The 57671-nt window shown below is 38.3% G+C and carries 45 protein-coding genes (2 of these 45 cut by a window edge); 6 read left to right on the forward strand and 39 right to left on the reverse strand.

The window, feature by feature from the left end:
- The 3 genes from ACYVHJ_RS12560 to ACYVHJ_RS12570 form a co-directional block, all read right to left on the reverse strand.
- Positions 1-1359 carry the 5' end (the start) of a TonB-dependent receptor gene (locus tag ACYVHJ_RS12560; RefSeq protein WP_460515264.1) on the reverse strand. Its footprint begins 2088 nt before the window's first position, so only the first 1359 of its 3447 coding nucleotides appear in the window; the start codon lies at positions 1357-1359; the stop codon falls past the left edge of the window.
- Positions 1360-1505: 146 nt separating this feature from the next.
- On the reverse strand, positions 1506-2528 hold the full coding sequence (locus tag ACYVHJ_RS12565; protein ID WP_460515266.1) for a FecR family protein: 1023 nt from the start codon (positions 2526-2528) through the stop codon (positions 1506-1508).
- A gap of 10 nt (positions 2529-2538) precedes the next feature.
- Positions 2539-3192, reverse strand: coding sequence for an RNA polymerase sigma factor (locus ACYVHJ_RS12570; RefSeq protein ID WP_460515268.1), 654 nt, complete (start codon positions 3190-3192; stop codon positions 2539-2541).
- A gap of 666 nt (positions 3193-3858) precedes the next feature.
- Here ACYVHJ_RS12570 and ACYVHJ_RS12575 point away from each other — a divergent pair.
- The 3 genes from ACYVHJ_RS12575 to ACYVHJ_RS12585 all read left to right on the forward strand — a co-directional run bounded on the left by ACYVHJ_RS12575 (position 3859) and on the right by ACYVHJ_RS12585 (position 8952).
- A complete protein-coding gene (locus ACYVHJ_RS12575) occupies positions 3859-5124 on the forward strand; it encodes an exo-alpha-sialidase (protein ID WP_460515270.1) in 1266 nt (421 codons plus the stop codon).
- Positions 5125-5191: 67 nt separating this feature from the next.
- Positions 5192-7201: an FAD-dependent oxidoreductase gene (locus ACYVHJ_RS12580; protein WP_460515273.1), complete on the forward strand. Its 2010-nt coding sequence runs from the start codon at positions 5192-5194 to the stop codon at positions 7199-7201.
- A 332-nt stretch (positions 7202-7533) separates the two neighbouring features.
- Positions 7534-8952: a Gfo/Idh/MocA family protein gene (locus tag ACYVHJ_RS12585; RefSeq protein ID WP_460515275.1), complete on the forward strand. Its 1419-nt coding sequence runs from the start codon at positions 7534-7536 to the stop codon at positions 8950-8952.
- A 249-nt stretch (positions 8953-9201) separates the two neighbouring features.
- Here the strand turns inward: ACYVHJ_RS12585 and ACYVHJ_RS12590 are convergent, their stop codons facing one another.
- From ACYVHJ_RS12590 to ACYVHJ_RS12600, 3 genes are all read right to left on the reverse strand, one after another.
- Positions 9202-10629, reverse strand: coding sequence for a glycoside hydrolase family protein (locus ACYVHJ_RS12590; RefSeq protein WP_460515277.1), 1428 nt, complete (start codon positions 10627-10629; stop codon positions 9202-9204).
- Between the two features lie 447 nt (positions 10630-11076).
- Positions 11077-12141: a zinc-binding metallopeptidase family protein gene (locus ACYVHJ_RS12595; RefSeq protein WP_460515280.1), complete on the reverse strand. Its 1065-nt coding sequence runs from the start codon at positions 12139-12141 to the stop codon at positions 11077-11079.
- A gap of 162 nt (positions 12142-12303) precedes the next feature.
- Complete coding sequence (locus ACYVHJ_RS12600) at positions 12304-13710, reverse strand: Gfo/Idh/MocA family protein (RefSeq protein WP_460515282.1); 1407 nt, start codon at positions 13708-13710, stop codon at positions 12304-12306.
- Positions 13711-14131: 421 nt separating this feature from the next.
- On the opposite strand from ACYVHJ_RS12600, the gene ACYVHJ_RS12605 reads away from it, so the two are divergent.
- Positions 14132-17059, forward strand: coding sequence for a PVC-type heme-binding CxxCH protein (locus ACYVHJ_RS12605; RefSeq protein ID WP_460515284.1), 2928 nt, complete (start codon positions 14132-14134; stop codon positions 17057-17059).
- A 362-nt stretch (positions 17060-17421) separates the two neighbouring features.
- On the opposite strand, the gene ACYVHJ_RS12610 is transcribed toward ACYVHJ_RS12605, so the two are convergent.
- From ACYVHJ_RS12610 to ACYVHJ_RS12695, 18 genes are all read right to left on the reverse strand, one after another.
- The gene (locus ACYVHJ_RS12610) at positions 17422-18921 is read right to left on the reverse strand and encodes a BNR-4 repeat-containing protein (RefSeq protein ID WP_460515286.1); all 1500 of its coding nucleotides are present in this window, start codon (positions 18919-18921) and stop codon (positions 17422-17424) included.
- A 70-nt stretch (positions 18922-18991) separates the two neighbouring features.
- A complete protein-coding gene (locus ACYVHJ_RS12615) occupies positions 18992-20383 on the reverse strand; it encodes a hypothetical protein (RefSeq protein WP_460515288.1) in 1392 nt (463 codons plus the stop codon).
- Position 20384: 1 nt separating this feature from the next.
- Positions 20385-20561 carry a sulfatase/phosphatase domain-containing protein gene (locus ACYVHJ_RS12620; protein ID WP_460515290.1) on the reverse strand — a complete coding sequence of 59 codons (177 nt, stop codon included), beginning with the start codon at positions 20559-20561 and terminating at the stop codon, positions 20385-20387.
- Positions 20551-21804 (reverse strand): alkaline phosphatase family protein, encoded by a 1254-nt coding sequence (locus ACYVHJ_RS12625; RefSeq protein ID WP_460515293.1) that lies wholly within the window; start codon positions 21802-21804, stop codon positions 20551-20553. Before ACYVHJ_RS12625 ends, ACYVHJ_RS12620 begins: the two co-directional genes overlap by 11 nt.
- A 10-nt stretch (positions 21805-21814) precedes the next feature.
- Positions 21815-23290 carry a sulfatase gene (locus tag ACYVHJ_RS12630; protein ID WP_460515295.1) on the reverse strand — a complete coding sequence of 492 codons (1476 nt, stop codon included), beginning with the start codon at positions 23288-23290 and terminating at the stop codon, positions 21815-21817.
- Positions 23291-23663: 373 nt separating this feature from the next.
- The gene (locus ACYVHJ_RS12635) at positions 23664-24656 is read right to left on the reverse strand and encodes an aldo/keto reductase (protein WP_460515297.1); all 993 of its coding nucleotides are present in this window, start codon (positions 24654-24656) and stop codon (positions 23664-23666) included.
- Positions 24657-24786: 130 nt separating this feature from the next.
- Complete coding sequence (locus ACYVHJ_RS12640; protein ID WP_460515299.1) at positions 24787-25476, reverse strand: SGNH/GDSL hydrolase family protein; 690 nt, start codon at positions 25474-25476, stop codon at positions 24787-24789.
- Between the two features lie 18 nt (positions 25477-25494).
- Positions 25495-26418, reverse strand: coding sequence for a patatin-like phospholipase family protein (locus ACYVHJ_RS12645; protein WP_460515301.1), 924 nt, complete (start codon positions 26416-26418; stop codon positions 25495-25497).
- Positions 26419-26438: 20 nt separating this feature from the next.
- Positions 26439-27245, reverse strand: a complete 807-nt coding sequence (locus ACYVHJ_RS12650) for a DUF6503 family protein (RefSeq protein ID WP_460515303.1) — start codon at positions 27243-27245, stop codon at positions 26439-26441.
- Positions 27246-27711: 466 nt separating this feature from the next.
- Positions 27712-29043, reverse strand: coding sequence for a carotene biosynthesis protein (locus ACYVHJ_RS12655; protein ID WP_460515305.1), 1332 nt, complete (start codon positions 29041-29043; stop codon positions 27712-27714).
- A gap of 12 nt (positions 29044-29055) precedes the next feature.
- On the reverse strand, positions 29056-29937 hold the full coding sequence (locus tag ACYVHJ_RS12660) for a hypothetical protein (protein WP_460515307.1): 882 nt from the start codon (positions 29935-29937) through the stop codon (positions 29056-29058).
- Between the two features lie 152 nt (positions 29938-30089).
- A complete protein-coding gene (locus tag ACYVHJ_RS12665; protein WP_460515309.1) occupies positions 30090-30770 on the reverse strand; it encodes a glycosyltransferase family 2 protein in 681 nt (226 codons plus the stop codon).
- 64 nt (positions 30771-30834) lie between these two features.
- Positions 30835-32301: a cellulose synthase family protein gene (locus ACYVHJ_RS12670; protein WP_460515311.1), complete on the reverse strand. Its 1467-nt coding sequence runs from the start codon at positions 32299-32301 to the stop codon at positions 30835-30837.
- A 2-nt stretch (positions 32302-32303) separates the two neighbouring features.
- A complete protein-coding gene (locus ACYVHJ_RS12675; protein WP_460515314.1) occupies positions 32304-33848 on the reverse strand; it encodes a 4Fe-4S binding protein in 1545 nt (514 codons plus the stop codon).
- A 5-nt stretch (positions 33849-33853) separates the two neighbouring features.
- Positions 33854-35191 carry an NAD(P)/FAD-dependent oxidoreductase gene (locus tag ACYVHJ_RS12680; protein WP_460515316.1) on the reverse strand — a complete coding sequence of 446 codons (1338 nt, stop codon included), beginning with the start codon at positions 35189-35191 and terminating at the stop codon, positions 33854-33856.
- Between the two features lie 167 nt (positions 35192-35358).
- Positions 35359-36432, reverse strand: coding sequence for a PAS domain-containing sensor histidine kinase (locus ACYVHJ_RS12685; RefSeq protein WP_339903658.1), 1074 nt, complete (start codon positions 36430-36432; stop codon positions 35359-35361).
- A gap of 229 nt (positions 36433-36661) precedes the next feature.
- On the reverse strand, positions 36662-38212 hold the full coding sequence (locus ACYVHJ_RS12690) for a sialidase family protein (RefSeq protein WP_460515319.1): 1551 nt from the start codon (positions 38210-38212) through the stop codon (positions 36662-36664).
- Positions 38213-38611: 399 nt separating this feature from the next.
- Complete coding sequence (locus tag ACYVHJ_RS12695; RefSeq protein WP_460515321.1) at positions 38612-39055, reverse strand: hypothetical protein; 444 nt, start codon at positions 39053-39055, stop codon at positions 38612-38614.
- 428 nt (positions 39056-39483) lie between these two features.
- On the opposite strand from ACYVHJ_RS12695, the gene msrB reads away from it, so the two are divergent.
- Positions 39484-40578, forward strand: a complete 1095-nt coding sequence (msrB, locus tag ACYVHJ_RS12700; RefSeq protein WP_460515324.1) for a thioredoxin family protein — start codon at positions 39484-39486, stop codon at positions 40576-40578.
- A 175-nt stretch (positions 40579-40753) separates the two neighbouring features.
- On the opposite strand, the gene ACYVHJ_RS12705 is transcribed toward msrB, so the two are convergent.
- The gene (locus tag ACYVHJ_RS12705) at positions 40754-41479 is read right to left on the reverse strand and encodes a LytR/AlgR family response regulator transcription factor (RefSeq protein ID WP_460515326.1); all 726 of its coding nucleotides are present in this window, start codon (positions 41477-41479) and stop codon (positions 40754-40756) included.
- Complete coding sequence (locus ACYVHJ_RS12710; RefSeq protein WP_460515328.1) at positions 41476-42549, reverse strand: sensor histidine kinase; 1074 nt, start codon at positions 42547-42549, stop codon at positions 41476-41478. Before ACYVHJ_RS12710 ends, ACYVHJ_RS12705 begins: the two co-directional genes overlap by 4 nt.
- 295 nt (positions 42550-42844) lie before the next feature.
- Between ACYVHJ_RS12710 and ACYVHJ_RS12715 the strand changes: the two genes are divergently transcribed.
- On the forward strand, positions 42845-45355 hold the full coding sequence (locus ACYVHJ_RS12715; RefSeq protein WP_460515330.1) for a TonB-dependent receptor: 2511 nt from the start codon (positions 42845-42847) through the stop codon (positions 45353-45355).
- A 164-nt stretch (positions 45356-45519) separates the two neighbouring features.
- On the opposite strand, the gene ACYVHJ_RS12720 is transcribed toward ACYVHJ_RS12715, so the two are convergent.
- The 13 genes from ACYVHJ_RS12720 to ACYVHJ_RS12780 all read right to left on the reverse strand — a co-directional run.
- Positions 45520-46914 carry an OmpA family protein gene (locus ACYVHJ_RS12720; protein ID WP_460515332.1) on the reverse strand — a complete coding sequence of 465 codons (1395 nt, stop codon included), beginning with the start codon at positions 46912-46914 and terminating at the stop codon, positions 45520-45522.
- 22 nt (positions 46915-46936) lie between these two features.
- Positions 46937-47908: a deoxyhypusine synthase family protein gene (locus ACYVHJ_RS12725; protein ID WP_460515334.1), complete on the reverse strand. Its 972-nt coding sequence runs from the start codon at positions 47906-47908 to the stop codon at positions 46937-46939.
- A gap of 153 nt (positions 47909-48061) precedes the next feature.
- The gene (locus tag ACYVHJ_RS12730) at positions 48062-48688 is read right to left on the reverse strand and encodes an OmpH/Skp family outer membrane protein (RefSeq protein ID WP_339903469.1); all 627 of its coding nucleotides are present in this window, start codon (positions 48686-48688) and stop codon (positions 48062-48064) included.
- A gap of 180 nt (positions 48689-48868) precedes the next feature.
- Entirely contained in the window at positions 48869-49771 is a 903-nt protein-coding gene (locus ACYVHJ_RS12735) for a histone deacetylase family protein (protein WP_460515337.1), read from the reverse strand.
- A 332-nt stretch (positions 49772-50103) separates the two neighbouring features.
- Positions 50104-50661 carry a hypothetical protein gene (locus ACYVHJ_RS12740; RefSeq protein ID WP_460515339.1) on the reverse strand — a complete coding sequence of 186 codons (558 nt, stop codon included), beginning with the start codon at positions 50659-50661 and terminating at the stop codon, positions 50104-50106.
- A 298-nt stretch (positions 50662-50959) separates the two neighbouring features.
- Complete coding sequence (locus ACYVHJ_RS12745) at positions 50960-51328, reverse strand: phage holin family protein (RefSeq protein WP_460515341.1); 369 nt, start codon at positions 51326-51328, stop codon at positions 50960-50962.
- Positions 51329-51448: 120 nt separating this feature from the next.
- Positions 51449-52915: a mandelate racemase/muconate lactonizing enzyme family protein gene (locus ACYVHJ_RS12750; RefSeq protein ID WP_460515344.1), complete on the reverse strand. Its 1467-nt coding sequence runs from the start codon at positions 52913-52915 to the stop codon at positions 51449-51451.
- A 235-nt stretch (positions 52916-53150) separates the two neighbouring features.
- Positions 53151-54143, reverse strand: a complete 993-nt coding sequence (pfkA, locus tag ACYVHJ_RS12755) for a 6-phosphofructokinase (protein WP_303614404.1) — start codon at positions 54141-54143, stop codon at positions 53151-53153.
- Positions 54144-54168: 25 nt separating this feature from the next.
- A complete protein-coding gene (locus ACYVHJ_RS12760; RefSeq protein ID WP_339904193.1) occupies positions 54169-54531 on the reverse strand; it encodes a methylglyoxal synthase in 363 nt (120 codons plus the stop codon).
- A gap of 85 nt (positions 54532-54616) precedes the next feature.
- Entirely contained in the window at positions 54617-54916 is a 300-nt protein-coding gene (locus ACYVHJ_RS12765; RefSeq protein ID WP_339904194.1) for a hypothetical protein, read from the reverse strand.
- A 234-nt stretch (positions 54917-55150) separates the two neighbouring features.
- Positions 55151-56119, reverse strand: coding sequence for a polysaccharide deacetylase family protein (locus tag ACYVHJ_RS12770; RefSeq protein ID WP_460515347.1), 969 nt, complete (start codon positions 56117-56119; stop codon positions 55151-55153).
- Positions 56116-57285 (reverse strand): hypothetical protein, encoded by a 1170-nt coding sequence (locus ACYVHJ_RS12775; protein WP_460515349.1) that lies wholly within the window; start codon positions 57283-57285, stop codon positions 56116-56118. The genes ACYVHJ_RS12770 and ACYVHJ_RS12775 overlap by 4 nt, the downstream gene beginning before the upstream one ends.
- Positions 57286-57289: 4 nt before the next feature.
- Positions 57290-57671: the 3' end of a glycosyltransferase family protein gene (locus ACYVHJ_RS12780; RefSeq protein ID WP_460515351.1), read on the reverse strand. 827 nt of this gene lie beyond the right edge of the window; only the last 382 of its 1209 coding nucleotides appear in the window; its start codon lies off the right edge, out of view; its stop codon occupies positions 57290-57292.

Raw genomic sequence — 57671 nt, forward strand, 5'->3', positions numbered from 1 at the left:
ATAATCGAACCTGTCGTCTCCACCGGTAATGCTCGCTGTATACTGACTCATAGGATAGCTGTCTCTCATCAGTTCTTCGGCCCAGTTTGTATTGCCACTCATCAACCAAACATTGGGATTTTGAGGATCAGGAAATGCAGTAGGTTGACTGGGATCATTATAGTGGGCAATTATTTTATCCTGATATATATCAGTAAACTGATAGTAAGGCACACCATTTCTTGCAATATTTGCAGTATTCATGTAGTTCATTCGCTCCATTGCATCCATGGTTTCAAATTTCACTACCGGTGTATTTACAGCTGTATTGAAGGAAAGTGAGATAGCCGGTTTGTCATTCTTACTTCCCGATTTGGTTGTAATTAAAATCACCCCATAAGCTGCTCTGGCTCCATAGATAGCAGCTGAAGCAGCATCTTTAAGTACAGAAATGCTTTCGATATCATTGGGGTTGATCAAGTTTACATCCATAGGAACGTTGTTGACCAAAATCAAAGGTGATCCCCCATTAATAGAAGTAAAACCTCGAACATTAAAAGTAGCTCCCGCTCCCGGAGTACCTGTATTTTGCGTGATATTTAGGTTGGATATCTGACCTTGAAGACCTTGTCCAATATTGGTAATGGGCCGGTTTTCTAAAACCTCTTTACTAACACTGGATACTGCCCCGGTAAGGTTTTCTTTCTTTTGTGTGCCGAAGCCGGTAACCACTACCTCATCCAAAGATCCCATTTCTTCCTCCAAAGTGATATTGATGATTGTTTGTTGGCCTACTTCAATACGTTGGGACTGAAAACCAATGAAAGAAAAAACCAAAGTTGAGCCTTCAGGCACTGTCAAAGAATAATTGCCATCTATATCGGACGCTGTCCCTATTGTGGTGCCTGGGATGGCAATGGTTACACCCGGTAAAGGCTCTCCCTCTTGATCTACAATTTTCCCACTGATCTGTATATCGGCAAGCTCAGCAACATCTACTTTATTACTATTTTCTCTATGGCTATTTCTAACATGAATATTGTTATTTACTTGAGTAAAATTCAGCTGTGTTTGCCTGGCAATATTTTCAAGAATCTTATAAACCGAAATGTTTTTTTGACTGACCGTTACTCTTTGATTGAGACTGATTTGATCATCATTATAGGTAAACTTAAAATCAGTTTTAGATTCTATATTTTTAAAAAACCGCAACAAGGTTTTTTCTTTTAAGTCAAGCGACACTTTGACCTCATCAATTGATTTTCGCTGAGCATTGCCCGTGTTGGCCATCAACACTGTGCAGAAAATCAATTGGATGGCAAAGCCATAAAATAATCTTTTGGACACCATAATAAGTTGTCTCAGTATATATTTATTCATAATATTGTATGGTTTAAGTTTTAGACGACTTAACTATTGCCTCCCTTCAATTAAAGGAAGGCTACTCAAAGCAGGGTCTTATTCCCCCCAGAATAGGCCCTGCGATTTGCTTTTAACTGGTATCGATGTATGCCATGATGTTTTTGTTAATTGAACATTTCTACTTTTCTGTTTTCAATTTTAAATTTTAAACCGGACGTGATATTTACCCCTCGCAATACATTTTCGAGCGATTCATTGATATAAGTTCCGGAGTAGACCCAACTTTTTCTGATTTCACCTTTTAGAATGATTTCTACGCCATACCAAGCCTCAATTTTTTTCCTGCAATTTTCAAAATTGTCAGAATCAAATACGAGTACATTGTCTTTCCAACCTGTTACTTTAAGTGTATCAAAATCACTTTTATACAAATCCCCACTTTTCTCCATGACCAACATTTCGTCAGGGTATAAAGAGACCTGGTTGCCTTTCTGATCCTTAACCATAACCTTCCCAGTCATCAAGGCAACGGACAATTTATTTTCCTCCACTTTCACATTGAATGAAGTCCCCAAAACTTCTATTTTGGTACCTCCAATTAAAACCGTAAATGGTTTACCGTTTTTCTTTATTTCAAAGAACCCTTCTCCTTTTAATTCTACCCAGCGATTGGAGGTAGCTAAATCTGAAGGGTAACTGATCTCACTTGATGAATTGAGGTGCACTTTACTACTATCTGCCAAAGTAATAAGGGAGCGACTACCTATGGGAGTGCTTCGTTTAATCACAAAAGTTTTGTTTGATACAGGAGCAGGTTCTGAATATAGAAAAGTATGGTAGTAACCCATCCATGCACAAAATCCGAAAATTAAAATAGCTGCAATGTTTTTAATATTGTTGTTCTTGTCAGAATTTAAAAACCCCCTTCCAAGCTTCCCTTTTTCTTTATCTGCACTTATTATATTTTCAAAAATATCTATGTAAGCCGAATCACTTAAGTGCTCCCCTTCTTTATAACTAACCCCTCGTATAATGGAAATGGCCTTCATCACAATCTCCCGTTTTTCAGGATGCTCTATTAGCCATTTTTCCCAAAAATGTTGGGTATTCTTGTCCGGATTCTTTACCCAAAGGATAAAAAATTCATCTGCAAGAAAATCTACTAATTCAAAATCTTTGTACCTCATTGGATTACAATCACTCTTTAGGTTTAATTTCCTGACCACCAAGAATCTCTTTAAGGCTAGCCATTGCTCTATACACAATTTTTCTTGCTGTTTTAACCTCATTAAACCCCATTGTATCAGCTACTTCTTTATAGCTCATTCCCTCTTCATACAAAAGCAAAATGGCTTGCCGCTGCCTGCTTGTTAATTGACCTAATGCTTCTCTTACCAGCTCTTTGTTGGCCATCTCTTTTTCTCTTTGAATCATTATAGATTCAGGACAAATAGATATCGGGAAAAATTGGTCCTTTATTTCTTCAAACCTGAGCTCCGATAGTTTTTCAGCTTTTAAATTTTTTACTATTTCCCTTGTTAAAATTTTAAACAAGTATGCCCTAATGCATACAACCTCTCCCAAAGCACCTCTTTTTCTTCTTAGGCTAATAAAAATATTTTGTATGCAATCTTTTATCAGCTCCGTATCTTTGGTTATTTGTGAACCATAATGATACATCCTTTTGACATGGCTGCGGTAAATTAAATTAAATGCCAATTCATCTCCATTATCAAAAGCTTTCCATACCTCTCTGTCAGGTTTCTCTTTAATTGATTCAGGAGGTTCCATATGAAAAGATGACACCTTAGGCTGAACTGAATAATTATTCTTTTTAATTATTGATTTCATTTCTAGTTAGTGGTAAAGGTTGATGGTATCCTCTTTAAAAGAAGAGCAAAAAAAGATGAAAAACAACCCCATTAAAAAATTATTTTTTTGATTAAAAGATAAAATAAATATTTTTACTATGTATTTACGTATTTTTCAAAATTAAATAAATTATTACTTAAGTTTATAAAATATTATAGGGTGCGTACCCGAAAAATTCTACACCAACTAAAACCCTATTGATAAATAATAAAAAAAACTTGATATTATGCTAAATGATATTGGTGCTTCAAAAGAAGTTGTGAAGCGTGAAGGATACCTGAAAAATTGTCTTTTTATCACTTTTCTCTCCATAAAACAAAACTGTTATCGACAAATAAACCAAGCAATATTAAGGCATAAATTATTTTTCCCCTTTTACTCAACGCTTTTATTAATGGCAAGCACGGCATGTTGAATATGCTCCAAAACTTCATATATACCCACCTGCTTTCCCGAAATTTTTTCAAATGAAATTCAAATTTTGGCACTTATTATTACCAGTAAAACAATAAATCAAGCCTAATAAAAATAAATTGGCTATTTTGTACGATTAACATTCAATAGATATGGGATAACCCTCTAATAAACCTAATCTATTGAATTAATAGTATCAATTAACAAACAATAATTTTTGCCCAACAAAGCATGTACACGAGCACAAAATCATCAGTCCTAGGATTAATATTTATCGCACTTTTGTTTTCACAAATTACCGCTTGCACCCAAAGTAAAGAACAAACCTCTATTGAAGATTACCCGGATCCAGCAATCAACCCCAGCTCAAATTTAATGCTTACAGGGGATTGGTTTGGACATCCGCATGACATAGATTTTGACAATCTCCCTAAAATACCATCTAAACATGTGGTAGTAAGTGATGTAACGTCTGGCATTGAGCATAAAAGTTTTGATAAAGCCAAAGAGAGTGGTGGCGTTAATCAGCATTCCTACCTTACATTTTATGACAACCAATATTGGTTAATGTGGAGTGATGGTCCCGGGGTAGAAGACAGAGTGGGTCAGGTAGTAAAATATGCCACCAGCCCCGATGGCCTTAATTGGACTGATCCTGATTTCCTTACGCCTTACCCTGAAGGTTCGGGACCTGAATCAACTCATTACAATACCAGAACGGAACAGGGAATGCGTTGGATTTCACGAGGCTTCTGGAAAAGGGAGGGAGAGCTTCTCGCCTTGGCATCTCTTGACGAAGCGGCTGGTTTTTTTGGTCCAAGTTTGGAATTAAGGGCGTTCAAGTGGAACAAGGCTTCCAAATCATGGGAAGAAAAAGGACTTGTCTATAAAAATGCAATCAATAATTTCCCTCCAAAATTGCTCCCATCCGGAGATTGGTTGATGTCTAGAAGAGCCTATGACTATAAGGAAAGTGGCATTGAATTTCTTCTCGGTGGGACAAAAGGTTTTGACCAATGGGAGTCTTACCCGGTCATGGGATCCACAGCTGATATGGACCCGGAAGAACCCTATTGGTGGATCCTGCCTGACGGTAAAAATCTGATGGCTCTTTTTCGAGACAATAGAAAAAGCGGTTACCTATACAGGGCATTTTCCATAGACAATGGAAGGACCTGGAGCAATCCTGTACGGACTAACTTTCCTGATGCCAGGTCAAAATTTAATGGTTTAAGGTTAAGTGATGGCAGGTATGTGCTGGTATCCAACCCACATCCTAAAAGAAGAGATCCACTTGCCTTGTCAATAAGTGAGGATGGAATGGTGTTTACAAAAATGGGTTACCTCACCGGTGGGCGCCATATTGATTATCCCCATGTAATTGAGCATGATGGTCACTTGCTTGTTGCATTTGCCGGATCTGCTAAACAAAAAATCGAAGTTTTAAAGATCAAAATTTCAGACCTGGACAAACTGGAAATGCCTACTTTAAATTAGCAAGGTGAAAATTGGCTCCTCCCCTTATAAGTTAAAAAACAGGTTTTCCAAAAGCTCCGATAAAATCATGAAAAGAAGAAATTTTATAAGAATAGGTGCATTAAGCACCTTAATTTCAGGAAGCGGACTGACTGTCTCCTGCATGAATCAAAATTCAGGTTCCAAAATAGAAGATATCACTGATATTGCTGTGGTCGGTGGTACTCCTGCAGGAATAATGGCGGCTATTGCAGCCGCCAGAATGGGTTCCAATGTAATGCTTACAGCCTACCATTCACATCTTGGGGGAATGTCCACAAGTGGATTGGGGAAAAGCGATATAGAAAACAAGGAAGCCATAGCAGGACTTTTTAAAGAATTTACAGAAAAAGTACTGCAATACTATATCGATAAATATGGGGAAAATTCCGATAATGTCAAGCGCTGCAAGGAAGGCTATTATTATGAACCATCCGTTGCCGAATTGGTATTCAACCAAATGATAGCTGAGGAGAAGAATATCAAAATATTGTTCAATTATCAATTGGAAGAGGCTGAATTAAATTCTGGGAAAATCTCTAGGCTTGGATTTATAGATAGAAAAACAGGTGAGAACAAATTTCTTAAAGCTCAAGTATTTATAGATGCCACCTACGAGGGTGATGTTTTTGCCCTTGCCGGGGCAGGTTATCGTTTGGGAAGGGAAGGAAAAGAAGAATTTGGAGAAAAACATGCAGGGCATATATTTTTTGATTTCAACGAAAAGAAGTTTTTGGAAGGAGGAACCGGAGATGGAGATGACAGGTTGCCGGCCTATACTTATAGACTTTGCATGACGGATGATCCTGAAAACAGCTATGTGCTTTCTGAGCCTCCTTCAGGGTATGACAGAAACAATTATGTAGCTTACTTCAAGGATTTAGAGGAAGGGAGATTAAGCGCCCCTAAGGTTTTCAAAGAAGGGCATGGTTATTATGCAGACCACTTTGATACCATGGTACGGGTATTTTCATTTACGGAAATCCCTAATAATAAATACGATGTAAATATAAACCCAAGGCCTTTGGGTTTTCCATTTGTTGGAGAAAATTATGCTTATCCCGGATCCAAATGGGAAAACAGAGAAAGAATATTTCAGCACCATAGAGAACTAACCTTAGGCCTGATTTATTTTGTTCAGAATGATCCGGAAATCCCGGAAGAACAGCGAAATCTGGCCATGAAATACCATCTGCCAAAGGATGAATTTACGGACAACGACCACTTCCCCTGGCAATTGTATATCCGTGAGGCCAGGCGACTAAAAGGAAAATATACCCTTACAGAAAATGATGTTACCCTGAATGGGGAGGCTCAAAGAACGACAGTTTTTGAAGACACCATTATCACGGGTGAATTTCCTATAGATAGTTTTCCTGTTTCTAAGGTCCCATCTAAGGACAATAAGGTTTTGGAAGGCTATATAGGGATGTATGAAATATCTCCTTACCAAATACCCTATAGAATCTTGGTTCCTGAAAAAGTTCAGGGGCTAATTGTCCCCTTAGCGGCCTCCACAACACATGTTTCCTATTCAACCGTTAGAATGGAACCTTTATGGATGGGAATCGGGCAAGTTGCCGGCATTGCGGCTCACTTGTCCAGAAAATTAAAGGTTGACATAAAGGATGTACCTGTGTTACAGCTCCAGGACATTCTAATTAAGAACCGTCAGATATTAACTTACTTTAAAGACATTGACCGGTCGGACAAGGCATTTGATGCAGTACAATTTTGGGGTACCAAAGGATTTTTTGACTCCTATATGGCCAGAACAAAGGAAAAACTATCTTTCCAAGATTATACACTATGGCTAAGTATTCTACGAAACATGCCCAAAATGCCAAAAGATCTTTCTGCCGGCAAACCGGGCAAGTCTGTTGAAACCGTATCAATTTCTACCATTGATAAACTTATTCAATCCCTTAATAAATCAGGGGGCTTACATCTAAACGCAGACTCTTGGTTGTATAACAAAAGGGAAAAAGCATCCGCAGTACTTCGAGGGGAAGCCTGCCTGGCCATGTATCAATTGTATCAGAATACTAGTTTGACTTAGAAAGTCACCTACTACTTAACTCCATCAAGTAATTCAATTTTCCTTATTTTATTAAGTACTGCCACAATAGAAGTCAGCGTTCATTTATAGGTTTACTTGATGAACGCTTAATTTCCTAAGCCCTGAAATTCGTGCTAATATTCAAGTCGGGCTTTTTTATTTTTCACTGAAGCTCCGATAACGTTTCCGTTACTATTTTTAGAATATTCTTTCATTATTTCTCTCGTATTGACTATATAGTAAAGGGATTAGGGCATTGGAAGAAATTTATTTGACAGAAGGAATCACCTTTATCATTCCAATTTTCAAAAATTATTTTAACCACTATAAAAATGAAAAATAATCGCAGAGAATTTATCAAAGTTGTAGGTATGGCGGGTGCCGGTATCGTTGTAGGTGCTAGCAGGGCACAAGCTGAAACTCAAAAAAAACTGCTACACAGACAATCTTTCAATATGCATGGTTATGCGGCACCCAAAATGGACAGGGTACGAATGGGATTAATTGGTATAGGTAGTCGAGGTTCAGGTACATTAAACCGTTTTGCAAGCATAGCAAATGTAGACATTATAGCCTTATGCGATATTCTTCCCGGAAATATTGAAAAAGCACTTAAAACAATAGAAGGTTATGGACATAACCCAGACACCTATACAGATGGTGAAGAAGCTTACAAAGCATTGTGTGACCGCAATGATATAGACCTGATTTACATTGCTACCCCTTGGAAATTTCATGCGCCCATAGCCGTTTATGCCATGGAAAGAGACAAACATGTTTATACTGAATTGCCGGTAGGTATTTCGCTGGAAGAATGCTGGCAGGTGGTGGAAACTTCGGAAAGAACAAAAAAGCATTGCTTTATGGGCTGTGGTTCTTGTCACGACGGCATGTCTGCCACTGTTCTAAATATGGTAAGAGAAGGCTTCTTTGGTGATTTGGTTCATGGAGAAGGTAATTATGTTCATGATAGGGTAAATGGACCGGACAGATGGGAAAGAGATGCCGACAATTGGTTTGGCTACCGACCTTGGCGCTTAAAGGAAAATGTAGGCAGGAATGGCAACCTTTATCCTCAACATGGACTTGGCCCCGTCGCTCAGATGATGGATCTTAATTACGGAGATCAGATGGAGTATTTGGTATCCATTTCCAGCGGTGATTTTACCATGGCGCCTAAAATGAAAGAACTGGCAGAAAAAGATCCTTATTTTGATCCTTATGATGGACTGAAATTCCGTGGAAACATGAATACTACTCTTATCCGAACCTATAAAGGAAGAACAATCATGTTGCAACATGATATCAGCTCACCACGGCCAGGTTCCAGATTCCAATTGATCAGTGGTTCTAAAGGTATTTATGAAGCAAGACCGCCGAGAATAGCGGTTAGTGAGGAGTATATGGAAGAAAGTGAATTCAAAGCACTGGTAGAAAAATACACACCCAATATCACCAAAAAATTTAATGAAAAAGTAACCCAGGCTGGTGGCATAAAAGGAAGCAGAGGCTATGAAAGGGTTACGGCCAGTGATTGGCGATTGATTGATTGTCTTCGAAATGGCCTACCATTGGAAATGGATGTGTATGATGCAGCCTTGTGGACTGCCGTCACTCCTTTGAGTGAGCAATCAGTAGCCCAACAAGGCAAAACAATGAAGGTCCCTGACTTTACCTCAGGTGCTTGGAAAACCAATAAAAGAGGCATGGACATAAATTTAAAAGAAGGGGGTACAACCAATTTAATCTAAGGACCGGCAGGTAAAGTTTTATGAATAGTAAAGGTACTTACCCATAGCGGTTGTTTGGGATCTATGAGGCAGAAGGACCGAGAAGTAAAATCATGGATGGTGCTATTAACAGAAAGTCGGTTGAGGAATTTCAAATGTTTCCTGAGAAACCTGGCATTTTTCTGAGTAGTGGCGAAAAAAATGCCAGGTTTCTACTTGGAAGAAGCACCAGAGACACTTGGACAAACCATAAAAAAAGGAATTAACACACTAATTCTTAGCTAATTCCAACCAATCCTTATCTAAAATTACCACAGGCCAATCACCAATGGGTATATTTTGGAAGGATAATACTTTACCATTTTTAGCGTAATGATCTTCGTCGAGTTCATAAACATTCCCATCCATAAGGTTCAGGAATACAGGATTTTTGATTTTGGTATGTGTTATGGTAAAGTTCACCAATTCGGTATCCATTAGATCCTCAGGTTTCTCACCTCCTATCCATACCGTGATGGCTGTACCCCTCACACCCTTTTTTGTGTAAGAAAAAACGACCAAATCATTTACCTCTTTTAAAACTTCAGCTTTTTCGATTTTGCTAATTTCTCCTGAAAATACACTCACCGTATTTTGGAAGGCTTTATAGGATATTTTTGGTTTTTCTATACTTCCATCCGAGGCCACTTTCAAAAGACCCTTTGAATTGAGGCCTTCCAGATGGTCGCCCATGGCATAATGCATGTCTGAAATCTGAAATACACTCGTAACATCTACGCCGTGGCCCATGTCGCCAAGCATCCTTCTCAGCACCCATTTGGCCTGTGAAATTTCAGACCAGTCATATTTCGTCATCGCCCCAACAGATTGGCCTTTGGGAGTACTGGGTGCACCATTTTCTCCCTGCCAAAGTTCAATTTCAGGGTCAAAGGAGCTAACAAGTTCTCTTAATTTAGCTACTGCCGAATAGGATCTCTCCGGCACAGAATTATAACCATGAAATGAAAGCACATCAAATTGATCCAATTTGTTTTTAGCCTTTAAAATATCCAGAATTGACTTTACATATTCTGTCCTACTCAAACCTGCAAGGCCTAGGGCAATGATTTTAGAATCCGGTTGGATACTTTTGATAATATCCCCAGTACGAACATGAAAAGCAGCAAACTCCTCGGCTGACATTTTTTTACTGATATCCGGTTCATTCCATATTTCCCATTCATTAACTTTGTCCTTATACCGATAAACCATGGCTTCAACCCACTGATCCCATGCTTCCAACGCCTCTTTTGAGGTGGGTATTCCTCCGGCTAAAGCGGCATCTCCACCACCTTCATAAATGGGATTACCATAGGAAACCTGCAGCCATGGTTGCACACCTTGGGACAAAGCATCATCAATTATTTGATCCAACCATTCAAAATCATAAACTCCTTTTATTTGTTCACATTTTGCCCATCCTCCTTGTAGTCGGATACGCTTTGCTCCTGATGGACCAAGGTATCCTTTATACGCATGGTAATCAGCATAATCCCGATCTAAGGTTTCGCCTCCTATAGACCACCTAGAAGATTCTATTTCCTTGGCAGAATAGGTCTTTAGTCTTCCCAGCATATCGAAAGAATAATTTTCTTGGGCCAATCCTTTTTCGTACAATAGACTGAAAAGGACAATAATAAAAATTTTAAGGTATTTCATGGTCTAAATTTATGCTTTGTCAGTTTATATTTTAAGGCCTTTCTTTCTTATTTCAAAGGAATTGCTCCCATTTATTAATTTTTATCCAAAATTTTGGTGCATCATTTTATCCATGCTGAACTCCAATTCCGCCTATGGTCATTGGGGCCTTAATATGAAAAGAAAATTTCGGCCCTGTTTGATTACCTATCTCCACCATTTGCGTTTCAACCCCACTATCAAATGCAAAAAAGCCTCTAAGCTTATCCGTCTTTGAAGTCTGAGGCTTTCAACAAATGGAGAATTGATCATCATTTGGTACAAGTGAGAAACACAAATCTTAATGAACTACTTCAGCGCATATAAAAAGCGAAAAATGAAACTATTGCAGAATTATATTAAATTAAGCCATTAATAATTCAATAGACGATTCCTACTTTTCCTATGCAACTAAACTAGCCGGATCATTTATTTTTCTTGATTCCTATTTCTATGAATAAGTTTATGAATAAATGCCAATTTCTTGCTAACCGGGGCTGAAATAACAAAAGGGTAGGTATCCGGTAGACCCATGCTCCTATTTAAACTATTTAAGGACAAAGACAAAGAAGTCCATTGATTAAGAAGCATTGAAAAATCCACATAGCCATAGGCATCCTTAGTAAATTGAGTGGAAACAATATCAGGAATCCCTGTTAATTTGGGGTTTATAGTCAATCCAAAAGCATAAGCTGTCTCTAAAGTATCCACTATATGAAGGTAATGCGCCCATGATTCCGCCCAATCTTCCCAGGGATGTGCACTGGCATATGAGGAAATAAAGTTCTCCTGCCAGTTTTCAGGAGCACCCTTACTGTAATGTGTATCCAACGCATCGGAGTAGGACATGCTTTCGTCTCCAAAAACAGACCGGAATTTTTCCAGCCATTCCGTTTCTGCGATCAATACTTCCCAATAATAATGACCGATTTCATGTCTGAAATGTCCCAAAACGGTCCTATATACTTCGTCCATTTGTTTTCTAGCCATGGCCCTTTCTACATCGTCAGCCTCGGCAATGTTCATGGTAATAATTCCGGAAGCATGTCCAGTCAATACCTTTTTCTGATTTTGACTGGCCTTGAACTCAAAGCCCAACCCTTTCCCGGAGGATTCATCCCATGGAAAAAAGGGCAGATTCCAACGCAATAAGGCATAAACCAGTCTGTGCTTGGCTTGTTCGATCTTAATCCACCTTTTTCTAAAGGCAGGATTAACCAAATCCGGTATCACTCGGTTTAGTGAACAGGCCCTACAAAAACGGTCTTTTGAGGCATAAGGAATCAACCAGTTGCAGGCATCTAACTTATTATTTTCGCAGAAGCGAAAGGCTACTTTGGCTTCATCCTTTGTAGTAAAATAGCCATTGGATTCCTCAAGAGCAAGCAGGTCAAGACTATTTGGGTCAAAGCCCAATGAGGACTGACAATGACTACAATGGGTGTTTTCAAAAAAAGTCAGCTGCCGGCAATGGCCACATTGGAAAAGTTTCATGGTTTACGTTTTAGGCAATGTAACGAAATTCAGCGATAAAAAAATAAAACAAGAATTTCGAATTCACTTATGAAATTTAGGCTTGCAAACCATTTACCATTGTCAATAAACCAACATAATGGATTAAGGCTTATGACTTAAATTAAGCCATAAGCCTTCAATTTATATTTTATCAGGCACCACAAAGGGTTCTCTGTATATCCTTGAAAGCATGGTATCTGCTTCCGAGTCATTGGCAAAGCGCTCATAATCTCCCATAAATTTTAACTCGCGTTTCACTCGGTAAGAAATATTGGCCAATAATGGCAAGGCTGTTGAGTAGAAGCCTTCTCTCATGTCACACTGTAACATTTTATGATCTCCTGAACGAATGGTCTCAATAAAATTGGAGAAGAGTGTGGCGGTTTGTTCTACATTATCTTTGGAGCCGGCAAAGGGTTTTGTCTCTCGATGATGGAAAGCTCTCCATGAATTGCCACTGATTTCCAACCAGCCATCTTCTCCATAAAAAAGGTTACCTACTTCTTGACCTCCACTGCCTTCATGGTTGGTATATCGACCTCGGGCTTCATATTCCAACAAAGTTCCATCAGTATATTTGAATAACCCGGATTGAATATTTGGCGTTTCCTGTCCGGACTTATCATGTCCATAGGTGTTTACATCTCCATAAACCCTGGTTCCCGGTGTACAATTTTCAGGCGGACAATCATCCAAGTTAAAGCCATAAATGCCACCCATGGAATATATGGTTTCAGGATGTTCATTTTTTTGCAGTCCCCATCGGGCAATATCCAATTGATGGGTTCCTGTATTTCCGGAGTCTCCATTTCCTGTATCCCAGTACCAGTGCCAATTGTAATGACTTTTTTTCTCATTATAAGGGCGGTAAAGCGCAGGTCCAAGCCACTGGTCATAATGAAAACCTGCAGGAGGAACACCATTTTCAGCCGTTCCATAGGAGTTTCTCAGCTTAAAAGTCAGGGCTCTGGCCATATAGACTTTACCGATTCCACCCTCATGCAAAAATTGTATGGCTTCCCTAACATTTTTGTAAGATCGATTGGTTAGTCCCACCTGCACCGTTAATCCGGTTTTCTGAGCGGCTTGAATCATCTTCCTTCCCTCCCATATATTATGTGAGGCCGGTTTCTCTACATATACATGCTTACCAGCCTGCATCGCCCAGATGGAAGCCAAGGCATGCCAATGATTGGGCGTGGCAATAGAAACAGCATCTATCTCCCCATTATCTAACACTTTTCTTAAGTCCCATTCCAATTCAGGCTTCACCCCTGTTCTATCTCTCACAATCTTTGCCTTTGCATCAAATAAGTTTTCATCGGTATCACAAAGCACATTTAGGGTTACATTATGGCTGTCTTTAATATTGCAGTAATTGTCAATATGGACAGTACCCTGGTTTCTAATACCGATTTGGGCAAGACGAATCCGGTCATTCGAACCTATGATGGATGCATAACTTTTAGCACTAAAGGCCATTGCCCCAATGCTTAGCCCCGCAGAGCCTAATGCTGATTTTTTAATAAACGCTCTTCGTTTTGTCATGTTGATTTGAGATAAAATTTGGGTGAACAGCATAATAACCATAATTAATAATTAATTGAAACAAAAAGCGAATTTTTACATGCATCTTTTACTAAAAAGAAAAAAAAAACAATAAATAAACTCTTGCTGAGCCGGGCATTGAAATCAATGAACATGTTCTACCGTGAAAAGAAGCATGCATAATTCGTTTTTTTCAAACTCATAGAACCAAAAAATCCAAGTAAGTTTATCCATGAAAAGAACTATACTGTTTTGCTTACCATTATAAGATTGAAATAAAACATTGAAATTTTTTCCCTCCATCTAACATTGCTTTCCATTGACATGATTTTTTTATACTTTTAACCTCTTCTGCGATTTGATAATTAGTCAATAGATTACTTGATCAAGCGCAAGCCAAAAACCTTTAATATCAATTAACATGCATAAAACCTTAAATAATCTAACACCCAAAATTTTTAGCAAAAATTCTTTGGGTGGAATTATTATCTGCCTTTCCTTCTTGAGCACTAGCTGTAAAGAGGAGGTTCGGGAAGAACCTTTCTCTTTAAATGAAAAATTTTATTCCGAGGACACACAACTCTATTTACCGGATGATTTGGAGGCAAGCTTATGGGCTGAATCCCCTCTTTTTTTCAATCCAACGAATATGGATGTAGACGCCAAAGGAAGAATCTGGGTTACTGAAGCCCTTAATTATCGTTTATTTCGTAATGACCCCAACAAATTTAAGCATCAGGAAGAAGGAGACAGGGTCATGATTCTTGAGGATAAAGACGGTGATGGAAAAGCTGAAAGCTCAAAGGTTTTTGTCCAAGACAAAGATTTAACTGCTCCCTTGGGTATTTCCGTAATAGGCAACAAAGTAATTGTTTCTAGCGGGCCTTCCGTGATCATCTATACAGATGAAGACGGTGATGACAAACCGGACAACAAAGAAATATTCTTAACCGGATTTGGCGGATATGATCATGATCATGGCTTACATGCCATGATGGCCGGGCCCGATGGAAAGTATTATTTTAATGCAGGAAATGCCGGACCACATATAGTAACAGACAAAAGCGGATGGACCCTCCGATCAGGAAGTTTATACAACGGGGGTTCCCCGCATATAATTGACAATGAGCCGGGAATGGTAAGTGACGATGGTAAAGTTTGGGTTGGGGGTATTGCCATGAGCATCAACCCTGATGGTACAGGCTTAAAGGTATTGGGTCATAATTTCAGAAATTCTTATGAATTGGCCCTAGATAGCTATGGCAATATGTGGCAAAATGACAATGATGACGATGGCAACAAAGGGGTACGTGTTTCTTGGTTAATGGAGGGTGGCAATATGGGCTATTTCAATACAGATGGCTCCAGAAAATGGCAGGCAGATAGACGGCCGGGCCAATCCATCCCTATGGCACATTGGCATCAAGATGACCCCGGCGTAATCCCATTTGGGGACAATACCGGTTCAGGGTCCCCTACTGGCATCACTTTCTATGAAAGTGATTTGATGGGAGAGAAATACCAAGGCACCCTACTCGCAAGTGAAGCTGGAAGAAACGTAATTCTTGCTTACAAACCTGAAGTTAAAGGTGCAGGTTTTGAACTAAAAAGGCATAACTTGATTACTTCCTTGCCTGAAGAAGAAGTGGAAGATGCAAAAAGCCGAGCGACAGATGCAGACAAAACCAAATGGTTTCGGCCAAGTGATGTAGTAGTCGGAACTGATGGTGCCATCTACGTGGCCGATTGGTACGATGGCATGGTAGGTGGACATCGAATGATAGACAGTACGGGCTTTGGTAGAATATATCGAATTACCCCTAAAGGTAAAAAATTAAGCCGTCCTGAGATTGACTTATCTACTACCCAAGGACAAATAGCTGCTTTAAAGAATCCTGCCGTCAATATTCGAAATGCCGGCTTTGGCTTGCTTGCATCCCAAGGTGCTCAGGCAGTAGATGCAGTAAAAGAAGTGTTGAAGGATAATAACCCTTACCACCAAGCAAGGGCCATTTGGCTTCTTTCCAAAATGGGCAATGAGGGGGTTCAAATTGTTGAGGAGCAGTTGGAGGCCGGTAATCCTGATTTAAGGTTAACGGCATTCAGGGCTTTGAGACAGGTTACACCTGATATTTTGCCCTTTGCCAATAAGTTAAGTAAAGACCCATCTGCTGCAGTACGTAGGGAAGTAGCAGTGGCCATGAGGGATATGCCGATGAATCAGGTAGAAGATGTTTTAATTGAGCTGGCCTCTCACCATGAGGGTGATGACAGGTATTATGTAGAGGCATTAGGTTTAGCCATGGATGGCAAAGAAGAAGAGGTCTACCCAACTCTTTTGGAAGAGTTAGGTGCTGAAGCCCTTGATTGGAACCCGGGTTTTGAAGACCTCACCTGGCGTTTGCATCCCAAGCAGGCAGTCAACAGCTTGAAAAAAAGGGCCATGTCTACACAATTAACAGAGGCGCAACGAAAAAAAGCCGTAACAGCGCTCGGCTTTATCAATGACCAAAAAGCAGTAAATGCCATGCAAGAAATTGCTGCTTCGGATATTGCGGATGTGAAAGACCAGGCTTTGTGGTGGTTAAGGTATAGAAGAAACAATGAATGGAATGGTTTTGAGATGGAAATTCCTGAATTAAAAGCCAACCTAAGCCCGGAAATTCAAAAGGAAATGTTGGCGAATAAATCCATTCTAACTCAAAACAGCAGCTTGGAAGCAGAAAAAATAAAAGCAGCCCAGGCCATGGCGAAAGACAAAACCGGTGGCATGATGTTGATTGGTTTGGCAGAAAAAGAAGCACTTTCGGAGCAATTAAAAACCGAAATTAGTAAGGTGATTTTCCAAAATCCTGAACAAGCCATTCGTGTATTGGCAGGTGATTATTTCAGTAAACCTACAACAGCACAGGACATCACATTGGAGGATGTAAGTGCGATAGAAGGCGATGTAGCTAAAGGAAAGCAAGTTTTTCTAGGCAAATGTGCCACCTGTCATCAAGTAGGTGATGAAGGCCGTAACATTGGCCCAAATTTAAGCATGATTGGAGCCAAGCTTGACCAGAATGGTTTGTTTGATGCCATCAGCAATCCAAGTGCCGGGGTGGCCTTTGGCTATGAAATGTGGCTGATCAGCTTAAAAGATGGAACTGTTGCTTATGGATTTCTACAGGCTGATGGGCCCATTGTTGTTTTGGAGGGACTTCAAAATGAAGTATACAATATACAAGCAGAAGACATCGCCTCAAGAAAAAGATTCGCGACCAGCATTATGCCAAAACCTTCTGACTTAGCATTGAATAAAACCGATATTTCAAACCTTACCGCATATTTGCAGGGATTGAAATAGCAACCCATAATAAAAATTAGAAAGGAATCGCCAATCATTTTCCTGTGTCATAGACAGCAAAATGATTGGCGATATTATTTTAACCGAAATAGGAAATAGTAATACCTGGACTTTACCTAAATACAAATCAATCGATTGGATACTGCAGCAAAGCCAAAAAACGCTGATCTGGGTCAATAAAGCTACAAAGCACCCGATTTTGAAGTGATTTCATCTGATAATACAATACCTATTTCATATGTTTGGTTAAACATTAAAATATTGAAACGTCAATTAACAAGCATTAAAACTTCTCTGCCTAATTGGCGACAACATACCAGCTAAGGAAGCCCTTATTAAGGGATCAATTATTAAGGGATCAATTATTTTTTCAATTTCACTTTTTTACTTTTCATTTTTTGCGGCAACATGGATACATTGCCTTCTTTATCGCTAATAAATAAACGAGATTCAGAAGATTTTCTACCATGGCCATCTGCCCAAATGGCATAAAAATCAGGATGTGCATTGACCGGTCTTCTTGCGTAGGTGTGATTATAGGGACTATCAGCAGTCATTTGCTTAACCATCTCCCAAGATTTTCCTTGATCAGTGCTTTGCCAAAGGGCAATTTCTCCTCCCGGGTTATAGGGCTGTGGCCCTACTTCAGTAGGAGCAATTATACGCCAAGTACCTTTTTCATCAATATAAAGGGACCCCATATCGTAGTTATTATCCGAATTAGTAACGTCGTTGATTTCCCACTCCGTGCCATTCCATCGGGCTGTCCTCCAAGTTCTAGGGCCATTTTGTGGCCCTGCTTCAAAGCCTTTGGAAGTTATAAAAAGAATTACAGGCCTGTTTTCATTGTCATAGGTTATGTCCTTCATATAGACATTAAGGTTTTCATCGTAATAATTGTAAACCAACCCTGCATTTTCTATGGAAGTCAAAGGTAAAGACAAAGCAGTACCATCGGCTGCTCTCCACGTTTCTCCAAAATCAGGTGATTCCACATAATAAAGGTTGGTTCGCCAGTTTAAGCCGTTCTTTTCTTTAGTATCCGGATGAAAATTAAAGGCAGAGCCAACCAACTCATTTCCAACAGCACTGATTTGGTAATGCCCTTTTTTGATGGCTGCGATGCGTTTCCATTCTGACCAGTTTTTTCCATCCCGGCTAGTCATAAAGCAAATCGTTCGGTCTGCCGGATATTTGTACCGTGTAAAAAAGCTTACAAAGCCTTTATCCGGAACATTCCAAGTCTGCATATAGGAGAAGTTATCCAGAGGCACTTTTTCTCCATTTTCTAATTTATTAGCCTCCACCACTTCAAATGATTTTATATCATAGGGTTTGCGGCTTCTGTGAACATAAGAAGGCCTAGAAGTACCATGGGAGGTAGAGAATAAATAAATATAACCATCCTTATCTATAGAAATGATGGGATTGTCATGTGCATCTATGGTGTTTTTATCCAATACTAATGTTGGCTTGGGCACTTCTCCGGTTTCATGATCATAGTAGGAAACCATGTGATACAAAGTAGAATTCTCAGCATCTGTTCCTCCATAGCAAAAGAAGGTTTTATTTACCTCTTTCCGGTAAATTGCTATTGGATTGTGCTTGGCAGTATAGGTGGCCAATCCTCCACTATATTTAAATTTATATTCATTGTCTAATGGCTGGTTCATGTACCATATTCCATTGTAGCCATCCTGCTTTTTATTGACTAAAACACCATCATGCCTTTGTAGGTCTGGATGTAACTTGGCGTTTTCCTCTTTAGATTGTTTATTCTTTGACTGGGCTTGTCTTTGCACGGAACATCGGGCAAACAATAAGGAGATAAAGATCAATAGGACAATTTTTGTGTTTTTCATGTATCGATTTTAAAAAAAAATATAACAATTACTATCAAAGTAAAATTACAAATACCCTCTATTCCCCTCCTTACTTTGCCCATACTTTATTAAGTAAAATTGCTGCTGTATCGACAATTTTGTATCCGGCTTCGGGTTCTAGGCGTGTCCAGCTTATGGGAGAGCCGGAATATCCCCCACCAAGTAATCCATAGATGGTTGGGCAGTAACCATTGTATCCGTCTGTCATCCCCACCACTATGGTGCTTTCTCCCGGGCTCCTTCTTTTAATATCAAGACCAAACTGACTAAACAACTCACATGGTTGGGTTACCATGGCAAGCCCCCCAATTCTTAGGGCATGAACAGGCAAAATATCAAAGGGATTTTCACCAAAAGTTTCTTGAAGGTGTACCGATCCAAAAGCCATGATCATTTCCATTCCTCGAATAGGCTCACCTTCATCTATGCGCTTTAGAATTGCCTGGGATTTGACAAGTGTACCGGTATCGGGCAACCTAACTTTTACTTTTAAATCATGGTACTCGTGGGCCAATTTAGGGCTTGTTTCATAAGTTATGCTTTCATATAGTCGCATGGTCTCTTTTACCACCTGATCAGTAATTCTAGCCATTTTCTCTTCATCAGATTCAGACTTTTTATCCAGCATATTTTCCATGCTGATATCTCCTTGCGCACCATTGAGAAACAGCACGGGAAGGTCATCCCTGAATTTTTCTCTGAAGGTCTTCCTCACTTCCCCGGGGAAATCCGAAGAAAATACCCCATCGGCATAAAAAATGGTGGGATGGGTGGTATTATGGTAAAGGATTGACAATAGGTTTCCCTTAAGGTCTGCAGCAAACATGGCCAAATGCTGGGGGTCATCAGGCCCTTCCAAACCTGCAAAATCAGTTCTGCTTGCATCCCCGTGCATCGAATGGGTACCATCTGCCCAGGTTAAGCGACGGTTGTAGCCTATCTGCGCCTCACCTTCAGCCCAACCGATTTTTCCAGGTACTGCGTTTTTAACAGCTTCTTTTGCCAATGAAACCATCCTTGGTACCAAGCTTTCCATATAAGCTGTATCAAGAGGCATCAAATAGTTGGTTTTCACCAGAGAGGGACCTCCATGGGTATGGGTCGATGAAATTAATATATCTCTAGGCATAATCCCTGTAGCTACACCCATGGCTTCCCGCAACCTTACATTCAACCCCGCTTCCATACCAACCAAATCACAACTGACCAATAGCATTTGAAACCTTCCTTTGGAAATGTAAAGCCCATTGGCTTCTAAGTCATCTCTAACCTTAGTGGCTTTTTTGGGCACTCCGGCTCCCTGAACCCAGCTGTTTAATTCCGGGGTAATTACTGTCGAAGCTGCACCAATTTTTAGAATTTCCGATTGGCCAAGGCCGGAAAGCGGATTTATTATAATTATGGCCAAAAGGACATGGATTAATGGCTTCAATTTTAACATTTTAATATTTTTTTAGGTTAATTTTCATTTCTTCTAAAATCTCTTGGTAGGACGGTTGATCGATGATATTATTCAGCTCATAGGGGTCTTTTTTTAAATCATACAATTCATCCATATTTTGAAGATCGGTATATTGGATGTATTTAAACTGAGTGGACCGAATGCCTTTATACCCCATACCAAACCATATCCGAATAGTACTCCATATAAAATGATGTCCTCCAGTTATCCGGCTCTTCTCCATAAATTAAAGGTTTCAAAGACCTTCCATCCATTAAACTAACCTTTCCTACCCCTGCAAAATCAAGCAATGTGGGAGCCAAATCGATATTCAAAGCCATCTGATCTACAGAAAATCCTTTTCCGGTAAGGGGGAGGTATCGGAAAAGCAAAGGAATTCGCAAGGACTCTTCATAAGCCAATCTCCTTTCTTCATTTAAACCATGCTCTCCATAAAAATACCCATGATCTCCGGTGAATACCACAATGGTATTATCTTCAAGCTTTTTGCTTTGGAGGATATCCAGAATTTCACCCAACCCTTCATCAATGGCCATCAACATTTCTGCTCGGCTCCTTATCACTTCCTCCTTGGTCGCTGTGGCTTTGCCTAATTCCGGCAACCCTTCAATTTCTCGCATCAATGCAGGTTTATCTTTTGGGGTAACAAAGGCATTTGGTCGGCGCTTAAAAATGGCCCCCTTATACTTGTCCTTATGTCTCTTGGCAGGGACAAAACCCCCGTCACCAATATTGGTAACCTTGCCTGAGGCATCTTGATGAAGGTTGGGATGTAGGCCCTTATGAGAAAGGTATAATAAAAATGGTTTACGCCGTTTTTCATTTATAAATTCAAGTGCATAGGCTGTTAAAATATCGGTAACATATCCTTCTCGATGTGTTTCTGATCCGTTCACATTAAAATCCGGGTTGATTGCTTTTCCTTGTCCTTTTAGTGCCACCCATTGATCAAATCCGGGTCTGGGAGTATTGTCATTGCCCATGTGCCACTTTCCAATAAAGGCGGTTTCATAACCCTCTTTCTGTAATTTGGCCGGAAATGTTTTCAATTGATGACTTAAAGTGCTTCTATCCGTATTGTCAATGATTCCGTGGGAAAAGGCATATTTCCCTGTTAAAAAACTGGCCCTACTAGGCGAGCATAAAGGTGTGGTGGCGAAGGCATTCTTAAATAAAACAGCATTTGTGGCCAACTTGTCAATGTTCGGCGTTTGGATATAATTGTGTCCTCCAAGGCCAAATTCGTCCCAACGCAAATCATCTACCAATACAAACACCATATTGGGAGCAGGTTTATTTAGGATTGATGTTTCATTGTTCTCGGATTTACAGCCTAATAACACCAAGCTTAAGAAAACAGCTATTCTCTTAAACTGAACATGAAAATTTAAAAGGTTCATTCTTATGTGTTTAAGGTAGGGCAATATTGCCTCTCGCGGCCATATGTTGCTTTAAAATCTCACTCATTTCTGATATGATCTTTTGATTTTTTGGATCCGCCGCAATATTTTGATTTTCATTTGGGTCTATTGTTAAATCAAATAGCATATTGGCTTTTACCTGCCCGGATTTATCATAGAATTCAGTATAAGAATGGGTCTGGGTAATTATTGTTTCTCCTCCTAAATTGGACCTGCCAAACAAGGCTTTTTTACCCTCAGAGCTTTGACTTTCAAGAATGCTTGCAAAGCTTTTTCCTTGCAGGTGAAAAGGTGGATTAATACCTGCCAGCTCACACAATGTTGGGAAAATATCCACGGTTTCCACCAAGGCCCCATGTTTTACATCCGTGGGTTTACCCGGTACTTTAAATATTAAAGGTATCTTCAAAGAGGTGCTAAAATTGGAATGCTTGCACCAGAGCCCATGTTCCCCCAATTGCCAGCCATGGTCTCCCCACAACACCACAATGGTCTCCTCTTCCAATTCAAGGTTTTCCAGCGCATCCAACACCCTACCGATTTGAGCATCCACATAGCTAACACTAGCATAGTAACCATGAATTAGCTTTTTTGAAAGGCTTTTTGATAATGGTCCTTTTTCAGGAATATTGGAATAAGCCCGAAGTTCACTGAATTCATGAAGGGCTTCTTTAGGTGCATTTTGAGGGGGGTAAAAATTATCAGGCAATTGAATCTCGGCTTCATCATAGAGTTTCCAATACCTTTGAGGAGCATTAAATGGTAAATGAGGTTTTTTAAACCCAACTGCTAAAAAGAAGGATTCCCTACTGGCTCTAAATTGCTGTAATTTCTCCACTGCTTTGGTAGCTATTTTCCCATCTTGATAGACCTCATCTGCAATCTCTGGACTTTCAAATGCAGGACCTCTTTTGGGTAAATTGTGATTATTTCTTGGATTTGAATTGAACTGCCTCTCTTCATTGCGTTTTTTAAAAATGTCAATGCTTTCTTCTGCTTGATAATCCCAATCAGTGGTGGTGATAACCGGTCTCCATATTTCATCCCAACTGCCTATACCGTCATTAAAATTGTTATAAACCTTTCCTAGAGAGACTGTGGTATAATGGTTATTTTTAAAATGCATGGGCAAGCTTACAATTCCCGGAACATCCGTATCTTGGGAACAATTCCATCCATTAAACCGATTGGGGCTCCCATATAAGCCGGATAAAAGTATGGCTCTGCTTGGCCCACATACTGGATAGTTGACATAAGCACGATTAAATAACTGTCCCATCCTTGCCAACCTGTCAATATTGGGAGATTTGATAAAGGATTTCCCATAGCAAGCCAATTCCGGTCGCAGATCATCCACCATAATAAACAGAATATTAGGCTTTTTTAAAGCATTTTTAGTCAGCTGAGCATGGCTTTGGAAAGCTAAACTTACAAGCATAAAAAACACAATAAATTTTCTCAACATAAACTCAAAAGTTAATTAAATGGCTGAACTGAATTGTGATTTCTTTTTCTAATAGTAATTCTATCAAGAGGCAAGGCCATCTATTCTGATGGAAATTACTGATTACTCAATTTCATTTTATAAATTATCATAATCACTCATTAAATCCAAATGAAATTTTATGAAGTGAAAATATACATGCCAAAAGATCGTGATTCCCTAAAAAATACTGTGTTATGCCTAGGCCAGTATTCCTCCCGGCATGAACCAATACTTTTCACTTTTATAGGCTACTTTTCTAAAAATTTATCCACTAAAAAATAAAAAACTGGCCAATATTAATTCAGCAGGAATCAATATTGGCCAGTCCTAATTAGGTATTCCTTATAAGCAATTATACCACCCTACTTACAGATTCCCATAGGTCAGCATTGTTGCCCAACTCCTCTTTAAGAGGAAGGGTGATTTCATTCAAATGATTAACCATATCCGGAGTAAGCTTAACTTCCATGGTTTTTAAGTTTTTCTTTACCTGATCGGCATTTCTACCCCCCACAATGGGAGCAGCCACACCCTCTTGTGCCAAAAGCCAAGCAAGGCTTAGGTTACCCATTGAAATATTGTTTTCATCAGCAAAACCCTTAATTTTATTCAAAGTTTGAAAGGTCAATGCTTCACATCCTTCATCCTGATGCCTGGCTTGTGGTCTTTCCTTGGTAAAGTGTCTAGTTCTTGCCCTATCATCAGGTACTTCAGCAGCAGAAGCAAATTTACCTGTAAGTAATCCTTGCATAATGGGTGAGTAACACAAGATTGGCACATTATCAGTTACGCATTGAGGCAGAATGCTGAATTCTATGGCCCTGAAGATTAAATTATAGGCCATTTGATTGCTACTGATTGTAAAGCCTGAGTCTTTGCAAGTATCCAAACTTTTGTTTCCGAAATTAGACACCCCATAAGCCCTAATTTTCCCATCATCTTTTAGTTTTTGGAGTGCACCAAGGGTGTCTACCAAAGGTATTTCAGGATTTGGCCAATGTAGCTGGTAAAGGTCTATATAATCCGTCTTAAGGTTCTTTAGCCCTTTTTCACAGGCTTTGATTACGTTTTCGGGAAGAAAGTCCTGTGGACCTACCTTAGACGCGATAATGATATCTTGCCTTTTGTCGCCCAAGGCTTCTGCCAAAAGGTTTTCAGAGGCACCATTGCCATATGCTTCTGCGGTATCAAAAGTAGAGATCCCCTTATCAAATGCTTCACGCATCGCATCCAAAGAGTCTTTCTTGTCCTGATGCCCCCAATTAAAACCGCCTACTACAGCCCAACAGCCAAAAATTAATCTTGAAATTTCAAAATCTGCATGAGGCAACTTATAATTTTCCATAATTATTATTAATGATTATATATAAAATAATTTATTAAATTTTCAATTTCAGTCCATCGTAAAAGCATATTGACCTTTAATCCCACCACAAAAACGGATTAATTATTGATCAAGCAAAAACAAATCAATCCTATTTGGTACCAGTAGATAGGCTACTCAAAAACCCGGCAATATAAGCTGCTTGTTTGGCTCGGGTCTCCTCCCCAAAATGAACATGATCAGTAAAAAGGCCTTCTCCAAGGTTTAAAGTAAATTGATGAAGGTCTATGATCGGAACCTTCCGAGATTTAAATATAGTATCTGCTACCTCATTGTACTTTGCCACATCGGCAGCATATCTATGAAATGTTTGCTGTTTAGAATTATGTTGAGCATCATCCACCGGAGTGGTTCTCACCCAAACCATTGAGATACCTTTTTTAGTTATTAAGTCATAAATCTGCTCAAGATTTTGCTTATAAGTTTCTAGGTCTACCTGTTTTTTTCCGGTTTGTACATCCGTTTTAATGTCATGAAGGCCGCAATTGATCAACAGTACATCCGGCCGAAAATCGGGTGCTTTAAGTTGATTTTGCAAATAAGCCAGCACCCTATCAGAATCACCCCCATTGGCATATTTAGGTTTTTCTTTACTTTGAGGACTGGAGGGTTCCTCTCTTTTTCTGTCATAGAAGTACTTCCCGTTCAGGTATTGCTCCAAATAGGGACCATATTGCATGGAAATGCTGTCACCCACTACAAATAACTTAGGTTTATCGGCATTGTTCCAATAAGTAATAAAAAGCCCTATTTTTAGGATTAATAAAATTTTGTTCACCATTATCATACACCTTAAGGTTTACTTTTCTAGTCCCACTGAAATACATTTGCAGACAGGGTTTTGCTCCCTGGCAAAGTTTTTACCTTGACGCCACCACTTTTTCATTTGATAAGGGTCAAATATTAGTGAATTCTCAGTCAGTTGGGCAGGAGGATAATAAAAGTTCAATTTAACTTCACGATTTCCACTTAATAATTCACCTATTTTTATGTCATCACTGCTGATCTGATCCAACATAAAATCAAAAGCCCTGGTGGTAAGCTCCAAGGCATTTCTTACTGGTCTTTTTAACTCCCTTCCCGCTTTGGCCTTCAAAACAATGACATCTACTTCAGTTGCTCCTCTGTAAATGGCCTCAGAAATGGGAACCAAGTCTGCAAATCCACCATCTGCATACTCACTTCCATCTTTTTCCAAAAGACTCATAAAAGGCACAATATTGGAAGAAGCCCAAATCCATTGACAGAAATCTATATAGGAACAATCTTTCAGCCTTTTGTATTCCACGGTATTTGTACTCAGATTAGACACCGTCACATATACTTCAGCGGAGTTGTCCTTCATCCTTTCAAAGTCTGAAGGGGTAATGATCTTTTTAATCAACTTAAAAAGATTTTTGCTTTCACCAAATGTCTTTTTCCTCTTCAAAAACATTTTGATTATTCCAAAGTGATTGATGCGGGTCTTATAAACCCCCTTATCTTTATAAACAATAAATGGATTGGAACTGAAAATAGAATCTTGGGTAACAGTGGTATAAATGGCCCTGATTTTTTCAATCTCGTCTATAGAGAGCAGGGGTACCAACAAACTGCCAGTAGAAGTGCCGACAAATATATCATAATTGAAGTTACATTCTCTTATCAGGTATTCGGCAATTCCTCCACCAAAGGCACCTTTGCTTCCTCCTCCTGAAATAACCAATGCTCTTTTATATTGCATTCCTTAAAACTTGAAATAATTCAATTGACAAATTTAACCTGAATATCTTCCAACAGAATTTCAGACAATAGTTTGAGTTCTCCGTTCTTAAATAATTCAGCTAAACCTTCAACGGATATGGACTCGTCTTCAGGTTTATAGTTTTCATAATCTTGCAAGACTAAACCCGAAACTTCGTGGGTATTGATAGCTTTCCTAAACCTTAGCCCTCCCCCATCAGTATGGTATGAATAGGCCAAATAATCTATCAGATAAGTATCTTTGTTGATCCAATACAAGAATTCGTCTTCAAAATCTTCTCCCCCTCCCTCTTCTTTAAAGGTAACTTTTATTAAATGATAATCCTTACCCTCGATTATTTCAGAACCCAATGATTTTTTGATGACAGCAGCATCATTGAGGCCATAGGGCAAAAATGCAAAATAAGCTACAGAATTAACAGAATTGGTGTAAGCAAGCTTGTCTTTCTCAGGCAAAGAAACCTTTTCACCGTCTACTTCTCTACTAAAACCTGATTTGTTTAAAATATCTACAATTTTTTTACCCTCATCAGTAAATGCACGAGTATAACTATAAGCATTAGGAGACTTAAAAATCTTGTATTGTCTTTCCCTGAAGGTAAAACTAATTTCTGCAGATTTATACAAGTCTCCTCCATGGGCCTCAATTGATTGATTGACGATGGTTTCGGCCTTATTAGGTGTTTTGCATGCTGCAGCTAATACTAATAAAAACAATAGGTACCATTCCTTTTTAACCGGATTTTTGTTCTTACTTATCATTCTTCCAAATAAACCTAATATTAAACTTTTACCTGCATATTTCATAACTATTCTTTTTTTTAGCCCAGAGTACCCATAAAATTTCAACATCTATTCATAACCTAACTCGCTATAATAAAATTAAAGGACTCGTGGTTTTTTGCTAGGAAAGGAAATTACTTGCATAAATGTAATCTTAAAAACCCGGACCAAATTAAATTGATAAAGGCTAACCGGACCAATCCTTAATTTTTTGCCTTCCCTGAACCAATAAAAAAGAAACGTACCAAAAAACCTAAGGTTGTACCCATTAAATAGGTTTAGACAAGATTGCCTTTTTCATTGGCATTAGAATGAATGTAAAACTGCAAACTATAAATTATAGCCTATTTCCTAATTGTAGAAAAAGGTTGTTTGGAATATTAAACCTTTCGCTTATTTCTCTATTTGGGTTTGCTTAAAAAATGATGATAAACCTGCGTTAATGGCCCATAGTGAAGGATATACGGGTTGGGATTCCGGGTACCTTTTGCTACTCGAACCGATTTAAAAGGGGGATTTTCTTTTTCCTCAAAGATTTAATTTGATAGAGAAAGAAAGCCAATAATAGCAAATACTCTAAAGCTACGATCAGGTAATTTTCTTTGTAACTCGCATCTGCGTAAGCATGATAAGATAAAAAAACCAGTCCACTCCATCCTACAAAAATATAATTTGCAGTAAAAAGGCTTACTCCTAAAGCAGGTATCAGGTACCAGGGATGCACCGTTGTCTGAAGCAATAGAAATACTAAATACATCCATACAATTTTACGCGCCAAGCCACCTGTGTTGATTTCCTTGTTGGTGAAACCAATGATCAATAAGCTGATGGCTGCAAGAATATTCAGGCTAGGCCCAAGAGTTCCAATAGGGTTATAATCTATAAAAAAACCTGAAAACCATCTCAGCAGATAATACAGAGAAGCATTGAATTCAAAGGTACTTTGGTAAAGCCGAAAACTAGCATAAAAATTCATTAGCTGTCCACTTGCGAGCAAAGGGGTGAAAAATAAAAGTAACAGAAAGACGGTCATTAAGGAAAACTTAATGAAATTCTTTTTTTTCCAAGCATTTACCCATATGGGTGCAGTAAGTAATGGACTTAATTTGATACCCACTGCCATGCTCCAACCTAAAGCCGTTTTTTTTTCATCCTTATGACAATAAAAGTACAATGCCATGAGCAATCCGGTCAATACCATTCCTTCAAAATGAAGGTTTCCTGTGAGCTCTATGATAACCAATGGGTTAAAAGCATACCAAGCCAATTTGTAAGCCGGGATTTGCAGCCGGGATAAAATTTCTTTTATCAACCACAGATTGACCATCTCAAAAAGGAGCACTATGCTTCTTAAAGAAATTATATTTAGGAAAATATCCTCTCCAACCCAAGTGGCCATCCAGAAAAACAACTGATGTAAAGGAGGGTATACCGAGAAATATTGTGGGGAATTCATTTTGTCCAGCAGCATTTGCCAATATCCATTACTCACTAATACACCACTTTTAAACCAATCTTCGGGTAAGGCAGCATAAGGATTAATTCCTTTTCCTACCAGATGGCCATCGAAAAAATACCTATAAAAATCATCGGAGAGCACCGGCTCCGCCCCTAACAGCAGCAAACGCAAGCCCAGAGCCAAAGCACCAATCCAAATAAAGGAATAATTAAGTTTTTTAGCTTGATCAACCAAAAATAGATAGGATAAAAAACCTACAGTAAATAAAGCTAACTGTGGTACGAAAGCAGAACGAGGCAGAAAGTATCCCATTCCAATAATGACCAAGGCATAAATAAAAATTGCGAAATAGCTTTTCAACATTCTTATTTGTTATCAATCAAGTTTTAATTCATCACGTAGAAATTCATCTTCGCCTGCATTTCTGTTCCAGTAATCAATAACTTTTATTCCTTTTCGCTCTGCCTTTGTAACTTCTTTTTCACCATTTTTATTGGTATGTTCTTCCTGCCAACCCAAAATTTGATAGGGAAATTCTTTTTCGTAATTTATTTTCAATACACGATTTCCAGAACTATAAGTCACCTCAACCTGACTTCTATTTTCACTAATATCTAGTGTCCGAATAAAAACTTCTTCTGCGATAAAATCCCTGTGACTGAAGCGCTGATAGATTAGGGAAGGCAACATCATCACACTGCCTTTTGGTACTAGATTGGGGTTAATTCTTATCAAGTTCCATAAGTCATCCTCCATAAATCCTTCTATAGAAAATGATTTTTCACCCTCTTTCTCAAAATAACTAAACAGTTCACCTTTGTAGTCATCGCCACTTTTTAAATTTACCTGCGTGAACGACTGCCCACACCACTCTTGAGAGGAAGCCGTAAACTTCAATCCCTGAGAAGCTTCTTTAGTGGGTGTGAAAGCAGATAACATCATATGGTAAGGGTAAATCCCCGTGACAAATGTTCTGGTTTGGTTCATTTTCAACACTGAAATTTTGTCCCTACCTGCCTCATTAGGAGCATCCAATTTTAAATGCTTCTTCCTTGAAAAATCCTCGGTTACAAAAATTAGTACGGCCTCTCCTTCTCTTGCTTCCCCATACCGGTATTGTGTAAGATTATAACTATTGATTTCAGCTTTTCCCTGAAACCAATAATCTCCCCACTCCTTAAAATCTACATTTTCTCTTTGAGGTCTGTTGCAAGCAAAACTTAGAAGAATTAAGAACACAGCGATACAAGTTTTCATATGACTTCCTTTTATGTATAATTTAATGAAAATAAACCAATTGACCTCAAATCAACCGTATGACAAGCCTATTCCTACAACTTTTATTTCCGTCGACCCCAAGGCCAATTAAGAAAAAGGACACATTCAGCAAGAAGAATCAATTTAGCATTTCAGCGGTACTTCCAAATGGTCCATAGAATTTTATATCCTGCGCCAAATACTCCCTTAATTGTCCCACTGACCTTCGATACACCAATTCTTCGTCTATAATTCACCGGTACTTCTGTATAAGTCAATCCTTTTTTCACAGCTTTAATTTGCATTTCTATGGTCCATCCATAATCTTCATCCTGCATTTTAAGGGCTTTTAGCTTGTCCCAACGAATGGCCCTAAAGGGGCCCAAGTCTGAAAAATCAGCGTCAAACAACTTATACATCAATTTTGTTGCCAACCAGTTTCCGAAAATTTGAGGTAAGGTCATGGAACCATTTTCCCTGCTTCCCTTGGCCCTGGAGCCAATGACCATATCCGCATTCTTTTGAATGATAGGCTCCACAATAGTAAGCATTTCCCTAGGGTAGTCGCTGTAATCCGCATCTAAAAAAACCACTATATCAGGAGATTGCTCCAATTCGTCAAGGTAGGCAAGTCCTTTAAGGCAGGCTTTGCCGTATCCTTTCTGGGGTTCATCCAAAACTATTGCCCCAGCGGCTAAACTCACTTTTCTCGTATCATCATTGGAGTTGTTATTCACCACAATAATATTTCGAACAATATCCGGAATCTCTGCAATAACTTTGCCTATCGCATTGGCTTCGTTAAAAGCCGGAATAACAACATCTATCAACATAAAATGAATATGTGTTTTTTATTTGAACTTGATAAGTAGGTAGTTTTGGAAGTATTGCTATTTTTCAAGAATGAATCAGGTAGCTTTTAAATGAACTAATGCTTACCAAGCTAAATCCTACAGCCAGCATGCTGTGAAACACAAGCATTTCGTAAGTGCCTGTATACAGAGAAACAGCTACCATCAAACTAAATACTATGGCCAAAAGGGCTTCTAAATAGGCAGTAGGAGGAATTTTTAATTGGTTATAAGTATTGCTTACCCAGTTGCGCCCTTCTCCTGACAAATTGTATTTTGGGGTTCTAACAAATGGTGATTTTTTACCGGTCAAACCTTCCCATACTGCTTGGGCGTTGTGGACAGATAGTCCCATTGAAACAGCCAGAAAGACAGGCAACTCCCATAAAAATCTAAGGAAGCTTTTGAAAGTGAAATGGCTAAGGTTTAGATTGGCAAAAAAGTATACCGAGGCTATGATCACAAAACCAAAAAGGAAAAAAGCTGCAAGTTTAAAATATTCCAAAGGAACAAGTCCTTGATAAAAACCCCACCAAACAGGGATGCTTGATAAGCTAACCAATAAAATGGCGATAAAAAGGGTTGAGTTTAGTAAATGAGCCGTTGCATGGATTTTCACTTTCAAGGGAAAAGAGCCCTTCAGTACATGTCCAAGATGTTTTCTGGCACATTCTGCCCCACCTTTGGTCCAGCGAAACTGTTGTGACTTGATGGCTGACATTACAGGTGGAAGTTCTGCCGGTGACACCACATCAGGTCGATAAATAAAATCCCAACCCTTCTGTTGTGCCCTATAACTCAGGTCAAGGTCTTCTGTGAGCGTATCTGCATGCCAATCTCCAGCATCCAGAATACAAGATTTTCTCCATATGCCTCCGGTTCCATTAAAGTTGATAAAAGCCTTTTGTGCATTCCTACCCATCTGCTCCACCATAAAATGCGCATCTAAAGCAAAAGCCTGTAAACGCGTGAAAAGTGAATAGTCTTCATTCAAGTGTCCCCACCTGGATTGAACCATACCCACTTTTTCATCCTTAAAATGCCCCACTGTTTTCAACAAAAAATAAGGATCAGGCACAAAGTCAGCATCAAAAATTGCAATCAATTCTCCTTCTGCAACCTCCAAACCTTCTTTTAAAGCCCCTGCTTTAAATCCTTGCCTATCCGCTCTATGTATATATTTGAAGTTTACTTCAGGAAATGATTTCAAACAGCTCTTAATAATGTCAACTGTTTCATCAGTGCTGTCATCTAAAATTTGAATTTCCAGTTTTTCTTTGGGGTAATGCATGGATGCGATGGCTTCCATCAACCTCTCCACCACATATTTTTCATTGAAAACAGGCAACTGTACCGTCACCTTGGGAAGACCTTTGTCATCCAGGGATGCCATAGGCATTTTACTATCCTTAAATTTGAAAAAATGCCACAATAAATTGGCCTGTGCAAAACTATAAAACAATACAAAACACATGGCCAAGCCATATATTACCAAAGACAAATTAATCAACATTTCTATACTTTTGCTTTAACTGAGTCATTACCAATAATAATGGGCATATCATTGATCCTACCTTCTTCTTTTCCATTTTCCAACTTCAATACACCTCGGGGGCATACCGCAGAACATACACCGCAGCCCACACAGGAGGATCTGACAATGTTTTGTCCCCTTTGGGCATACCACCTTACATCAATGCCCATTTCACAATATGTAGAGCAATTGCCACAGGAAATGCATTGTCCACCATTGGTGGTAATTCTAAACTTGGACTTGAATCTTTGAACCATTCCCAAATAGGCGGCTAAAGGACAACCAAACCTACACCATACTCGGTTCCCCATAAAAGGATAAAACCCGGTACCAACCACTCCTGCAAAGATAGAACCTATGGCAAAACCATAAATTGAATGAATTTGATCAGTGGCTTGCCCTAAGAGTTCAAAGCTCATAAAATAGTTGAGGATAGTAAGGGCGGTCATGACTACAGCAAAAACCAACACCCCATGAACAAGGTACCGTTCAATCTGCCAAGATTTAAGCGATTTATCAGAAAGTTGACGGTATGGATCCCCCAAGGTTTCAGCCAGCCCTCCACAACCGCATACCCAACTACAGTACCAGCGCTTTCCATACAAATAGGTAAATAAAGGCACCCCTATTACAATTAATAATATACCAAAAATAAGCATAAACATGCCTAATGCACCGGAATTTAACATTCCCTCAATTCTATATTCATAGAAAAAAGAATAATCCAGAGGCCAAATATTTTTGAAGTCGTGCCAAGGCTTGTTTAAAAGCACCAATATTTCAGGAAGCAAAAAGGCAAATGACAATTGGAAAAACATCACAGAAGAGGTTCGTATCATTTGATATTTATTCCCTTTATATTTCCTAAACATGCGAAGCCCCATCACCACGATGGCCAATGAATAAATAAACCCGTATAAAAACCATTGACTGGCTGGCCCTCCTGACAATGCCTGACTCAAGGGATCTACCATCAAAACCAGATTGGTAAGGTATTCCGGATACCAGTACAGTACAATATAAAATAATATCAGGTATGATCCGGTAAGCATACCTAACCAACCTCTTGCCATCATGGAAGAGAAAAATATGCCATCATTTTTTATTCCTGCAGGCTTTCCCCTATAAAGAGGTAGGATATAAAACAATCCTCCTATTACAGTAAGCCCTATGGAAGCCATCAAATAAAGTAATGGTGAATCATTGACCGGTCCCATTGAAGCTGCCTTGGTAAGGATGAAGGTATAATCATCCCATATGACCTTGTCCCACTCCTGATTGGCTTTCAACTCCTCATTATAGGTATTAAAATGGTCTTTAAAAGAACTGATAAAAGAAAGATTTGAAGTATACACCTTTCCAAACATGGGTTGAAGCACCTCTACCATGGCTTCGGTATGGATTTCCTTGGTGTTCTCTATGGTTGTTTTCTCATCCAATTTGTAGCTACCTAAAAATGGGATAATAGTGAAAAACAGCAAACCTAATAAGGTAAGGAGTACGCCAAACTTCTGTAGAATATTCATAAATTTTACCCAAATAATTTTTGAAACATTGACTTTTTAGGCAGCTTGACCGCTTTCCCCTTTTCCTTATTGTACGATTTTAGCACTTCTCTGTGGTAATTGTCATAAAATTCAGGATTAAAACTTGCCTCCCCCAGTTTCTCAAGAACCTTGTCAGCAGCCCAGCCTTCCTTAATTGCTTTATCGAAGAAAGCATGCCTCATCCTCCAGCCAAATGCATTGACAGCAAGGATGCGTTCTTTTTCATCAAATAACAACCTAAGGGCTATTTTACCTTCCTTATCTTCCCAATAAAAAGACCATTTATCATGGGCCCAGGTACTAGGTAGGAAACCATAGGTTTGGTATTCTATATCAAAAAATTTAGCAGAGTTAAACCAAATCCCGGGTTTGTAATCCACTCGTTTTTCATGGGTCAAGTTATAAGCCAGCGTTTCTCCATGCATCCTTCCGGTATACCAAACCTGTTCAATTATCTTCCTATCCGGCCCCGGAGCCTCCGTAAATTCAACACAATCACCGATGGCATAAACATGGGGCATATTGGTTTCAAATTTTTTATTCACCATAATCCCCCTATTGGTAGTAAGCTCAGAATCCCTGAGGAAGTCTATATTTGGCCGCACTCCTGCAGTTAAGCCTACAAACTCACAAGGAATAAACTCCCCGGAAGCAGTTTTCACTGCCCTCACTTCTCCCTCTCCATTGTCTATAATTTCTGATAATTCGGTCGAAAATCTCAGGTCAATATGATGTTCTTTGATGTGTCTTCCCACAAACTTAGCCTCCTCCGGAGGTAGCACATTGGCCCAAAAATGCTTTTCTCTTACCAAAAATGTAACAGGGATTTGTCTGGTAGCAAACATTTCAGCCATTTCTACGCCAATCAGTCCTCCTCCTACAATTACGGCATGTGAGATTTTTGGAGAACGCTTTTCCATAAGCTCTAAATCCTGCAAACTATAAAGGCCTTGCACTCCTTTTAAATCTTGTCCCGGCCAGCCAAAATAGTTTGGTTTGGAACCCGTGGCAAGAATCAATTTGTCATAGGCAAGCTTTTCTCCATTATCAAAGTTCAAATGTCGATTTGCAAAATCTACTTGATTTACCCAGCCAAATTTAAGTGTTATTCGGTTTTTACTCCAGAAATCATCAGCATAGGGTTTGGTATGTTCATACTTCATATGCCCCATATAAATATACATGAGGGCAGTTCTAGAAAAAAAATGTTCCGTTTCACCGGAAACAATAATGATTTCCACCTGATCGTCATTTTTTCTAATATGCCTTGCACAGGTAACCCCCGAAATACCATTTCCAATTATTACTATTTGCCCAGCCATTTATAATAAAGATACGTTCTATAATCCATGTAAAAGCACATTTAGGTGATGCGTAGCCAATTGCTTAACGGGAAATAAAGGAAAATGAATCGGTTTTACCCAAAAAATTTAAAAAATAAGTTTGGTAAAGGGCTTTATAATCAAATAAGGAAGGGTGGAGCGAACGCTTATTCTAAATTTTTGAAAGAAAGAATAAACTCCGATCCTTTTTCCGGTTTGCTTATGAGTTCTATTTCACCTCCCAATGTTGTAATCTGTTTGTGTACCAAGTATAAACCTATCCCTTGGCTTTCTTCACTGTCATTGAATTTTTGATCAAATCCAAAAATCTTTCTTCCCACTTTTTCCATATCGAAACCTATTCCATTGTCCTTTACAGACAGCTTGGTAATGCCGGAACTTTGATGACTTTTTATTTTGATAACCGGACTAATGTCAGGTCTTGTATATTTGATGGCATTGGAAATAAGGTTTAGGAAAATACTTTCCAAATAGTTTCTATTAAAATGAACTTCTGGAGCCTCGGAAAAATCAGTTATTATTTTTGCATTGGAGTTTTTAATCAAAGATTTTATACCGTTAATTGATTGATCCAATACCTCCTGAAAGGAAATTTTTGTAACCTTTACAACCAATAGCTCCTCTTTCTTTAGGGATGAAAGAAAGTCATCTAAGCGTAATTTCAATCCTAAAGTTGATTTATGAAGTAAGTCAACCATTTCTGAGATTTCCTCATCTTGAATTTTTTCATTATCAAAAAAGTTAAATACTGCCAATAAATTATTAACCGGAGACCTTAAATCATGGGATATGGTTATGGTTAGTTGTTTAAGCTTTTCATTGGTTATAGTTAGCTCTCTTATAAGCTCATTTCTCTTGGCCTCAAGTTCCTTTTTCGGATTGACAAGCTTGGCAACACCAAAAATCAATTGCTTTTCTGGTACTAATTTTGAAGTCCATGAAAGCCACAAAGTTTCTCCGGACTTAGAAACATATCTATTTTCAAAATTATTTAACGGTTTCCCTTTTTTTAAATTTTCCCGAATCTTGTGAGTCGTAGCCCTATCCTTGGGATGCACAAAAAAATCGATTGGTTTTTCTTTTAATTCCTCCTCAGTATATCCCAAAACTTTTTGAAAAGAAGGGTTGACCTTTTTGAAATAACCATCATAGCCCACTATACACAGTAATTGGGGACACACATTAAAAAAAACATTAAAATCTAAATCTGGATTATCCACTTATTATATATAATTACCAGCTATCTATTTTAAATTTACCGGCCTTGAAAACAAATTCTCAACTATCAAATATAACTATTTAATAAAATAAAAATACAATAATTTATTTTATTATAAAGTTTATGCCCTTCAACCTGTTTCATTACATATGCAGCAAGCAATTTTCAATTTTAATTGAAATAAAGCAATTTAGAAAAAATAAAGTACTTGTAATAATAATGAACTAAGATTATTTATTAGGGTTTAACTCGGTAATAGACACAATTTGAAAAGTCATATGCGCCTGACTACTTTCGTATAAAATACCAATACTTTCATCATTAATTTTAGTCATACAACTATACCCCCAACCCTTTTGTCCATCCAATAATATTTTTTGGCTATCGGGCCAAGTTAAGCCATCATCATTACTCATTTTTATGGTCATATTAAATCTTCCTTCTGTGCTTTCAGGGTTAGAAAAGAGCAATCTACTCCTATCAAACCTGATAAGGCTACCCATGCAGATGGGTTCAATTAACGCACTTCTATTGGTAGGATGTTCATGCCAGCTTTTGCCCATATCACCTGTAGTATATACTGCCCTTGAACCGCCCCTGTCATCTCTCATATTCAACATCAATCCCCCATCTTCTAACTCCACCACCTGTGCTTCGGTGGTTTTGGGTCTGGCCCCGGATCCTACTTGCCAAGTCTCCCCATGATCCTCACTATAGATTATGGTACTATGAGGAATTTGTTCCCTATCTTTATACTGTGCTGCAAAGACCAAAGTACCATTTTTCATCCTTATCCCTTTACCGGGTCCATTAAAAAACAATTGCCAAGAGGGTTTCTTCATTGGCTTTGTAATATTTCTGGGCGAAGACCATGTTTTTCCATCATCTACTGATTTAACTAACATTAATTGACCGGTTTTTTCCGGTGATAGACCCGGTTCTGAACTTCTCCAGGCTGCTGTTCTGGGCTTTCCGTGAATCCAAAGCGCCACCACATATATGGCTCCTGTCTCATTGTCTACCAAAATAGCCGGATCTCCTATACCGTTTTGATTTTGAGGCAATCCTCCCCATTCACCCATATCCATGATAATCTGCATAGGTTCCCAAGTATTTCCTCCATCTACACTTCTACTGAGTCCAACATCAATATCCCCCTGCAAATCGGAAGAATCCTCATGCCTCACATCATAAACTGCCAATAAAGTTCCACTATTACTTGTAGCAAGCCCGGGAATTCGAAAAGCAGCCACCCCATCGTCATTGGCTGTTCGGAGCGCTGTGCCTGGACGATAAGGCATTAGGTCTTCTAATCCTTTAGGAATGGATTGTGCTCCCCCCACTTCAATCATTGGAATATTTAATGAAAACTTGCTTTTCATATCTGCATCCTCCGGAAGAGTGATTTTAATTGCCAGTTGCTGTTCTCCCTTCTCCAAGCCTATTTCCTCTTTCAACCGCCAGGAATGGTTATTAGAATTATATTCTCCGGAAATCATTTCCTCTCCTCCATCTTCACCTGCTAAGGCAATAGAAACATTCTCAATAGTGGTTCCTTCACCTAAATCTACTTCAAGCTGACTTAGAAATTCATCCCTTTCCATGTTGAAATTCAGGTAGGCAATCGTTGTCGTTTTCCCTTGAATCACCGGAATATTAACCTGTTCAAATACAATATTCTCTGCTATCTTGAGTTTTTGCTTTTCGCTACAAGAAATAAAAGTGCACAGTGCTACAAAAGCAAGAATAAAGAAGGGCTTATAATTTTTTTTCACAATCATAAATTTATTATATCTCTGAAAGTTCTAATTTAAGGATCCATTTTTCCTGTATTTCCAATAATGAGTAAATAAAGTTAGGCTTCATTTTATCTTATAGAAAATACAGTTCTTTGGGTTTAAATTACAAATTCATATTGGGTGAATAATGACTATTTTTAGTAATAGTCATGGTAATAGGTGAACAATTAATTTTAAAGATAAGGCATTTTTTCCAATTTTTGAGTTCCCAGGTCGGGGTAACTTTTCATGGTTAATAATAACATTTAGATTGATCATGGAATTATTTCTTAGGCATTAAACCTTTCTTAAAGCGAATTGGAGGTCAGTTGATAACAATCACAAAAAAAGGCTATTCCCTACATTTAGGAATAGCCTTCTTAAAATACACAATAGACTTAATTATATATTGTTAAGTTCATTTTTCAAATTTTCAATGCTTTTTTCAGCTTTTTTCTCTAGGGATTCAAATTCTGATTGAATTTGGGCTTTCCGCTTTTCTGAGGCATTCTCAAATTCTTTTACCTTGATTTCCAAATTTTTCAAGCTATTGTCAGCCTCTGATAGGTATTGATCAATTTTATCATTGGCAGGTTCTATTTGATTCTCTTTTATGTCGTTCTTAATTTCTTGAAGTTCTTCTTCAAGTTCTTCTTTTTCATCAGTGATTTCATTTTTAAAAGATTTAAATTCTTCTTTTATTTCTTCACTTGTTTCAGCACTTCTTTCTTCCACCTCATTTGTAGTAGACGCTATTGGATTTTCGGTGGATTTGTTTCCTCCACAAGATGAAAGTAAAAGCAATGTCGACGCTCCAATACTCAAATACAATGCATTAAGTTTCATAATTAATGTTGGTTTAATTTCTATAATTCATTCGCAACTTGGTCACTTAAAGTTACCATGCCCAAGTTTATAACTACTTATAAAACGGACAAAAACGATGCCATTAAAAGCCTAAGAAGAACTACTTTTACTGCTCATTGGATAAGCTTTTACAAAGTCCATTATAAACGAAAATAAGGGGGGTATTCAATTCAGGGATTCCCACATGACATGGTTAAATTAAATGAATTAAATTACCTTTATGACTCCTTCTCCAATTGAGAAATTGTAGAAAATAAAACCAAAAGAGCCTATTCAACCGTATATAGGTTTCTACACTTTAATAACAAAATTATTAAAACAAGGATCATTCAATCTGAACCTAATTACAACTTACTGAACAATTTTAGAATCTTTACCGTTTTAAAATTGGAATAAAAGACATATTTATGAAATACCCCATTAAATCAATTATTGCAGCACTGGCCCTGATTTGCCTAGCGGTGACTTCCTGCAATGGCTCAAATAAAACCTCTGAAGAGGTCAAAACCATGGACTTGGAATCCTATGCAGGAAATACCGAAAAAGCAACCTTTGCAGGAGGATGTTTTTGGTGTATAGAATCTCCATTTGAAGGTATTGACGGTGTATTGTCTGTCGTTTCCGGCTATGCCGGGGGAAAGGAAAAAAACCCTACTTATTCACAAGTTTCTTCAGGTAAAACAAGCCATAAAGAGGCTGTACAGGTAACTTTTGATCCGGATGTGATCAGTTATTCCGAGGTCATTGATATTTTCTTCCAGCAATACGACCCCACAGATGAGGGAGGTAGTTTTTATGACCGGGGCAGCCAATACGAATCGGCTATATTTTACCATAACAACCAACAAAAAAAAGTTGCCGAATCTATTAAAAAAGAGATAGATGTTGCAGGGATTTTTGACAAGTCCATCGTTACTCCCATCGTGAAATTTACCAACTTCTACCCTGCAGAAGAATATCACCAGGATTATTTTAAAAAGGAACCGAAAGCCTATAAATCCTACAGGACAGGATCCGGAAGGGACCGCTTTATTAGCAATTATTGGGAAGTACCAAAAGCAAGCAATTACCCGAAACCTTCAAAAAAAGAATTGAAGGAAAAATTAACTCCTCTACAGTACCAAGTAACTATGGAAGATGCCACAGAACGCTCATTTGACAATGAGTACAATGGGAACAAGGAGGAAGGAATTTACGTATGCATCGTTTCAGGTGCGCCATTGTTCAGTTCCAGTGACAAATATGAATCAGGTTCAGGCTGGCCAAGTTTTACCAAGCCTATAGATGCAAGGTATTTGGAAAAACCAGTTGATAGAGGTCATGGAATGGTAAGAGTAGAAGTTAGAAGCAAATTTGGTGATTCCCATTTGGGTCATGTATTTAATGATGGCCCTGAACCAACCGGCTTAAGGTATTGCATGAACTCAGCTGCAATGAAATTTATTCCTAAAAGTGAAATGGAAGCCAAAGGCTATGGACAATTCCTTTGGAAAATTAAGTAGAAAACGAATCCTTTAACTACCGTAATTAAGGCTTGCAATATACTTAACATAGCATATTGCAAGCCTTTTTTCATTCTATTGGGACTGAAAAATCAATAAAAGAAATTTCAGGTTTGTTCAATTTGCTTCCGGGTGATGTTTCAGAAAAGGCATAAGGAGGTAAGTCAAATGGCTTTCAATTGATCCATTTGCTAATAAATTGCAAAAATCTTTCTTTATATCCCTCACTTATTCCTATGTTCATTATTCCCATATTGACGGTACTCTTGCTGATACTCTTGATCTGTTCAAGGGAAATAATATAGGAACGGTGGACACGCATGAACTGATTTTCAGGCAGCAATTCTTCCATGTTTTTAAGCGTGGTCAAAGAAAGCAATGGGGATTCTTTACCTTCCAGATGAACCTTGACATAATCCTTATAGCCTTCTACCAATATTATGTCTTTCAACATCACTTTTACCAATTGGTATTCCACCTTCAAAAAAAGATAATCTTCAGCAATAGCACTTCTGTTATCAGCCTGTTGCTCAAAATGCTTTAAAGCTTTTTGGCTCGCACTTAGAAACTCTTCGTAACCAAAAGGCTTTAATAAATAGTCCAAGGCATCCACTTTGTATCCTTCAATTGCAAATTGATTATAAGCAGTTGTAAAAATTATTTTAGGTGATGGTTTACCCTTCCTTCCTTCCAGGACCCTGGCCAATTCCATTCCTGTCAAATCGGACATCTGTATGTCTAAAAAAATCAAATCTACCGTATTGGCATTGATAAAGGACAGAGCATCTAAAGCGCTATCAAATTTAGCTTCCAAAACCAAAAATCCCGTTTTGTTCACAAAGTTACATACAAGATCCAATGCCAAGGGCTCATCGTCTACAACCACACATTTGACTTTCATCCAAGGTCTATTTTTAATTGAATTCGGTATTCATTTTCAGGGTTATCCTCATCGATGATCAATTTACATTTGTTTCCATAGATCAGATCCAATCTCCTTTTCGTATTGGTAAGCCCTATCCCACTGCCCATACTTTCTTTACTTTTAGGATTGGCAGGGAATATCAAATTTACAGTTTTAAGTTCAAGAACCTTTCCTTTTTGACTAACAAATATCTCAATCTTACTTTCCGCTTTTGCACTTACGCCATGTTTGAAACAATTCTCAATAAATGGAAGTAAAAGCATTGGGGCGATTGGAATATCATCAGTTTTTTCTTGAATATCTAAATTCAAATTCACTTTATCAGACAAACGCAAACGCATCAGTTCAATATAATCTCTGATAAAGTCAAGTTCCTTACTCAGATAGGTAGTATCCTTATCGGTCTCATATAGGACGTACCGCATCATTCTAGAAAGCTTTAAAATCGCTTTTTGAGCTCTCTCAACGTCAATATTTGTTAGCGAATAAATATTATTCAAGGTGTTAAAGAAAAAATGAGGGTTAATTTGAGCTTTCAAATAGGACAGTTCGGAGGAGACTTTTTCCTGCTCCATTTGTCTCCTTATTCCCGCATCTATTTGCCACTTTTCAACCACCACAATACTGGTACTTATTCCTAGGCCAAATAACAATAACAATATGGTAAAGAGGTCGTAACTAAAATTCCTCGGCTTGGGCAAATAAGGCTTATCAGGCCTGAAAGCATTGTGCATCAACTCAGGTAAATTCACAAGGTTTTCAAATTGAATTATCAAAAACAGGAACAAAAGCGTAAGTAAAATACCCAAACCAATAAATGCCCAAATTTTATCTTTAAAAAGTAATTTAGGCACCAAAACATACATGTTTAAGTAAAAACCTAAAATAAGAAATAAAAGTGTTAGCCCTTGTTTGAACCAATACTCTATCGGCAAGTCAACCTTCCAGGAAAGGGGGCTTACTACAAAAATCACAATGGCTATAAATATCCATATCAGAATGTGGATAAGAAATGTGATTTTTCTAGGCTTAATTGAATTTGTCATATAGGATAGCTTTGGAGTTAATTGGCTCCGAAAGGAAACAATTCCACGTAAACATAAAATAAAGATATGAAATGAAAAGTTTTAATCTACCAAATAGGACCGAACGTCGTTAAATAGCTGGAATTCATCTATAAAACAGGATTCCGTTTGGATCAATTATCGTTGGTCTGCTCAATAGTGCTTTTGGTCGACTTAACTCCCTCCCTTATCTATTGTACTTTTATTATTGAAAAGAAAATTTTTCCTTTGTATCAGCTATTATAAAGACAATAACAATATTGGAAAACTAAGACAAATGAGAAAAATAACCAAACTATTATTAATTTCCATTGTAATGCTGTCCTGGGCATCTCTAAATGCTTTTGGTCAACAGGCTTCTGAAAAGAAAGAATTTAAGATTTCAGGTAAAGTAGTGAATCAGGCAACAGGTGAGCCTATCCCTTACGCTACCGCTTTTTTAAAAGAATCTGCTTCTGAGACTTCCATTGCAGGTGGGGTCGCAGATGACAATGGAGAATTCTTTTTTAATGTAAAAGAAGCAGGTAAATACAAGGTGGAATTGAGTTTTGTTGGCTATGACACATTTGTTAGAGATGATATTCAAGTGGGGCCCAATACTCCAACATTGTTTTTAGGAAACATAGGTTTGAAAGAATCAGCAGTTGCTCTTGAGGAGGTAACTGTCCAAGGGCAAAGAAGCCTTATTACAGAAAAAGTAGACAGAACCATATACAATGCGGAGAATGACAAAACCACCGTAGGTGGTGACGCCTCCGATGTATTGAGGAGAGTCCCAATGTTGACAGTAGACTTGGATGGTAATGTTTCCATGAGGGGTAGTAGCAATATCCTTGTATTAATAGACAATAAACAGTCTGCCATTGTAGCCAATAATATTGCGGACGCATTAAAGCAAATTCCGGCAGAAGAAATTAAATCCGTGGAAGTAATTACTTCTCCATCCGCCAAATATGATGCTGAAGGTACAGGTGGGGTGATCAATATTGTTACCAAAAAGAACAAACTACAAGGAGCTTCCTTAAATATCAATACCAGTGCAGGTTTGAGAGGTTCAAATCTCGGCCTAAATGCTGCCTTGAAAAAAGGGAAAATGGGCTTTTCGTTAGGAGGTTTCGGACGAGCAGGATACAATATATTGGGAAACTTTGAAAATGAGCAAACTTTGCTTGCTGATGATGGTTCTTCAACCAGAATATTACAAGGGGCTGACACCAGAAATAATATGATGTTCGGCAGGTATAATTTAGGATGGGATTATGAAATCAATAAATATAATTTCATGACAACCTCTGTCAGTTTCGGGCTTAGAAATATGAAAAATAAGCAAGATGACCTCTATACGGAAACTTATATAGAAGACATGTTGGTCAGTGAGTTACTTAGGGATGTACAGACTGACAATCTTTCAAATAATTTGGATGTAAGCTATAACTATACTAAGTCCTATGAAAAGAAAGGTAAAGAAATTAGCTTTTCAGGCCTTTACTCCAGAAGTGATCGTACCAATGACTTCGTCAATAGCCTGTACAATGAGTCCTTTGATCAAGTAATTAGTAGAATTAAGAATGACAATGACAACCTCAATGAGGAATTTACTGTACAAGTGGATTATGTGACACCTCTGGGAGCTAAAGATGAACAAATTATCGAATATGGAGCCAAAAATATTTTAAGACAAGCCACAAGTGACTTTGCCTACTACAGGGCAACAGGGGCAGATGGAGAATATGTGGAAGATGAAGATATCAGTCTTTCTAACCAGTTTAATTACAACCAAAATGTAACCGCCGGTTATTTGTCCTATACTCTAGGGTTTTTAGAGCATTACACCCTCAAAACCGGTATTCGATACGAATACACCAATATTGATGCAGACTTTCTTTCTTCGGACCTACCGGTGGATATCCCTTCCTATGGTACCGTAGTTCCCAATATGAACTTTGGTAGAAAATTGGCCAATGGCAATATGTTGAAAGCCGCCTATAATAGAAGAATTCAAAGACCATCTTTGAACTACCTAAATCCAAATATACAAGCTTCAAATCCTCAACAAATTACGCAAGGTAACCCTATATTGGATCCTGAAATGACAGATAATTATGAATTGTCTTACAGTACTTTTATTAAAGGAACTTCACTAAATTTTACTTCCTACTTGAGAAATACAACAGGTTCTATTCAACCTGTAAGAACGATTCAAGATGATGATGTGATCTTCACTACCTACGAAAATATTGGAAATGAAAGGGCCTATGGATTAGGCATCTTTTCCAATATAAATATATCGGGTAAATTCTCATTAAACGGATCTATTGATGGATACTATGCACAGCTGGACAATGGACAGGATAATCCACAATATAAAGCACAAAATGAAGGGTTTGTAATCAGTGGTAGACTTTTTGGAAACTATACCTTACCGAAAAACTGGCAAATCCAAGCCTTTAGCTTTTACCGTGGAAGAAGGGTGCAACTCCAGGGTTCATCGGGAGGGTTCGGTATTTATAGCTTAAGCATAAATAAACAGTTTGCAGAAAAAAGAGGTAGCATTGGCTTTGGTGCTGAAAACTTTTTCACCCCTGAATTTAAAATCAGAAATGAATTGTCAACTCCTACAATTACCCAAAAAAGTGTCACGGGTATGCGCTATATGAATTTCAAGATAAACTTCTCCTATAGAATTGGAAAGCTTAGTGTAGACGGTGGAAGAAGGAAAAAAAGAGGGGTTACCAATGAAGATTTGAAAGAAAGTGAGGGAGGTTCATCTCCAGCTATGATGAATTAATTGTAGCCCTTATAGGATAATAAAACGCTATAAATAACTACACAAAAAATGGAGGCTTCCTTAATGGAAAACTCCATTTTTTATTTAAACCCAAAATGTGCACTAGACAATCTATTGCATAATCTGGGCAATTAAAAAATAGTATTTCTTTTCTTTACCAAATGCTAGTCTTCGGCAATCAATTTAATTTCTACTCTCCTGTTCCGTTTCCTTCCAGCTTCATTTGAATTGGTAGCGATGGGCTTTTTACCCCCCCAGCCCTTGGCTTTCAAATTAGTTGCTTTTACTCCTCTTTGTTCAAGGAGTTCTTTTATTTTATCTGCACGTGCCAAAGATAACCGCATGTTTACATTGGCATTCCCATAACTGTCTGTATGGCCCTCTATCGCCATCTTTTTCTCCGGATGCTTTTTCAAAAATGTAGCCAATTCGTCCAATACAAGCAAAGACGTGGAATCCAATAGCGCTACGGTTCCTTTTTTAAACAAGACATTTTCCAATATGAGCTGCTCTCCTACCGCTAAAGAATCTAATTTTTCAGCCATACTAATTTGCCCCTTGCTTTCTTCTCCAAGATTTGAAAACAGATGGGCATCAGCCACAGTAATAGGATTCACTTTAGGTTTAGGCATATTGATCCCATCATTTGCATCAAGATTAGATCTTGATTCAGTGCTATTCTCGGCTAAGATTTTAACCGGAATCGTCTCAAGGTCCAAATTCTCCAGCATATAGATATTTCCAAATCCTTCACTTGTCTGAGTGTTGGTGAAAAAGGAACGGTCATTTTTTGGGTCTTGAAAATAATACATCTCTACCCCCTGCATTTGAGACAGGTTTAGCAATTCAGGCGGGCTCCAATTTCTCCATGTATTGTCCAGTCTTTTGCTGGCATATACCTCTATTCCTTTCTGCGTATCATGGGCATTGCTGGCAAAATAAAGGGTATCTCCGGTTTTAGAAAGGCGGGGACTTAATTCTTGTTTGGCAGTATTAATAGCTCCTCCAATATTCATAGGTCTTGACCAGGATATGCCATTATATTGAGACATATAAATGTCTTCATTGCCATAACTCCCATAGGAATCCATGGCCATTAACATTATTTGACCACTAGAATCGAGAGAGGCACTAAAGTGATCTCCTTCTATTTTAAGCCCCGGAAGTTGTATGAACTCTCCCTTTCTCCAACCCAAAGAATCCTTAGTATAGCTTTGAATCACTTGTTGGCTGTTTTCATTGGCATGGTATACCAGCGCTTCATTTCGCTGATTAAATCCAATTAATAAATCGTATTGCTCCGTGGACAGTTCATGAACAGGAACCGGAGGTTCAAACCCTTGCTTACCCTCTGCAGCAACCCATACATCCCCAGGATCTTTTAGCCCACCTTTGTTTTGTGGATGATAAGAAAGGCTAAAATACAATTCACCTCCGGCTGCTATTAAAGGTTGATGCTCATCATAAGCCAGTGAAAATACAGGCCTTTGCCCTTTTGATGGGTAAAAAGTGAAAAGAGCAAGCACAAAAAATGTGCTTGCTCTAAAAAATTTTGTCATTACATTGTTCATTTTGTTCCATTCATTGCCCCAATACAATCGCAAATACCAAAGGTGCTACGATTGTGGCATCTGATTCAATAATATATTTTGGTGTGTCTATGCCTAATTTTCCCCAGGTTATTTTTTCATTGGGTACAGCTCCGGAATAAGAGCCATAAGAGGTAGTACTGTCTGAAATCTGACAGAAATATCCCCAAAGAGGAATCCCATCCCGTTGCAAATCCTGATGAAGCATTGGCACTACACAAATAGGGAAATCTCCAGCTATTCCACCCCCTATTTGGAAAAAACCAACTGTACTTTCCTCTTTGGCATTTTCTGTATACCACTCTGCCAAATACATCATGTATTGAATTCCTCCTTTTACAGTGTGTACATTTTTGATATCTCCGGAAATCATATGTCCGGCAAACATATTTCCTAAAGTGGAATCCTCCCAACCGGGAACAATAATTGGAATATTTTTCTTTGCAGCCTCTAGTAACCAACTATTTTTGGGATCTATCTGGTATTCACTTTCAAGTTTTCCGGACAATAGAATTTTATAGAAAAACTCATGAGGGAAAAATTGTTCGCCTGAACGATCTGCTTTTTGCCACTCGTCAAGGATTACATTCTCAATGCGTCGCATAGCCTCCATTTCAGGAATACAGGTGTCCGTAACCCTGTTCATGTGTCTGTCAACCAAATCTTGCTCTTGTTGTGGAGTCAAGTCTCTATATTCCGGTATCCGTTCATAGTAATCATGGGCAACCAGGTTAAATACATCCTCTTCCAAATTCGCACCAGTGCAAGTAATGATATGTACCTTATCCTGACGGATCATCTCTGCCAATGAAATCCCCAGTTCGGCCGTCGACATCGCACCCGCAAGGGTTACCATCATTTTTCCATTGTTGTCTAAATGGGATTTATACCCCTCGGCAGCATCTATCAATGCCGCTGCATTAAAATGTCTGAAATGATTTTTTAGAAAATTGGTGATTTCCATTTTTATCGTTTAAAATTAACCGAACTAATAATTCCACAATAAGCCTTGTTAGGCCACTAAACCAAAACGGCATTTTTCATGCCAATCGGATAAAAAAATAAAAAAAAAAGTCCGGAATACCGGACTTTTATAAATCTAATACTATTAGTGTCCTTATTCTTCAGTAGCAGGAGCTTCCTCTTTTTCTTCAGTGCTACTATTGTCTTTATTTTTATAATCTTCATTTAAACCTGAAATCACCTCATCGGTAACATCAAAGCTTTCTTTGGCATACCATACACCACCGCCTCTAGTGTAAGAAAGGATCATCTCGAGATCATTTTCAGTTGCATACTCATTTAAGTAAACCTGAATCTTATCATAAACCTCATTGTATAGATTGGTTTCGTCAGCTTGTAGCTCAGTCATGATGTTCTGCCTATAAGTCATCAGGTTTTCTTCTTTCTTCATTAACTCTTCCTGCTTCGCCTGTGCCTGATTTCTGGTCATATTACCTCCGGTACTCTGGAAACTGGCTACTTCCTGTTCAAATCCCTTAGCCCTGTTGGTCAATTCGCTTTGATATTTATTACCCTTTTCAGCAATCTCTGCAGATTTTTCTTTAAAATAATCAAAATTATTGATCACGCTATCTGTAACGATATAGGCAATTTTAATATCTGAAACATCTTTCTTTTGTTCTCCTTCAGAAACATTTTCATTGGGGGTAGAAGTATTACAAGCCCCAACAAGGAGTCCTAAGAACGCAATCGCACTGAATAATGTTAAATTTCTTCTCACTTTATATTGGTTTTAAAATTGATTGAGGCAAATATAAGGATTCTTAATCTTTTACAAATTCTATGGACATTATTTAAATCTAAAATACCCGTTTTTCTATTCTTCAGGCATTAAAATTCTTACTTTAATGCCTGTATCTAAGGCCAATAAACAAAAATGCTCAAGGCAAAACCATGTGATTTAGAAGAAAAGTTCTTGAGCCAAACGAAAAGTGTTAGCGTGAGCTTCGATAATATCACTAATCTTAAGAGAATACCCTCCCCCCATACAGCACATGATGGGTATGTTATTTGTCTTTGCATGGCTTAAGACTAGCTTGTCTCTTTCTTTACAACCTTGAATAGTCATCCCAAGCCTTCCCAATTTATCAGTCGCTAAAACATCCACACCGGATTGATAAATAATAAAGTCAGGTGCCACCTCAGCTATTACCTTTGGCAGGTGATTTCCCAGCAACGAAAGGTAGGTTTGATCATCGGTTTGGTCCTCCAACGGAACATCGAGGTCTGACTGTTCTTTGTGCATGGGGTAATTGTTTTTGCCATGCATGCTAAAAGTAAATACTTGCGAATCATTTTGGAAAATTGATGCTGTACCATTGCCTTGATGCACATCTAAGTCCACCACCAAAACCTTATCAATCGCATATTTTGTAAGGAGGTATTTGGCTGCGATGGCGATATCGTTTAATAGGCAAAAGCCCTCACCTCTATCCTTAAACGCATGGTGTGTTCCTCCGGCAATGTTCATCCCTATCCCATTTTGTAAAGCACATAAAGAAGCCATTACTGAGCCATTCATGATTTGAATTTCTCTTTCTACCAATTCTTTGCTCAAAGGAAATCCTGTTCTTCTTATCTCTGACTTGCTGAGAGAAAGTGCTTTTAATTTTTTAAAATACCTGCTATCGTGAACAGCCGTAATTATTTCTTCGGTACAAGGCTCAGGCTCGAAAAAATTACCGGAATTCAGGGTGCCTTCATACAATAATTGTTCGGGAAGCAGTTCATACTTCTCCATGGGAAATCTATGCCCCTCGGGCAAAGGATGGGCATATTTTGTAGACCAGGCTACTTTTAGCATAAATAATAATGTTTAATTCTTATAGAATGTAAAGTTAATTGGTATAAAACCAGTTAATCATTTATTCATTTAACCCGTATTAAGAAATGATATTTCGTGAATTTTCTCAGGGAAAATTGCCATTATAAGAATAAAAGCTGTTTGAAGATTTTAGTATCATTTTGCTATGGAAATATAAACAGTAGCTAGATGATTAATTTTTAAATGATAAAGCTCGAAATAGAAGATCTAATAAACAGGTTAATTATTAGTCCTAATTGAAAAAACCTAAACCAAAACAATAGCTTTAGGTTTAGGCTTTATAAGTTTTTTTTGACACTGAGATCAATGTCTTAATCCTCCTCTTCCTCTGATTCAAAAGTATAAAAAGTATCATCTAGCTCCAGGCTGTCTTCATTATAAGCTTCCACAAACTCTTCAATGGCTTTTTCATCTAAGGACTCCAGATTCAGGGCCGCATCCAGACCGATTCCAAAATCGTGATGGGTGTCCAAATCCAAAAATTCCTGTACTTTTACGGCACCTTCTTCCTCCATATCCATTATCATTTCTGTAATGAACCATCCAATCTCCTCTTCTTCTGTTTTTAAAGGTATAAGGTTACCATTCTCGTCTTCATTGTACTTTATCCCCTCATAATTGGGGAATTTTTTGGCTGCTTCATGTTCTGCCAGTTCATACAACTCACTTTGGTAATGAAGTCTCAGGGTATACAATACGGCATCATAAATCACTTCTTTGCCTTCATATTTACCAATAAAATAAAAATTGACATACTCGTCTGTATTGTCCTCACTAGGGATAATCTTAAAGCTTTGGTTACTTGATTTTAGTTCTTGCTTTAACTTCTCTATATTTTGTGGCAAAAAACCATCGTTTGGATATTTCATCTTTTTGGAGGGTGGGTTAATTAATTCAATTTCGCTGCGTTAAAGTCACAATTAAAAGAAAATTGAAACTTTCTTCATAATATTTATTCAGTATTTTTTTATTTTATATCTATAAAAAAAAGACACTCAACCAAGCACTAACCTATAGATCTAATTGGTAGGCTATTAAACCAAAAATCGTAGCAAACAATTGCCATGTTTAAATACTCCTATAAAATGATAATTTTTTTTCAAATTCACAAACTTAACCGGCTTTTTATCAAAATGTTTAACTCCGCCCGAAATAAGGGCTATTTTTTTATCTACCTAAACTCCTACCTAAGGAAATACCCAGAAGGGAATTCACTAAAGAAAGAACCAAACTAAACAAAAGGGCCCACCAAAAATTCCCAACGGCAAATCCGTTTACTATATCGGCAGCCAACATCACCATTAAGGCATTGATTACCAATAAAAACAATCCTAAGGTAAGAATGGTTATCGGAATCGTGAAAAATATCAAAATCGGTTTGATTGTGATGTTTAACAAGGCCAAAAGTGCCGCGATTAGTATACCGGTAATCAGGTCATCTACCACGATACCTGGTAGTAAATATGCTGTAAAAATGATAACCAAACCAGCTACAACCAATTGTAAAAGGATAGAAAGAATTTGTTTAGATCTCATATTTGTGTTAAACATTAAAATTTTAAACCTTCCAAAGCTTATTAGCCACTGTTATAAGGTTAATAATAAAACTAGCAACTCAACAAAAAATATGCCGAGTTGCTAGTTAGTTTATTTGAATTAACTCCAGGTTCTATCCCAGGACCTAATTTCATTCCAATCATCCGTAGGAGCGAAAAATTGCTCCCCTTCTCTCAATCTTTTCTTGACTTCGTCCTCATTTAATTCAAGCCCTATGCCAGGAGATTCCGGAACAGTGACATAACCATCCTTTACAAATGGCTTATCAACGCCAGTAACCAAATCTTCCCACCAAGGGTTGTCTACCGAATGATGTTCCAGGCCAATAAAATTATAGGTTGCTGCTGCCGCATGTACTGTTCCCATAAAGGTAATGGGTGAAGCTGCATGATGAAGGGCCATACCTATTCCATACTCTTCAGCATAGTCACCAACCTTTTTGGTTTGAAGGTATCCTCCAACACTCCCCGGATCCGGGTGAACCAAATCCACTGCCCTGTTCTCTATGAGATCTTTAAAGTTCTTTTTATGGTAAGCATCCTCCCCCGTAAGTGTAGGGGTGGTAATGGATTCAGTAACACGCTTCCACTGTTCGGTATTTTGCCAAGGAATCAAGTCTTCTAACCATGCGATATTGTAAGGTTCAAAAGCATTGGCCAATTTGATCATTTCATTGTATCCCATATGACCAAAATGGTCGATGGCCAAAGGAATTTCAAAGCCTACCTTCTCCCTGGCTTTGGCTGCATATTCAACCATTTTCTCTAGGCCCTTGGGTGTAATTTGAACATGGGTAAATTGATGGGGAGTTTGTGTATAACTCATCACATCTGTATCTGACCATCCCCTCATTGGCCCCCAAGGGGATTTATTGGTTAAGGTGTCTTTTTGATCCTTGATTAGCCCTATACCAATATCCATTTTCAACATGGTATAGCCCATGTCTACACGACTCTTCATTTTATTTGCAAATTCATCAGGATCCCGAACCGTAGGTGTATCTACATAAATTCTAACTTTATCCCTGAATTTGCCTCCTAGTAGCTGATAAAGTGGTACCCCATAGGCTTTCCCTGCAAGGTCCCAAAGCGCCATTTCCACACCTGAAACCCCTCCGCCTTGTCTGCCATGCCATCCAAATTGCTCAATACTCTTGAATATTTTTTCAATATTACATGGGTTTTCTCCCAATATTCTACTTTTTAACATCAAAGCATAGCGCTTATCCGCACCATCCCTAACATCTCCCAAGCCATGAATCCCCTGATTGGTATAAATCTTTAGTAAAGGCACATTTCCATATTGGGCAATGCGCATGTCGGTAATTTTAAGGTCTGAGGGATTAGACAGACGATTCACTTTAGAAGTGGTGTGAGCCAATGTGTCTTCCATAGGCAATGACATCATTCCCCCTAAACTAATTCCTCCTAGGACAGCTTTTTTAAAAAAGGATCGTCTTTCATTTTTAGGCTCCTCAAATAATGGTTGTGGCTTTTCTGTAGGGTTTATTTTTGCGTTTTTTTCATCTTGAAAACGCTGTTGTAAGTATTCTGTATTTTTTTTCATACTTAATAGGTTTGTTTTGGGTATGGATAATATTAAATAAATTATTGAAAACACAATATGCTCAAAAATGATAGCAATTTAAAATTATTACAAAACAAAAACAGCCACTGATTTTCAGTGGCTGTTTTTCCCTATGAACTGCTTTATTAAGCTATTTATGGTATTAGAGCATAACAAAGAAATCATTTAAAGGACATTTCATGTTTTTTTTCCCCTTCAAATATTTTAAATTAAATCAGGTGGAAAGAATACCTGCAATGCGAAGGTCTTCATCGTCCACTTCTTTGTCATCTATGATGGCCCTTTTGATAGGGGTGTATACAATTTTGTTATTAATAATCCCCACCATCACATCGTACTTACCTTTGAGCAAGCCTTCCACCGCAGAAACACCTAATTTACTGGACAAAATTCTATCAAAGGAGGAAGGTGCCCCTCCTCTTTGAAGGTGTCCAAGAATAGTTACTTTAATGTCGTAGGTAGGCAAAATCTTCTTCACCTTTTCAGAGATTTCTTGTGCACCCCCACTTTTTCCTCCTTCAGCCACTATAACAATATTACTCTCTTTTTTGGCTTTCTCTCTGAATTTTAATCGGTCAATCAGTTTTTCAACAGGGAATTTCTTCTCAGGTATAAGTATGGCTGCAGCGGCACTTCCTATTCCCGCATTGATGGCGATAAAACCGGCATCTCTTCCCATAACCTCTACAAAAAATAAACGGTCATGTGAGGTAGCTGTATCCCTAATTTTATCAATTGCCTCAATGGCGGTATTGCATGCCGTATCAAACCCAATGGTCAAATCTGTTCCAAACAAATCATTGTCAATGGTGCCGGGAAGCCCAACAGCCGGAATACCAAATTCTTTATAAAACAAGTGAGCACCGGTAAGAGATCCATCTCCACCGATCACCACCAAGGCATCAATGCCATGACTTTTTAGGTTTTCGTAGGCTTTTTTTCTTCCTTCTGGCGTACGAAATTCAAGGCTTCTAGCTGACTTTAAAAAGGTCCCACCTCTCTCCAAGACATGAGCAATGGATCTGCTGTCGAGTTTTCTGATGTCATTATTGATCATCCCTTCATAACCACGGTAAATACCATATACCTCCAAATTATAATAAAACCCGGCCCGAACCACCGCCCGGATGGCAGCATTCATTCCCGGAGCATCACCTCCGGAGGTCAATACACCAATTTTTTTAATGTTTTTAGGTTGGTCTTGCATTTTCTATTACTAAAGGGTCCTTCAATTACTTATTGAAATATTTTATCATCAGCTCTGCTGCAGCCAGGTTGGTGGCCAATGGAACATTGTGAACATCACAAATTCTCATTAGCATTTGAACATCCGGCTCGTGTGGGTGTTTTCCTAGAGGATCCCTAAAGAAAATCACCATATCCAATTCCTTTTGTGCCACCATGGCACCTATTTGGGCATCCCCTCCCATTGGTCCGGAAAGTAATTTTTCAACTTGAAATCCGGCTTTTTCTATATGTGATCCGGTAGTTCCGGTGGCAACAAGTGTAATCCCCTTCAATGCAGGTTTGCAGCCACCTATAAAATGCACCATATCTGCTTTTTTCCCATCATGGGCTATTAATGCTATCTTCATTATATCATGCTAAATTGAATTCCAATATTTACCGTTAACACAGAAAAGGCAAACAATAGTTTACTTATTAGAAAAATAAAATTTATTATTTTTTTACCCGATCTAAAAAATACAAAACCATTTGCTCCCATTCCTGTTCAAGACTTATAGAAGGTTTATTTTTGCCTGCTCTGCTATACCAGTAGGAAGCATTTCCTAAATCCCCTTCTTTCCTATGCAGGTAGGCATGCAAAAAAGCGGCGTCGTCATCTTCCATTTGGTCAATTAACCCATGGGCTTTGGTCCAATCTCCATTGCCATCCAACCATAAAGACTGTAAATAAACAGTCATTCCTTCAGGCATTTTCCCTTCGTGAATGCTGGCTTTAAATTTTGATAAATTCATAGTGACTAGTTTTTAAGCAAGGCCAAAATAAATACTAATTCATCAAGGGGGCAAATATTAAAGCTAAAATTGAGTACAATTCCGCCATAAATAGGACTTAGATTCTTTAAGCGCCTAAGTGGCAAAGAAAAAGACATTGGAGAAAAAAAGGAAAATTAGTGTAATGGGATGGCTAGCTTCTGCGGGTTTTTATAAAAAATAAAAAATCACCTCGCTCAATTAATTACTGCAAGATTAACATACCTGTTGTAGCGCTTGAGCAAGCCCATACATGCTTTTGGATTGCATATTGTATTTTTCTCTACAAAAAGCAAAATGTTTAAGGATTTGTTCCACCTCAATTAAGCTTTCATCAGGGTGATTACCGTGGTTGTGGGGGTGCCACCAAAGATGGTAGACCTCATTGTTTTTAGCAGCAGTACTCATCTCCTCTATGACCCTATTTACCTTCATTTGGTTAATCCTCCCAAGCTTGGATTGATAGGGCCTCAAAAATCGAGAAGCAGGTATTAAAATCGGTTTTTTAGACTTTTGCTCTTGCAGTTGATAAGATGTTTTTTTGCCTAAAGATAGTATGGAGTCAGAGGTCCTCCATATTCTTTTAAGCAACTCTCCCTTTTCCGGCGTTTTCCAAAACCAATCCACAGGGTTTGTTCTAACTGAATTAAAGCCCAATTCTCCTGCGGCCTGAATGGCCTCAGTGTTGAACTGATTGCGAGGAAATACCAAAGAGCTTAGCTTAACACCAAATTTTTCCTGAGCGATTTTTTGGGCCGCCTTCAAATCTGCTTGGAAGGTCAACTTATCCTGTCCTTTTTCCATTGTATAATAATGCGAGAAAGTATGGCTTGCCAATTCCTGTCCAGGCGTATCAATAATTGCTTTAACTAAATCAGGAGCAAAGAGGGTACTATTGGTTTCATTTGTTGCCTTATACCACTTATATGCAGAAAGGTTTAAGTTTTGATAGCTAGGCTTTACTTCAGGGCTGAACTTCAACCACTCCTCCGGACCATCCGCCATCAACATCCCCACCGTTGCCCAGGTAACTTCTACCTTATATTTCTCAAATAAGGACAATAACTGAGGCACAATCCGTTTCGTAGTTTGGTAATAAGCATCGTAGGCTTTGATAGGCACTTTATCAAACCGCCCCCAATGAAGCTCAAAATCCAAGGATATGATTAAGGTTGGACGAGTCATACTTTGGCCCTTTTATTGGCTACTTTATAATAAAGATGAAAGGCAATAATAATAAAAAATGGGAAGTATATGCTTTTCATTCTCATGATAATGCCCAAATTATTTAAGGTAATGCTGTATAAGACAGATAAAAGCATCCCATATATCAGTGCTGTCCAAAGGTACAAGGGTAATTTAATTCGACCTTTTAAATAAAATAGACTATATACTGCAAAACAAAATATGACTACCAGAAAAGTATTTTCAACCCCTGCAGCCATAGACCAAAAATGCCTGGCTTCCCAAATAAAAGGCCTAAAAAATACGGTCACCAATTTTTCAATCCAGTTATAGCCCTGCATATCCACTGAACTTTTACCTCCAAATGAGGCTAGAAATTGATTTTGCCAATCCAATATGTCCCCTATCCATTTCAAGTTAAAACCATAAATCAAACTGCCTTTTATGTATCGATAGGCAAAAATTGACAAAATCATAAAAATAGCCAAAGGGAAGATTTTTTTTCGATAAGGTAAAAGTGTTTTATGAAATGGCAAAACCATTAAGACTGAAATGGTTAAGACCAACCCTTGAATAGGTCTGACCATTAATGAGAGCAGTAGGCCAGCTATTATTAATAAAAATTTATCAGAAAAGAAGTGGATTCCTGCTAAAACCATTAACAGCCCCAACCATAAAAATGCCTCTTTACCAATTCCGGCAGTCCAAAAATGAACATTCGGGAAAAACAAAATCAATGCAATCACCTGGGAGAAAACCTTATCTCTGAATTTATTGGAACTTGCGTTTAACAGTTGGAATGCCAATAAAAACCCAAAATAAGAAAGGCTAGCATACAGAAAGGTGCCGGATAAATACCCCAATCCTGCCATTTGAGAAAAGGGGTAATTGAACCAGTACATGAAATTGGTGCCGGTGCCAATTAAATCCCACCAGCCTTTGGAGGTTACAGGACTCCCTAAATCAATGGCCCAGTACCTGTAACTGTCTCCACCATTGGCAAGGATATATTGGTAAAAAACAAGACTAATCAAAAGGTGATAAATCCATAAACCAAATAACCAAGCAGTTTGGTTTGATGAAAAGCCTTGCGAATGCGCCCAAATTTTAATGCCATAGCAGGTGCCCATCATCAAAAAAATAATAAAAAGAATATCCCTTAACATCCTCCTACAAATTTGAAGACTTCAGCGCATCCTTGTATTCATTTATGCTATTTTCTAAAGCAAAGCTTGGGATAGATTGTGCCCTAATCTGTTCTCTGGAAATCTTCTTTACATCCTTAAGCCATTTAATTAAGTCCATTTTATCAATTGGTGGGTACATAAAACAATAAGGTTCCTCACCAATCATTTCATCCAAATCACCGATTCCTTTGGAAGATATAATTGGTAAACCGGCCAATAAATACTCGCTTACTTTGATGGGTGCTATCCCTGCAAGACTTGGTGCTGGTTTTCTTAAACTAACTCCCAAGTCTGCCGCGGCATAATAGGCAGGCAAATCCTCGTAATTGACTGTTTTTATTAAAATGGCTTGCTTTAAGTGATTG

This window comes from Cyclobacterium sediminis, assembly GCF_054781075.1.

Coding starts and splice junctions, on each gene's coding strand:
- ACYVHJ_RS12565 (WP_460515266.1), bottom strand. CDS start 2,528: ATGAGGTACAAAGATTTTGAATTAGTAGATTTTCTTGCAGATGAATTT.
- ACYVHJ_RS12570 (WP_460515268.1), bottom strand. CDS start 3,192: ATGAAATCAATAATTAAAAAGAATAATTATTCAGTTCAGCCTAAGGTG.
- ACYVHJ_RS12575 (WP_460515270.1), top strand. CDS start 3,859: ATGTACACGAGCACAAAATCATCAGTCCTAGGATTAATATTTATCGCA.
- ACYVHJ_RS12580 (WP_460515273.1), top strand. CDS start 5,192: ATGAAAAGAAGAAATTTTATAAGAATAGGTGCATTAAGCACCTTAATT.
- ACYVHJ_RS12585 (WP_460515275.1), top strand. CDS start 7,534: ATGAAAAATAATCGCAGAGAATTTATCAAAGTTGTAGGTATGGCGGGT.
- ACYVHJ_RS12590 (WP_460515277.1), bottom strand. CDS start 10,629: ATGAAATACCTTAAAATTTTTATTATTGTCCTTTTCAGTCTATTGTAC.
- ACYVHJ_RS12595 (WP_460515280.1), bottom strand. CDS start 12,141: ATGAAACTTTTCCAATGTGGCCATTGCCGGCAGCTGACTTTTTTTGAA.
- ACYVHJ_RS12600 (WP_460515282.1), bottom strand. CDS start 13,710: ATGACAAAACGAAGAGCGTTTATTAAAAAATCAGCATTAGGCTCTGCG.
- ACYVHJ_RS12605 (WP_460515284.1), top strand. CDS start 14,132: ATGCATAAAACCTTAAATAATCTAACACCCAAAATTTTTAGCAAAAAT.
- ACYVHJ_RS12610 (WP_460515286.1), bottom strand. CDS start 18,921: ATGAAAAACACAAAAATTGTCCTATTGATCTTTATCTCCTTATTGTTT.
- ACYVHJ_RS12615 (WP_460515288.1), bottom strand. CDS start 20,383: ATGTTAAAATTGAAGCCATTAATCCATGTCCTTTTGGCCATAATTATA.
- ACYVHJ_RS12620 (WP_460515290.1), bottom strand. CDS start 20,561: ATGGGGTATAAAGGCATTCGGTCCACTCAGTTTAAATACATCCAATAT.
- ACYVHJ_RS12625 (WP_460515293.1), bottom strand. CDS start 21,804: ATGAACCTTTTAAATTTTCATGTTCAGTTTAAGAGAATAGCTGTTTTC.
- ACYVHJ_RS12630 (WP_460515295.1), bottom strand. CDS start 23,290: ATGTTGAGAAAATTTATTGTGTTTTTTATGCTTGTAAGTTTAGCTTTC.
- ACYVHJ_RS12635 (WP_460515297.1), bottom strand. CDS start 24,656: ATGGAAAATTATAAGTTGCCTCATGCAGATTTTGAAATTTCAAGATTA.
- ACYVHJ_RS12640 (WP_460515299.1), bottom strand. CDS start 25,476: ATGGTGAACAAAATTTTATTAATCCTAAAAATAGGGCTTTTTATTACT.
- ACYVHJ_RS12645 (WP_460515301.1), bottom strand. CDS start 26,418: ATGCAATATAAAAGAGCATTGGTTATTTCAGGAGGAGGAAGCAAAGGT.
- ACYVHJ_RS12650 (WP_460515303.1), bottom strand. CDS start 27,245: ATGAAATATGCAGGTAAAAGTTTAATATTAGGTTTATTTGGAAGAATG.
- ACYVHJ_RS12655 (WP_460515305.1), bottom strand. CDS start 29,043: ATGTTGAAAAGCTATTTCGCAATTTTTATTTATGCCTTGGTCATTATT.
- ACYVHJ_RS12660 (WP_460515307.1), bottom strand. CDS start 29,937: ATGAAAACTTGTATCGCTGTGTTCTTAATTCTTCTAAGTTTTGCTTGC.
- ACYVHJ_RS12665 (WP_460515309.1), bottom strand. CDS start 30,770: ATGTTGATAGATGTTGTTATTCCGGCTTTTAACGAAGCCAATGCGATA.
- ACYVHJ_RS12670 (WP_460515311.1), bottom strand. CDS start 32,301: ATGTTGATTAATTTGTCTTTGGTAATATATGGCTTGGCCATGTGTTTT.
- ACYVHJ_RS12675 (WP_460515314.1), bottom strand. CDS start 33,848: ATGAATATTCTACAGAAGTTTGGCGTACTCCTTACCTTATTAGGTTTG.
- ACYVHJ_RS12680 (WP_460515316.1), bottom strand. CDS start 35,191: ATGGCTGGGCAAATAGTAATAATTGGAAATGGTATTTCGGGGGTTACC.
- ACYVHJ_RS12690 (WP_460515319.1), bottom strand. CDS start 38,212: ATGATTGTGAAAAAAAATTATAAGCCCTTCTTTATTCTTGCTTTTGTA.
- ACYVHJ_RS12695 (WP_460515321.1), bottom strand. CDS start 39,055: ATGAAACTTAATGCATTGTATTTGAGTATTGGAGCGTCGACATTGCTT.
- msrB (WP_460515324.1), top strand. CDS start 39,484: ATGAAATACCCCATTAAATCAATTATTGCAGCACTGGCCCTGATTTGC.
- ACYVHJ_RS12705 (WP_460515326.1), bottom strand. CDS start 41,479: ATGAAAGTCAAATGTGTGGTTGTAGACGATGAGCCCTTGGCATTGGAT.
- ACYVHJ_RS12710 (WP_460515328.1), bottom strand. CDS start 42,549: ATGACAAATTCAATTAAGCCTAGAAAAATCACATTTCTTATCCACATT.
- ACYVHJ_RS12715 (WP_460515330.1), top strand. CDS start 42,845: ATGAGAAAAATAACCAAACTATTATTAATTTCCATTGTAATGCTGTCC.
- ACYVHJ_RS12720 (WP_460515332.1), bottom strand. CDS start 46,914: ATGACAAAATTTTTTAGAGCAAGCACATTTTTTGTGCTTGCTCTTTTC.
- ACYVHJ_RS12725 (WP_460515334.1), bottom strand. CDS start 47,908: ATGGAAATCACCAATTTTCTAAAAAATCATTTCAGACATTTTAATGCA.
- ACYVHJ_RS12735 (WP_460515337.1), bottom strand. CDS start 49,771: ATGCTAAAAGTAGCCTGGTCTACAAAATATGCCCATCCTTTGCCCGAG.
- ACYVHJ_RS12740 (WP_460515339.1), bottom strand. CDS start 50,661: ATGAAATATCCAAACGATGGTTTTTTGCCACAAAATATAGAGAAGTTA.
- ACYVHJ_RS12745 (WP_460515341.1), bottom strand. CDS start 51,328: ATGAGATCTAAACAAATTCTTTCTATCCTTTTACAATTGGTTGTAGCT.
- ACYVHJ_RS12750 (WP_460515344.1), bottom strand. CDS start 52,915: ATGAAAAAAAATACAGAATACTTACAACAGCGTTTTCAAGATGAAAAA.
- pfkA (WP_303614404.1), bottom strand. CDS start 54,143: ATGCAAGACCAACCTAAAAACATTAAAAAAATTGGTGTATTGACCTCC.
- ACYVHJ_RS12760 (WP_339904193.1), bottom strand. CDS start 54,531: ATGAAGATAGCATTAATAGCCCATGATGGGAAAAAAGCAGATATGGTG.
- ACYVHJ_RS12765 (WP_339904194.1), bottom strand. CDS start 54,916: ATGAATTTATCAAAATTTAAAGCCAGCATTCACGAAGGGAAAATGCCT.
- ACYVHJ_RS12770 (WP_460515347.1), bottom strand. CDS start 56,119: ATGACTCGTCCAACCTTAATCATATCCTTGGATTTTGAGCTTCATTGG.
- ACYVHJ_RS12775 (WP_460515349.1), bottom strand. CDS start 57,285: ATGTTAAGGGATATTCTTTTTATTATTTTTTTGATGATGGGCACCTGC.